The sequence below is a fragment of the Nodosilinea sp. LEGE 07298 genome, assembly GCF_015207265.1.
GTDB lineage: Bacteria > Cyanobacteriota > Cyanobacteriia > Phormidesmidales > Phormidesmidaceae > Nodosilinea.
The window spans coordinates 1-56,645 of record NZ_JADEXE010000009.1 but is presented as its reverse complement, the minus strand read 5'-3'; the positions used below and the strand labels follow the sequence as shown (position 1 = coordinate 56,645).

At 50.6% G+C, this 56,645-nt stretch carries 44 protein-coding genes; 16 read left to right on the top strand and 28 right to left on the bottom strand.

Annotated elements, in window-relative coordinates:
* The first annotated feature begins 140 nt into the window (after positions 1-140).
* Both IQ273_RS02435 and IQ273_RS02430 read left to right on the top strand, forming a co-directional pair.
* On the top strand, positions 141-4,625 hold the full coding sequence (locus tag IQ273_RS02435) for a bifunctional class I SAM-dependent methyltransferase/DEAD/DEAH box helicase (protein ID WP_194021591.1): 4,485 nt from the start codon (positions 141-143) through the stop codon (positions 4,623-4,625).
* A gap of 159 nt (positions 4,626-4,784) precedes the next feature.
* Complete coding sequence (locus IQ273_RS02430; RefSeq protein ID WP_194021590.1) at positions 4,785-5,765, top strand: hypothetical protein; 981 nt, start codon at positions 4,785-4,787, stop codon at positions 5,763-5,765.
* 173 nt (positions 5,766-5,938) lie between these two features.
* Here the strand turns inward: IQ273_RS02430 and IQ273_RS02425 are convergent, their stop codons facing one another.
* From IQ273_RS02425 to IQ273_RS02415, 3 genes are all read right to left on the bottom strand, one after another.
* The gene (locus IQ273_RS02425) at positions 5,939-6,322 is read right to left on the bottom strand and encodes a DUF6876 family protein (RefSeq protein WP_194021589.1); all 384 of its coding nucleotides are present in this window, start codon (positions 6,320-6,322) and stop codon (positions 5,939-5,941) included.
* Between the two features lie 968 nt (positions 6,323-7,290).
* Positions 7,291-8,058, bottom strand: coding sequence for a hypothetical protein (locus tag IQ273_RS02420; RefSeq protein ID WP_194021588.1), 768 nt, complete (start codon positions 8,056-8,058; stop codon positions 7,291-7,293).
* A gap of 349 nt (positions 8,059-8,407) precedes the next feature.
* Positions 8,408-8,710: a hypothetical protein gene (locus tag IQ273_RS02415; protein WP_194021587.1), complete on the bottom strand. Its 303-nt coding sequence runs from the start codon at positions 8,708-8,710 to the stop codon at positions 8,408-8,410.
* A gap of 1,707 nt (positions 8,711-10,417) precedes the next feature.
* Here IQ273_RS02415 and IQ273_RS02410 point away from each other — a divergent pair.
* Positions 10,418-11,032 (top strand): hypothetical protein, encoded by a 615-nt coding sequence (locus tag IQ273_RS02410; RefSeq protein ID WP_194021586.1) that lies wholly within the window; start codon positions 10,418-10,420, stop codon positions 11,030-11,032.
* An 827-nt stretch (positions 11,033-11,859) separates the two neighbouring features.
* Here IQ273_RS02410 and IQ273_RS02405 read toward each other — a convergent pair.
* On the bottom strand, positions 11,860-12,915 hold the full coding sequence (locus tag IQ273_RS02405; RefSeq protein ID WP_194021585.1) for a replication initiator protein A: 1,056 nt from the start codon (positions 12,913-12,915) through the stop codon (positions 11,860-11,862).
* A gap of 290 nt (positions 12,916-13,205) precedes the next feature.
* On the opposite strand from IQ273_RS02405, the gene IQ273_RS02400 reads away from it, so the two are divergent.
* Complete coding sequence (locus IQ273_RS02400; RefSeq protein ID WP_194021584.1) at positions 13,206-13,988, top strand: ParA family protein; 783 nt, start codon at positions 13,206-13,208, stop codon at positions 13,986-13,988.
* Positions 13,985-15,010, top strand: a complete 1,026-nt coding sequence (locus IQ273_RS02395) for a ParB/RepB/Spo0J family partition protein (RefSeq protein WP_194021583.1) — start codon at positions 13,985-13,987, stop codon at positions 15,008-15,010. Before IQ273_RS02400 ends, IQ273_RS02395 begins: the two co-directional genes overlap by 4 nt.
* A gap of 70 nt (positions 15,011-15,080) precedes the next feature.
* Here the strand turns inward: IQ273_RS02395 and radC are convergent, their stop codons facing one another.
* The 3 genes from radC to IQ273_RS02380 all read right to left on the bottom strand — a co-directional run bounded on the left by radC (position 15,081) and on the right by IQ273_RS02380 (position 16,762).
* A complete protein-coding gene (gene radC, locus IQ273_RS02390) occupies positions 15,081-15,791 on the bottom strand; it encodes a DNA repair protein RadC (protein WP_194021592.1) in 711 nt (236 codons plus the stop codon).
* Positions 15,792-15,953: 162 nt separating this feature from the next.
* Positions 15,954-16,280 (bottom strand): hypothetical protein, encoded by a 327-nt coding sequence (locus IQ273_RS02385; protein ID WP_194021582.1) that lies wholly within the window; start codon positions 16,278-16,280, stop codon positions 15,954-15,956.
* Positions 16,281-16,516: 236 nt separating this feature from the next.
* On the bottom strand, positions 16,517-16,762 hold the full coding sequence (locus IQ273_RS02380) for a TfoX/Sxy family DNA transformation protein (protein ID WP_194021581.1): 246 nt from the start codon (positions 16,760-16,762) through the stop codon (positions 16,517-16,519).
* Between the two features lie 239 nt (positions 16,763-17,001).
* Here IQ273_RS02380 and IQ273_RS02375 point away from each other — a divergent pair, with 239 nt between their 5' ends.
* A complete protein-coding gene (locus tag IQ273_RS02375; RefSeq protein WP_228052235.1) occupies positions 17,002-17,568 on the top strand; it encodes a hypothetical protein in 567 nt (188 codons plus the stop codon).
* 572 nt (positions 17,569-18,140) lie between these two features.
* Here the strand turns inward: IQ273_RS02375 and IQ273_RS02370 are convergent.
* Entirely contained in the window at positions 18,141-18,647 is a 507-nt protein-coding gene (locus IQ273_RS02370) for a hypothetical protein (protein ID WP_194021579.1), read from the bottom strand.
* Between the two features lie 284 nt (positions 18,648-18,931).
* On the opposite strand from IQ273_RS02370, the gene IQ273_RS02365 reads away from it, so the two are divergent.
* The 10 genes from IQ273_RS02365 (at position 18,932) to IQ273_RS02320 (ending at position 31,807) form a co-directional block, all read left to right on the top strand.
* Entirely contained in the window at positions 18,932-19,216 is a 285-nt protein-coding gene (locus IQ273_RS02365; RefSeq protein ID WP_194021578.1) for a hypothetical protein, read from the top strand.
* Positions 19,207-19,734, top strand: a complete 528-nt coding sequence (locus IQ273_RS02360) for a hypothetical protein (protein ID WP_194021577.1) — start codon at positions 19,207-19,209, stop codon at positions 19,732-19,734. The genes IQ273_RS02365 and IQ273_RS02360 overlap by 10 nt, the downstream gene beginning before the upstream one ends.
* A 212-nt stretch (positions 19,735-19,946) precedes the next feature.
* A complete protein-coding gene (locus IQ273_RS02355) occupies positions 19,947-20,690 on the top strand; it encodes a hypothetical protein (RefSeq protein WP_194021576.1) in 744 nt (247 codons plus the stop codon).
* Positions 20,690-22,204, top strand: a complete 1,515-nt coding sequence (locus tag IQ273_RS02350; protein ID WP_194021575.1) for an ATP-binding protein — start codon at positions 20,690-20,692, stop codon at positions 22,202-22,204. The genes IQ273_RS02355 and IQ273_RS02350 overlap by 1 nt, the downstream gene beginning before the upstream one ends.
* Positions 22,205-22,373: 169 nt before the next feature.
* Positions 22,374-22,784, top strand: coding sequence for a hypothetical protein (locus tag IQ273_RS02345; RefSeq protein WP_194021574.1), 411 nt, complete (start codon positions 22,374-22,376; stop codon positions 22,782-22,784).
* 4 nt (positions 22,785-22,788) lie between these two features.
* A complete protein-coding gene (locus IQ273_RS02340) occupies positions 22,789-22,959 on the top strand; it encodes a hypothetical protein (protein ID WP_194021573.1) in 171 nt (56 codons plus the stop codon).
* The gene (locus tag IQ273_RS02335) at positions 22,956-24,194 is read left to right on the top strand and encodes a M23 family metallopeptidase (protein WP_194021572.1); all 1,239 of its coding nucleotides are present in this window, start codon (positions 22,956-22,958) and stop codon (positions 24,192-24,194) included. The genes IQ273_RS02340 and IQ273_RS02335 overlap by 4 nt, the downstream gene beginning before the upstream one ends.
* A gap of 1,397 nt (positions 24,195-25,591) precedes the next feature.
* Entirely contained in the window at positions 25,592-26,833 is a 1,242-nt protein-coding gene (locus IQ273_RS02330; protein ID WP_228052234.1) for a hypothetical protein, read from the top strand.
* A 434-nt stretch (positions 26,834-27,267) separates the two neighbouring features.
* Entirely contained in the window at positions 27,268-28,056 is a 789-nt protein-coding gene (locus IQ273_RS02325; protein ID WP_194021570.1) for a hypothetical protein, read from the top strand.
* A gap of 1,039 nt (positions 28,057-29,095) precedes the next feature.
* Positions 29,096-31,807, top strand: coding sequence for an Ig-like domain-containing protein (locus IQ273_RS02320; protein WP_194021569.1), 2,712 nt, complete (start codon positions 29,096-29,098; stop codon positions 31,805-31,807).
* A 209-nt stretch (positions 31,808-32,016) separates the two neighbouring features.
* Here IQ273_RS02320 and IQ273_RS02315 read toward each other — a convergent pair whose 3' ends face one another.
* The 20 genes from IQ273_RS02315 to IQ273_RS02220 form a co-directional block, all read right to left on the bottom strand.
* Entirely contained in the window at positions 32,017-33,273 is a 1,257-nt protein-coding gene (locus IQ273_RS02315) for a transposase (RefSeq protein ID WP_194021568.1), read from the bottom strand.
* A gap of 1,608 nt (positions 33,274-34,881) precedes the next feature.
* Positions 34,882-35,994 (bottom strand): hypothetical protein, encoded by a 1,113-nt coding sequence (locus IQ273_RS02310; RefSeq protein ID WP_194021567.1) that lies wholly within the window; start codon positions 35,992-35,994, stop codon positions 34,882-34,884.
* A gap of 8 nt (positions 35,995-36,002) precedes the next feature.
* Positions 36,003-37,277, bottom strand: coding sequence for a hypothetical protein (locus IQ273_RS02305; protein ID WP_194021566.1), 1,275 nt, complete (start codon positions 37,275-37,277; stop codon positions 36,003-36,005).
* A gap of 121 nt (positions 37,278-37,398) precedes the next feature.
* Positions 37,399-38,307, bottom strand: coding sequence for a tyrosine-type recombinase/integrase (locus IQ273_RS02300; RefSeq protein WP_194021565.1), 909 nt, complete (start codon positions 38,305-38,307; stop codon positions 37,399-37,401).
* A 248-nt stretch (positions 38,308-38,555) separates the two neighbouring features.
* On the bottom strand, positions 38,556-41,102 hold the full coding sequence (locus IQ273_RS02295; RefSeq protein WP_194021564.1) for a DEAD/DEAH box helicase family protein: 2,547 nt from the start codon (positions 41,100-41,102) through the stop codon (positions 38,556-38,558).
* Positions 41,095-42,702, bottom strand: coding sequence for an Eco57I restriction-modification methylase domain-containing protein (locus IQ273_RS02290; protein ID WP_194021563.1), 1,608 nt, complete (start codon positions 42,700-42,702; stop codon positions 41,095-41,097). The genes IQ273_RS02295 and IQ273_RS02290 overlap by 8 nt, the downstream gene beginning before the upstream one ends.
* Positions 42,699-43,358 carry an N-6 DNA methylase gene (locus IQ273_RS02285; RefSeq protein WP_194021562.1) on the bottom strand — a complete coding sequence of 220 codons (660 nt, stop codon included), beginning with the start codon at positions 43,356-43,358 and terminating at the stop codon, positions 42,699-42,701. Before IQ273_RS02285 ends, IQ273_RS02290 begins: the two co-directional genes overlap by 4 nt.
* 304 nt (positions 43,359-43,662) lie before the next feature.
* Positions 43,663-44,676 (bottom strand): PDDEXK nuclease domain-containing protein, encoded by a 1,014-nt coding sequence (locus IQ273_RS02280; RefSeq protein WP_194021561.1) that lies wholly within the window; start codon positions 44,674-44,676, stop codon positions 43,663-43,665.
* Between the two features lie 167 nt (positions 44,677-44,843).
* The gene (locus tag IQ273_RS02275; RefSeq protein WP_194021560.1) at positions 44,844-45,626 is read right to left on the bottom strand and encodes a hypothetical protein; all 783 of its coding nucleotides are present in this window, start codon (positions 45,624-45,626) and stop codon (positions 44,844-44,846) included.
* Positions 45,627-45,664: 38 nt separating this feature from the next.
* Entirely contained in the window at positions 45,665-46,645 is a 981-nt protein-coding gene (locus IQ273_RS02270; RefSeq protein ID WP_194021559.1) for a hypothetical protein, read from the bottom strand.
* The gene (locus tag IQ273_RS02265; RefSeq protein WP_194021558.1) at positions 46,635-47,405 is read right to left on the bottom strand and encodes a hypothetical protein; all 771 of its coding nucleotides are present in this window, start codon (positions 47,403-47,405) and stop codon (positions 46,635-46,637) included. The genes IQ273_RS02270 and IQ273_RS02265 overlap by 11 nt, the downstream gene beginning before the upstream one ends.
* On the bottom strand, positions 47,395-48,693 hold the full coding sequence (locus IQ273_RS02260) for a hypothetical protein (protein WP_194021557.1): 1,299 nt from the start codon (positions 48,691-48,693) through the stop codon (positions 47,395-47,397). Before IQ273_RS02260 ends, IQ273_RS02265 begins: the two co-directional genes overlap by 11 nt.
* Positions 48,694-48,767: 74 nt before the next feature.
* On the bottom strand, positions 48,768-49,448 hold the full coding sequence (locus tag IQ273_RS02255; RefSeq protein ID WP_194021556.1) for a hypothetical protein: 681 nt from the start codon (positions 49,446-49,448) through the stop codon (positions 48,768-48,770).
* 45 nt (positions 49,449-49,493) lie between these two features.
* On the bottom strand, positions 49,494-51,119 hold the full coding sequence (locus IQ273_RS02250) for a type IV secretory system conjugative DNA transfer family protein (protein ID WP_194021555.1): 1,626 nt from the start codon (positions 51,117-51,119) through the stop codon (positions 49,494-49,496).
* Positions 51,109-51,810: a hypothetical protein gene (locus IQ273_RS02245; protein WP_194021554.1), complete on the bottom strand. Its 702-nt coding sequence runs from the start codon at positions 51,808-51,810 to the stop codon at positions 51,109-51,111. The genes IQ273_RS02250 and IQ273_RS02245 overlap by 11 nt, the downstream gene beginning before the upstream one ends.
* A gap of 50 nt (positions 51,811-51,860) precedes the next feature.
* Positions 51,861-53,552 carry a MobF family relaxase gene (mobF, locus tag IQ273_RS02240; protein ID WP_194021553.1) on the bottom strand — a complete coding sequence of 564 codons (1,692 nt, stop codon included), beginning with the start codon at positions 53,550-53,552 and terminating at the stop codon, positions 51,861-51,863.
* Positions 53,549-53,788 (bottom strand): hypothetical protein, encoded by a 240-nt coding sequence (locus IQ273_RS02235; protein WP_194021552.1) that lies wholly within the window; start codon positions 53,786-53,788, stop codon positions 53,549-53,551. The genes mobF and IQ273_RS02235 overlap by 4 nt, the downstream gene beginning before the upstream one ends.
* A gap of 122 nt (positions 53,789-53,910) precedes the next feature.
* Positions 53,911-54,078 (bottom strand): hypothetical protein, encoded by a 168-nt coding sequence (locus tag IQ273_RS02230; protein WP_194021551.1) that lies wholly within the window; start codon positions 54,076-54,078, stop codon positions 53,911-53,913.
* A 91-nt stretch (positions 54,079-54,169) separates the two neighbouring features.
* Positions 54,170-55,786, bottom strand: coding sequence for a pentapeptide repeat-containing protein (locus IQ273_RS02225; protein ID WP_194021550.1), 1,617 nt, complete (start codon positions 55,784-55,786; stop codon positions 54,170-54,172).
* 112 nt (positions 55,787-55,898) lie between these two features.
* Entirely contained in the window at positions 55,899-56,426 is a 528-nt protein-coding gene (locus IQ273_RS02220) for an NYN domain-containing protein (RefSeq protein WP_228052233.1), read from the bottom strand.
* Between the last annotated feature and the right edge of the window lie 219 nt (positions 56,427-56,645).

Sequence of the window (56,645 nt, the reverse complement as noted above, 5' to 3'; positions counted from 1 at the left end):
CGCCCACCACCACGCCCACCACCACCATCACAAGCAACGGGTAGACGAAGAAGAAAAAGCAGACAGGAAAGGCAAGGGGATCCACAAAACGGTTTCCTTTTCCTTTTGTCCAGTCGCAATGAGAAGGAAGAAGTCTACCCATGACTGACAACACACCACAGCTCTCTCTCTTTAGTGAAGAGGAGCATTTCCAACGGCCCTATGAGGCAAGTCTGATAGAGGTTGCACGGCGAATGGTCTACCCGCTCTGGGCTGGGCCACAAAAGCTCAAAGCGAGTCAGGTTCGCACGTGGATGAACCGCTCCTTTGGCGGCTCTGACAGTGATGGAGCTTGGCTTTGGAAAGATGTGTACGAGGCCCAAGAAGCAGCCCTTGTATTCCTTATTAGTGAGTACAAAAGCGCATTGCGGGAACTCACGCTTGAGAGAGTTATCGAGAAGCTTGCACTTATTGAAAGCCACACACTGACCCACACCAAGCGAAGTGATGAGTCAGTAGAACTCCAGCAGTTCTCAACTCCCCTATCACTTGGCTACGTGGTGAACCGCTGTGCAGCAGTTAGCCCAGCTGATCTGGTGCTTGAACCATCAGCTGGCACAGGGATGCTTGCCCAGTGGGCGACGGTGTTCTTCGGCTCCAACGTGGTGCTAAACGAACTAAGCCCCAGGCGCACAGGCATCCTCCGGCGGTTGTTTCCAGGCAAAGCGATCTATTCGTGTAACGCTGAGCAAATTCATGACTACCTGCCCGCAGGCATCCGCCCAACGGTCATAGTCATGAACCCGCCATTTTCGGCGACACCCAAGGTAGAGCGGCGTAATTCCCACGCTACCGCCAAACATGTGCGATCAGCGCTTCAGCGTCTCGCCCCAGGCGGGAGACTCGTACTCATATCGGCGCACTGGTTTCGACCAGGGCACACGGTATGGGAAGAAGCGTTGCGCGGGCTGGATGACGATGTCGATGTCTCGGTGCGAGCCAGTGTTGACATCGAAGGTGCGGCGTATGCCAAACACGGCACCACGATAAACACCCGGCTTACGGTGATCGACAAGGTGCGCGATGGAGGGATTCCAACTGAGCTGTCACTCAGAACAGAAACCAAATCCAGTAGCCTCCCCGATGATCAAGCACCCTTCCGGGTGCTCCGCACCGATGACGTCAAAGCACTCCTCGATGCCCTTCCCCCTCGGGAAGTAGTAGGGGGGGTGGGAGGAGAAGAAGCAGAGGCAACAGCACCCCCACTACCGGTACGAGCAGCCCGAGCGCTTCGTAGAAGCAGTAGCAGCAGCAAGCAGAGGGTAGAAACAGCAGCAGCGGGGGGGGCGGCGGCGGTGCCGCCGCAACCAGCGGCACAATCGCCGCCGCCGCCACAGCAACCACCGGTTGCTGTGTCCTATGAGGTTATTGACCAAGAGGATAAGAACGCGCCGCAGCACGAGCAGCAACCGATGCGCGAAACCCTCTACGAGGTGTATCAACCACAGCGAATAGTCGTCCACGGGGCACTCCCCCACCCAACCACTCTCTGTGAATCAGGGGCGCTCTCGTCGGTGCGGCCACCTGCACCAACATATACGCCCCTACTACCGAAAGACGTTGTCACACGCGGGCTCCTCTCGGCAGCCCAACTAGAAAGCGTTATCTACGCAGGCGAAAGCCACTCACATTGCCTGGGTGGCTTCTATCTCGTCGATGACTCCTTCGACAACGTTGAGGTGACTGGGAGCGACACCGCTGGTGCAGTGCAGTTTCGCCGGGGGTGGTTCCTCGGTGACGGCACTGGCGCAGGTAAAGGGCGACAAGTTGCAGGCATCATCCTCGATAACTTCTCCCACGGGCGCACAAAAGCCCTCTGGGTGTCGAAATCAGACAAACTGGTTGAAGACGCTCGCAGGGACTGGGTGGCTCTTGGCGGAAACGAAGACGAGGTTGTCTCACTCTCGCGGTTTAAGCTTGGAAGCCCCATTCCCCTCACACAGGGAATTGTGTTTACCACCTACGCGACGCTTCGCTCTAGTGGCAAGCGGCCTGGGCAGTCGTCGTCGTCGTCGTCGTCGTCACGGCTTGCCCAGATTATCGAGTGGTTAGGCCGGGACTTTGACGGGGTCATCGCCTTCGATGAAGCCCACGCTATGGGAAACGCAATTGCCGACGTGGGAACACGCGGCATGAAGAAGGCCTCACAGCAAGGCGTTGCGGGTCTTCGGATTCAAAACGCCCTGCCCCAAGCACGAGTGCTCTATGTCTCAGCCACCGGAGCTACGCGGGTGAGTAACCTTGCGTATGCCTCGCGCCTAGGCCTCTGGCAAACAGGCGACTTCCCGTTCCCCAGTCGCGGCGAATTTATCGCCGCTATTGAGTCGGGTGGTGTAGCCGCCATGGAGGTTGTCTGCCGGGACTTAAAAGCACTCGGCCTCTACTTCGCACGGAACTTAAGTTTCGAGGGGGTCGAGTACGAAGCGCTTGAGGTTCCACTCACAAACGAGCAGGTGGCGATCTACGACACCTATGCAGAAGGCTTCCAGGTTATCCATACCGATATGAAGGAGGCGCTCCGCGCCTGCAACATCGTGGGCTCTAACGGTAAGTCGTTAAACGGCAGAGCGAAAGCTGCGGCAAAATCGCTCTTTGAATCACACAAGCAAAGGTTCTTTAACCACCTCATCACCTCAATGAAGTGCCCTGCACTGATTCGGGCGATCGAGGAGGACATAGCCGAAGGGCGCGCCGTCGTGCTCCAGGTTGTGTCCACCAACGAGGAACTCATGAAGCGGCGACTCGCTGAGATTCCCACTGAGGAATGGCACGACTTAAACGTGGACATCACCCCTCGGGAATACATCATGAGCTATCTGGTTCATGCGTTTCCTATCTGGTTATACGAGCCGTACACGACTCCTGAAGGGTATCTGTCATCGCGGGAGGTACAAGACAGTGAGGGCAATCCGGTGGTGTGCCAGGAGGCGCTAAGCGCACGCAATCAGCTCATCGAGCGAATTGCGTCACTACCGCCGCTTCCCAGTGCGCTCGACCAAGTGATCCACCACTTCGGGGACACCCATGTGGCAGAGGTCACCGGGCGAAGCCACCGCATCCTTGCAGAGCCTGAAACCGGGCGACTGTATGTCAGTGCGCGAGGGGCTCACGCCAACCTCGATGAAGCTCAAAGGTTCATGGATGATGAGAAGCGCATTCTCATCTTTAGCGATGCAGGAGGCACAGGGCGAAGCTACCATGCAGACCTTGTTGCCAAAAACATCCGTCGCAGAGTGCATTACCTGCTTGAAGCAGGCTGGAAAGCTGATAACGCAATCCAGGGCCTAGGCCGCTCTCACAGGACAAACCAGGCGAGTGCGCCGGTGTTTCGGCCAGTGGTGACCGACGTGCGCGGTGAGCGCCGGTTTATCTCAACTATCGCGCGGCGTCTCGACTCGCTCGGGGCGCTTACGCGGGGACAACGTCAGACAGGGGGCCAAGGACTCTTTGACCCACGCGACAACCTCGAATCGTTCTATGCGGAGGCAGCCCTGAGGCAGCTCCTCCTGCTTCTTGCGGAGGGGAATGTCCCGTGCTGTTCGCTTGCGCAGTTTGAGGCTGCAACGGGGCTTGAGCTAAAAACCGAAGAGGGGCAGCTCAAGCAGGAGCTGCCAGACATCCGGCAGTTTCTCAATCGGCTCTTGGCCCTCCCCATCCAGCTCCAGAACGAACTCTTTGAGTTCTTCGAGATGCTCCTGGAGGGGCGGATTGAAGCGGCAATTGCAGCGGGCACGTTTGAGGCCGGGGTGGAAACACTCCAGGCCGAAAGCTTCCGCGTGGTAAGCCGCGAAACGGTTTACGCCCACCCATCATCGGGGGGTGAAACCATCTGTGTGGAGATCGAAGAAACGCAGCGCACGCACATCCTTGGGGTAGCTGAGGCAGAAGCCCTCGCGGCGTCAAACCCAGAGGCTACCCTCATCGTAAATCAGCGATCGGGAAAAGCAGCAATTAAGCTGCCTGCACCAGGAACAGTGAATGCCAAAGGGGCGATCGTTCCTCGGGTCACCCTCGTGCGGCCCGCCTCGCGAGGAACCAAGGTTGCTGTCTCCGACATGGAGAAAAGCTTCTGGGTGCCTGCGAGGGATGCAGTCTGGAGACGCGCTTGGGAGGCGGAGGCGGTAGAGATACCACCGACTACGACCAGGCGGTTCTTCCTCATCTGTGGACTGTTACTTCCCATCTGGAACTCGCTCGACTCGAACACCTTGCGGGTCTTTCGACTTCAAACGGTGACGGGCGAGCGGCTCCTTGGACGAATGGTTGAAGCGGATCGGATGAATCACCTTGCTGAATCCCTGGGGCTTCGGCAGGTGGACCTCTCCCCCGCCGAGATCTACACGCTTGTCTTCCAGCGCGGTGAAAGCTTCCCGCTCACCGGCGGCTTATCAATTCGGCGGTCAAGCATCATGCAGGAGCATCGCATCGAGGTGGCTGGGCAGTTTATCGCCCAGGCGCTCTGCGATCAGCTGATTGCAGCAGGGTGCTTTACCGAGATTGTGAGCTACAAGCGACGGGTATTTATTCCCGCTGGCGAAACAGCGGCAGTGCGTGTGATCGAAAGGGTTGTTGGGTTACTGCGGTAGCTCACACTACATATACGGTTAAGGGTCTCCCCTTAGCCTTTCCTGTCTGCTCTCCATAGCTAATGCCAGCAAATCATCACATAATATGTATATTCCCACCCTACGGGAGAGAATTGTACGGTGTAATGAAGATGTACTTGCTCTCTTTAAGCGATCACCATGGCCCAATCTACCTGCAGGTCATACAGCACTTCTCTTGACAATGAGTTTCATGTTGATGCTATGACCGGCGCAATGGTCAGCCGGTACACAGAAAGCATTGATTTAGTTACGCAGCCATACTGGGAAGAACTTCTCAATACCTGGGTAGTTAAACATTCACCTAATATCGCCAGAACTTTCGCAGCAAGTGCTATCACTATCGGATTAGTTACCGCCTCTTGTGTAGTCCCACAGCTCCCTGTCGCAGCTGCACTACTCTCCACAGCAAGCGGGATCTCCGCTGGCTTTTTAGAGGACTTGCTAAAAAGCTTCGCGCAGCAACGAGAAGAGGTTATAGAAAAAGATTCTTATGGTTACCAACGGGATGTAAATCCTATTATTAAAGAGCTGATTGATAGCTTGAATACCGAGAACTCAGCATTATCAAATAAAGTGAAATATCTGGAAGAACGATTAGAGATATTAGAATCACATAAATTAGATAGCCTAAAATCTATTGCCTCAAAAAGTGCTTACTTAGAAGAAAAAACGTTAGCGATTGAAGTAGTAGAAATACGAGATTTTCTTGTCGAAACAGAGACCCTTGAACGTATCACTGATAAGGTTACTTCCTTGCAAAGTGTTCAGGAAGCCCAGATACAAGAACTAAAAGCTGGTCTCGAAAAACTAAAGACTGCTTCCGAACCTCAAGTACCAGTAGAAAATAGTGGGTTTTGGAGCAAAGTGCGGAATTTTATAGATCGCTTTTTCCAAGAGGATCAAGTAACGGCTGCTGTTACCGAAAGTCTCGATAGCTTCAGCAATCAAGAAATTCTGCAACCTGACGAAAATCGCTTTCCGCAGGCGTCACCATTTGAGGGGGTTGACAAATATGACGCAGGGACGACAGCCAGCCAAGCCCTAAGAGATCTAGATCAGGCCTTTGAAAACAATTATTCAAACAGAACCAATCATCCCCCTAACGAGCACCGTATGTGATAGTTCCATTGGAAATAGTCTTTAGACTCTACACATTGATTTTATCGATTTAATTTCAGTCCATCTTTTATCAAAGGTGTTGCGGTACTCTTGATACCTTTAGACCAAGAGATCATGCAGGGTAGCAGCGAAAAACCTTCTCTCCTACCACCTGCATGACAAAGACGACTCTATCACTGGCTCAATACTCCGAAGGGAGTAGCACTACCCCCATTCTGAAAGTAGAGCCGAAGTTGTTTGAGCGGAAAATCCGCAAGTGGAATCCGTTGAGAAACTGCAACATCGTCAGTATCCCGCTCACAGAACATGATAGCTGAACCGTCATCGTGAACTATGAGTGTCCAGAATTGAATCTGCTGGAGCATGGGATCGAAAGCCACTTGCGGATGCAACTGCCACGCAGCAATCACATCGATAATCCAGTACCCACCGCCTCGCTCCGCCATGTACTGCACACCATCGGTGTACAGCACACCCAACGGGTGCTGGTAATACTGTGATGTACCGGTAAACTGCGAAAGCTCATCTTCAGTCAGCGAAAATGGTGAATTCGCCATCTCGGCTAAAACCTTCCTATACGTTAAGGACATTCCTGCTAACGCCGCAGGCGGCCGCCATGCGGAAGACAACAAACCCTCGATAGGAAAAACCGTGGGGCCGTCTACCCTGCATGGTCTCCTGGCCCAAGGAGGTTTTGATACAACGCTTCTACCCGTGTCGATCAATGTGGTGCAAAGTGAAAATAACGAAATGGGCAGTGGTGGTTCAAGGAAAAAGTGAGCTGCTTAAACTATTTGCAGCGAGCGCCACAACCCGCCAGTGTGGAGAGGCCATGTAAAAACTGTTGAAGAAATTTTGCTGCCACACAACACGCTTTATGAAGGCCTATCACGTAGCACCCGCGATACCTCACTATGGCAATCTATCCAATGCTTAGCGGTGGGGCACATCCATTCGATGACACTTAAAAGGCTCTCATAATCCTTCTTTAAGTCTCTGGAGAAGATTGGCTCATGGTGAGCTATGCGATTCCTCAAACGTCGCAAATGATCCAGCTGGTGAAAGGTATGTTTAGGATCTAGTGGCTTAACGAATGCATGCCGAAGACAAGGTATCCACAAAGTATGAATATAGTGCGGTCGCAGTAAAGAAACCCAAAATCCAAACGACAACTCCGCAACTAATCGCCCCGAACCAAGAGGCTTATTCTTTTTTTCGAGTGTCTCTTTGGCGTGTTTTATCTGTGATTTCTCCGACGCTGAAAAGGGAGCCTTATCATACCAGTGACAGGTGAATGTCCCAGAAACTGCCTTGTGAAGGCCATTGCGAAGCGTAATCTCTAAGCCCTGAAGTGAGACATACAAAGCCGCACTCACCAGAGAGTTCCAGGCATACAATCGCAAGGCCCTTTCTCCATCACCAGAACAGGCATCTACATACGTAGAGAGTCGTTCCTCCGAGAAAGAACTCCTTAATATCTCAATGTTTTTAGAACAATAAAAATAATCCTTGAACACTTCCTCTTTCACAGGTATCTTATCTGAGTGAGCCCTGGTGTCGCCTCTGCTATGCACGCGCCCAGGGCATAGCTTTTTACTTCTCCAAAACTACACCCGTTCCCCCCAACCATCATCCCTAAAACCCGCCTGTTTCGATGAAGAGCCGAGAGACCATCTAAAAATTCTCGGATAAACCTGGCCGATACCCGACTCTGCATCCGCACTGCGAACACCACTCGATTCCCAGGGCTAAGACCCACCACTACCGTGGCCAGGGGGAGTGAGGTGAGCCCAAGCTGCCGGGTCGTTCGGTGTGTCACCACGTACAAGAGATCCCGCCCCCTCCTGCTCTCTCTACGCTGAAGAAGCGATCGACCAGGGGCACAAAGTCCCTCGGCTTGCTTCGTAAAGGTAAGCCCTAACCGATCAAGAACTCGCCTCACCGTATCTTCCGAAGGGGGATGAGGAAGAATCTCCCGAAGCTCGCCGACCAACTGGGGGAGCGTCCAGAGGGGCAGTCTACGGCGGCGGGCACCAACAAGCCGATTAAGCAGCCGCATCCCCTCCTCTTTCTCAATGGTCCAGGAAGGACGACCGACAGGGTGCTTTGCCCGAGGCGCGTCTTTTTGTCTTTCGGGCAACAGCAGCGCCATCACCTCATCAAGGCCAAGCCCCAGTCGCTGGCAAATCTCAGGAGTTGTTACCAAAGCGGCATGGAGCGCCTGCGCCTGCTCGCGCATCAAAACGCCCCGTATCCCTTCCTCGGGCAATCGTCCTTGTTGCCCATCAGGCAAGATCGTATCTCCCTGACATCGCTGCAAGCACCGCCTTTTGAAATACCTTGGTACGAGCCTCTACAACTCCCCTCACAACAATTTTGAGCTTCGCGTAAAACGGAGGACAGTACCTCTCTATCTGTCACAACTTTACTGTCGCAAGACACGAGAAACAGTGTCACTATAAAACAAAGTGTGTTTAATTGAAATCGACTCATACATCTGTCCAGTTGTCTCTAAAATCAACGCCTATCGTGTTGGAGCTTCATGCTTCCTGACGAACAAGCACAAAAGAGTAGAAGCAATCGATAACCCAATGGGCAACCCGTAATTTTGCGGCAAAGTCTACGGGTGTTCCACGCTTTTGTCACCCCAAAAGCTCTCTATCAGAAGAGCGATAGACAGATGCATTAATGTCGTAATTTCCGCCTTTTAGCGTGCCTAAGACAATCCCTCGGATTTTAACGCCACCATGTCTATGAAAAGAGCGTGGAACACTCCCTGAAACACCTAAAATCTCAAGCTCCCGCCACTTATTCACGGGCTTGACCAGGAGCGCCCCTCCCCCTCCGCAATAAAACCCTATCCCACCGATAGCACTCACTTTTTTTCTTCCAAATCCTAGGTTACCCGTGCTACCGTCTCCCCGGTTGGCTTTTTTACGGTTCATGGGGACATACCCGTGAGCTGTCTTTTTTCTTCGCGGGTGTGTCCCCGCCTTTCTCTCTCTCGTCGCTACTACTGGGCGACACAGGCCTCCTCTGACCTCACCATACGCAATCTGCAACTAGCTGCTATCTCCCTATTTTTTCCTGTAAATCCTCCACCTTATCGAGTAGCCTCCCTCCCCAGGGGCTGTGTCTACCAGTTCGCTTAAACAGAGCGGCAAGTGCAGAGCTACCAGATCGTGTGACAGTGGAGCCCGGTAAACCTTGGCAACCTTACCAAGCCAAGGCTAAGGGCGTGGGACTAACCCCCCACAACCCACTGCACCTTCGCGCCGGAGCGCATCGAGAGGTGCTTATCCGTGCGTAACGAGGGCTTGGGAGACTAATCTCTTGCGAGAAAATATGGGCAGCGAGTGCTCATGTTTCAGTAAGAAGTAACCCTTCCATTCGACTCGGTGATTTTTAGCGGAAGGGATCCTCCCTTCGGTTGTTTTCTTGAAGAAGGTTGGCGACCAGGGAATGCCTTGCGTCAGAGCGATGTAGTCATCGCTTGTGCGTAAGGTCGTGGCAACCTGAAGGCTCACCTTGGTGGGTGAGTCGTAGGGAATAGCAGTCGAAGCGGTGAAATCCACATCGGGCCGCCGATGTGCGTCGGGGGTTTAACCCGACTAATCCGTGGTACGGGACGAGCTGTAATGGCGCGTAACGTATTCCAGGGCCGGGAGGCTGGGCACAGTGATGTGGCCCACCGGAGGATGGTAACTTCGGGGACTCTGGAAATCAGAGCCGCTAAAAAGCTCAACGGTGAAAGGGGCACTAAGTTCACAAAGTGAACCATGCCCTTCCTGGTAACTGCGTGAGAAGCTGATGCCGAACTGCAAAAACGGTGCGTGCTTGTAAGGGGGAGCTTTCCGCTTTCTGCCCCCGAAAACTGCAAGGTGAGTGGGTATGCCACCAGCACGTCTACCGCTGCGGATAGTAATCCGCTAGCGACAGGATCTCACGTGGAACGATTGACACGAACTGGGGAAGGACTTCGAGGCTGGCGGGTGGTTCCCGCAAAGGTTGGCCAGGCCAGGCCAACGGTCGAACCTCAAAGTCTGGGAGCGTGGCGCAAGTAGGTGGCCCCACTCATGTGGGGCGTGTCGGAGGGGGAGTAGGCTGCTCCTAACGACATTCTGGATGCGGGGTGGTAGCCGCGTCTTTTGAACAGACTACGAAAGCGCTGAGGGGTCTCACACGATCGGTAGTTCATCTCGCCGCTTCTGGGCTTACTAGGCACTCTGAAACACGGGTGCCTGGTAAACCAGCACGGCCATTAACAACTGTGTGCTTATTGCAAAGGAATGCATATGGCAAAACGGAAACTCAAAAAGACAGCTCACTAGCTAACAACCAATTAAGACAGTTCAAAAAACTGTTGTTCTAAAAAGCAAAACGGAAACAAACCTTGTCTTTTAGTTTTTTTAATTAGTTGAAAAGACGCGGTTTGTTACGGCTTATAGGAAAGTGGATCCGGACGGCTCGACGTACGCAAAGGTTCGAGTTCGCCCACCCCACCTAGACGTGTGCCCGCAGGCCCTAAGTCTGCGTGTGGCTATCGCTGGGAGGGTGGGCATCCACGGGTTCTATAACGGCTTTTTGGTTGGTTGAGCCTATCAACCAACCTTCCTTCTTCGTGATTTATGCTCTACGAGGCTCTCTAACGTATGGAAACACGTACCCTCGGCGATTTTCTCCGGCGCATCGCTATCGACTACGTCCGCCACGGCTGGTTTAGGTACGCGGTAAGAACCATCCCCCAGGGGAAAGACATGCTGGCGATCGACGCCAAGATGAAAGCGACCTACGAGGTCACCTCATGCCGCACCACCCGGATGCGCCGCCGGAAAAAGGGCATCGCCTCTGTCCAGTACCTGCGTTTCAGCCACACATTCGTTCTCCTCGCAACCGATGGACACCAAGACGCATTGGACCGAATAACAACCCGAGACATCAGAGAGTCCCCGCTTCACTTTGGCGGGTACTCAGTCGGGCTCGCCCGAGGCACAGTCGTCGTAGAAGTCGAGCGCAGGGTCTGGCAGGAAGCGAGAACGCGGATCCAGAACATGTCGCTTACTGGCAAAGAGCCTCTTGAAAAGGTATTCGCATCCCTCCCCTTCTACCGATTCCCAGGAGTTGTGCGCCAGAAACTGGAACTTCTTCGCACTATCAATCTGAGACGGAAAGCGGCAGGCCTTCCCCTGCTAGCGATAAAAGCAAGTCAAGTCTTCCCACCTGCTGCGGGTAATAGACCGTACTTGAGGAAGTCTCGCTGCGGGTAATAGACCGTGTCCTTGAAGCGGTTCCAGTAACTACTGGGTCCTACCCTGCTCAAGCCACCTCAAGGAGAGCGCCTAGGTGGCCCCCAGAGCTCTTTAAGGAGTCAGTCAGGGGATTGGGGCAAGGCAATCTTTAGAGACGACTAGAAAGGCCACCAGGGACGGTACAGCCAAATAGAAGCTACTACCTGAAGAGGCACAGGTGAGTCGTGAACCTCCTCACAGCGAGCAGTAGTGCCCTGACCTCGATACAGCCATTCCTAAAATCGGTTTGAAAATAAAAAGATCCTTCGAGGGTTAGGGCCACTAGGGTGATTTATCCACAGGGCTCAAACCCGTTTAAGAAGATTGTTTAATACGTTTAAGAGAGTTTAGGGGGGTCTAACCTATTGATATCACAAGCTTTAACAATGTTTTATGCGGGTAATAGACCGTGTTCGTGCGGGTAATAGACCGAACTTCTACGGGTAATAGTCCGTGTCTCGTGCGGGTAATAGTCCGTGTCGTGTATTGAGGTTATCCACAGGCAGGAGGGCTTATCCCTGCGCACCCGTACCCACGAGGAGACCCCTCCGTGCGGGTAATAGACCGTATGTGGCTGCCGTAAATAACTTGTCACAAGTATTTCGGAGCGACGTCGCTCCGGATATCTCATTTCAGACTCGTTGCCGCACCTAACAACCTCTATTTCAAGACTGGGTACGGACGTACCCAATAGGCCCGATGCAATCTGCGGGTAATAGACCGTGCTTTCATAGAGGCCGCAGCCGCATGAAAAGTAGAAGGGATTGATCGCGCCGGAGCGACGTCGCTCCGGACTCACAGCCCCCCTACCGAACCACCTTCACCGGCCTCTCAGCCACCTTCTTGCACCACGCCAGAAACGCCGCATCTGGGTCGTTAAGAACAAGGCCCTTCTTCTGAGTTGCTCGCCGCCAATCCTCTTCAAGCGAGTAGATATCGTAGCCAGGTGCCAGTGCCTTCGCCTTCTCGTAGGTCATGGTCTTTAGTCGAAGAAACTGCGCTTGGGTAATAGCACTTGGAACCACCTCAGGCACCTTCTGAGCCGAGGGGCTTATCCTCTTTGCATAGAGAAGCTCCTGGCCCTCCTCTTTCCGAAGCACAAGCTCGTAATCGAGGAGGTTACCGTCACGGACAATGTCTCGAATAGCAGTGGCAAAGTCAGAGAGCCGCTGTGTGCTCCCCGAACGCTCATGAAGAGTTTCAAGACGCCACTTCCACCCCGTTATGCTGTTACCTGCCTGCTTGCGAATGAACCTGTAGAGCCAACGCTCTATGCCACCGGTCAAAAGGAAGTAATCGGGGTGAAGCGAAAGAATAAGCGTCCGATCTCGTACTGCTTCAAAGAGCCACTCGGGAAGAACCACGGTGGCATCTCGTAGTCTCCCATTATCGTCACGGTCAATGTGCACATACTCAAGCCAACTAAACATGACCGTACGCCTATCAGCTGCGCGGACAGTCGTAACCACGTTCGTGTTCTTGAGCCGCGCAATCGTGTCTTCTAAGCGCCGGTACTGCACCCCTCCAGCATCCCGCCGTGCACTTTTAAGAAAAGCATGGCGGTGAAAACGAATCTGCCGTGACACAGGATGGCCCTTGTCGATAGCCTCCCGCACCTGCGAGAGAAGCCACATAATGAGATCCCAGTCCCAGATATTCGCGATGCCATACGGAGCCCCCCCGGTAACCGTGATATCTACCCCCTTCGAGCTGTAGAGTATGGGCTCAACCCGAGGCTTCTTTGAGAGGCTCAAAAAAGGTACCTCCATCGCATCCTGGATATCTCTAGTGACAATGTCGGTGAATACCGCTGAGAAAAGCTCCAGCTGGCCGTCTTGGGGAGGGGGTTTTCTAAGAGCCATGCCCCTCCCCTATCCTACTTCTGAGAGATCCTCAAGAGGTTTCATGCTCGGGAGGTACAGCCACCAACTCACTAAAAACCGGTAATTTTTAGTGGTCAGAATGGGTAAAGTCGTTATAGTCTTTTCAAGTAGATCTTGTTCCGGAGCGACGTCGCTCCGGATAAGACATTCTAAGGACAGTCTTTTGGTTCCAATAGCGGTTTTCGCACTACGATTCTTCTTCTATTTGCTGTGCCTGCGAGTGTGCACCACAATCACCTACTCTCTATAACTTCAGTGAGTACCCTTCCATGCCTCACGTAATCGCCCTCTTCAACATGTCTGGTGGGGTTGGAAAATCCACACTCACCATGAACCTTGGCTACCACTTAGCAGCCGACCACAAAAAACGGGTGCTGTTAATCGACATGGACCCCCAGGCGTCGCTCACTACGTTTATGGGTCTTACCCCATTCAATCTAGAAAACACGATTTACCATTCGCTCCTAAACAAAGGTGCTCTTCCTATCGAGAAAGACGTCCTCGGGTGTGACCTGGTCCCGGCCAACATATTCCTCTCCCAAGCAGAGCTAAAACTTTCCTCTGAGCTGCGGCGAGAATATAAGCTTGCCGACACCTTGGCGAAAGAAACCTCCGAGTACGATGTCATTCTCATTGATTGCCCCCCTTCTCTCGGGCTCCTCTCGGTCAATTGCCTGGTTGCTGCAAGCACGCTCCTTATCCCCATTCAGACCGAGTACAAGTCGGTTGAGGCGACCATCAACCTGCTCCAGACCACCTATGAGATAGCCCAAGAGGTAAACCCGAAACTAAAGGTCTTAGGCGCTATCCCCACCATGTACGATGAGCGCACCTCTCAGGCCAGACGAGCACTCGAAACCATTGAAGAGATGTTTTTAGGTCTTCAGAACAATCCAAGTTTTAAGGGCGCAGTGGTGTTTCCACCAATCCCGAGACGAACCGACTTTGCAAATGCGACCGCTGAACACGTGCCCCTTGCGCTGTATGCGCCTCGGCACCCAGCGTTAGAACCGCTCGAAGTCATTACCCGTGCAATGGTGAAAGGACTATGACGAAAAAATCAGGAAGTGGCTCGTTTGATCTCTCAGGAAGAGGCATCCTCACTGGCTTTACCTCAGGAGGAGGCTCACTAGCGCATGACACAATTTCCGAAGAGCAAGAGGAAGCCCAGCTCTCCCAAGGAAGTGATAACGCTGTGCAGTGGATTCCCCTTGGCTCAATTACTCCTGGGGCATTTCAGCCACGCCAGTTTTTCTCAGATGAGGGTATCGCAAACCTTGCCGCATCATTTAAGGAGCAAGGGTTTCGAGGCGCTATCAATGTGCGCCCAGGTCCAGATGGAACCACCTATGAGCTTATCGCTGGCGAGCGACGCTGGCGAGCGGCGAAAAAGGCAGGCTTAGAAAAGATCCGATGCATCGTTGATGATTACACCGACCAAGAAGCGCTCGAATTTGCCCTTATCGAAAACCTCCAGCGCGAAGACTTAAGTAAGCTCGAAGAGACTGAAGGGATTCTCCAGCTCATAAGCACAAAGCTTGAATGCTCTCAGGAAGCCGTTATCACGCTCATTCGGACCGAAGGCCACTCAGAGAAACGAAGCCGGAGCGACGTCGCTCCGGACGAGAATCTTGTCCAAATTGAGGAAATTCTAAGCTTCTTTGGCATTGAGCTTCAGACGTTCCGAACCAAGAACCTACGCACGCTAACGCTTCCAGATGAGGTAAAGAAGGCACACCTAGAACAGGGGCTGCCATATTCGTCGGCGTTAGAGCTCGCTAAGGTAAAAGATGCCGCTACCCGTCAGGCGCTTCTTAAAGAAGTAACGGAAGGGAAGCTCTCATTCCGAGAGGTGCGAGACCGAGTCAAAGCGGCGACAAGCAAACACACGGGTGCTGCCGCTGCTCCAGATAGTGACGGGGTAGGGGATGGCTCCCTTTTTGAGCGCCTCGATTCGGTCGCAAAACGAGCGAAGAAAGCAAAGCCATTCTTTGAAAAAGCCCAGAAACGGAAGCGGCTAGAACGGCTGTTAGGGGAGCTTGAGGCCTTATTGGAGGATTCCGGAGCGACGTAGCTCCGGATCAAAAAAGCTTGGGAGAACAACCTGTTATCTGTTCTGGAGCGCATCAATAAATGACTCCCCCCTATACCCCCTGGGGCTCATCTATCCATAGCACCGTTGTCTGCCGCAAACTCCGATACTCACCACCACCTAAAATGAGGTGATCGAGCACCGGCACGCCAATAATGTTTGCGCTTTGAAGAAGTTTTCTGGTCAGAGCCAAGTCCTCTGGGCTCGGTTCGAGGTTCCCGGAAGGGTGATTATGCGCGACGATTATCCGTGCTGCTCCAGCCTTGAGCGCAGCCTGAAAAATATCCCTCGGCTGTGCAAGGGTTTCTGTCTCAGTTCCCGTCGTGAGCACTTTCGTTGAGAGCAGATGATGCCGCACATTGAGGCACACCACAGCAAAATGCTCTCGGGTCTCCCACATCAGATACGGGGTAAGCGCGGCTACTGCAAGGGCTGGATCATCCACCACAGTTTTAGGAGAAGGTGCTCGGTGAAACACTCGTTTCCCAAGTTCAATTGCGGCGACAATGCTAGCCGCCTTCGCTGGCCCTACACCGGGAATGTGGAGCAGTTCCTCAAAGGTAATCTTTTGAAGCCGGTCGATATCACCATCAGCAGCATCGCTATTTTGAAGGAGACCAAGGATCGCATGCGCTATTTCAACGCTTGAGCGTCCCGCGAAGCCCTGATCGGGACCTACTACAAGCGAAAGCAGTTCCGCTGTCGAGAGCGCTTTAGGCCCTAGATAAACGAGACGATTACGGGGTCGATCACCCTCGACCATGTCTTTCACGCGAAGCGTGTACTCTGGCCTCGACAAATCTGCTGCCGAGTAGTGGGCTTCGTCGCTCGTATTAGGAGGACTCCAGCGTGAAAAATGCTCGAACGCTGGGGGAAGGGGAGTAGGGGGATCGAAAGAAACGAAGTCTGGAGTTTGCCCAGTCATTTATTCCCGGCCCCCCGTTTCGTTTTGCTCCTCGGGCGTCTCAAGCACAGCCTCAACAAGCCAGACGGTAAACTGCTCTCGCTCCCGCTGTGAAAACCGCTCAAGCTCCTGGAGCAAAACCTTAAACCGAAACCGTAACAAGAAATATCGCTGGTCTTCTTTCGGCACCTCACTGAGCACCTTGGTCACAAACGCTTCCAGCTGGCTATCAAGGACGACATCTCCTCCAATACTCTCTCCTCCTCCTGGTGCTTCTACATCAAAGAGAGAGAGCTGTTCTGCATTGTCGTCGGAGGAAACGGGAGAACCATGAGACTGGTGCACCATAGTGACTTATCAAAAGACGTGCCCATCCACCCGCAGTAGTAGCTTAGACCTCCGGACAGAAAGGACTATATCGCCTCAACGAACTACTCGCTCATTGCTCTATAACTGCCCTGGAAATAGCATGGAGCCTTAGCTAGCGCTAGGAAATTCTGTGCCTGGGATGAACATTTATGTCTCTTAGAGCCACCGACAGCGCGTGGCTAGCAGGTACTCTAAGCAAATTACTGTAGCTCTGCCTACACGGAGAGGCCATTGACTACAGCCAAAGCCTTTTCCTTCACGTCAGGTGGTAGCTTTCGCCAATCCATATCCGCCTCTGCTCCAAGAAGCGCCCATAAAAGATTTGTTGTCACTTTGCCTGGATGGCGGTCTCTTACCTGCACCCAGGCCGAAGCTGCACCGCCAACACGATTGAGGTCTTCTACCGTGTACACCTCAATCTCAGCGAGCCACTCGCGAGAAACCGGTCCAATATTTTTCATAAACGCGCGCGCTCTTGCAATTTCGGTTATTGGGCATTCTAGGGCAACGCCTATCACAATTGGAGAGATCTGGGCGATGATGCCAAGGGTATCTGCCGCCGCTAAACACAAACGTTAGCCAGCCAAATCGAGAGATGCATTCGAACCAAGATAGAGACCTCTTCGTCCCGACGGAACGCGAGTCATTCCTATCGCTTCTGTGGGATGATGTGCATGCGTGCAACGCGCAGTCTGACATCGTGACCTCTGCAGCGCAGAGGCGTCAGTACATCCGCGCGATGTTTGCGTGTATCGAAGGGGCTGTGTGGCTGTTCAAGCAGGAAGCGCTGGAGCAGCACAAGAATGATGCCTCAATTGTCTTTACCACTTCGGAGCTGAGCGTCCTGGCGGAGGTTGCTCCGAGCATAGATGGCCGGGGTGTTATCCAAGAACCTCCCGCGAACCTACGCTTCGTGCCGAACCTTCTCTTTGCATTCGGATGCCACGCAAGGGCTTTCGATTATGAACCAGTTCTACGCGTTAGCGACCACGAATGGGGCGACCTAAAGAGTTCGGTCATCGTCCGCAATCGGCTCATGCATCCAAAGCAACTGAGTTCGATGAACATTTCAGATGACGAGATACGGACCGCGCGAGCTGCGCTGAAGTGGTTTGGCCTGAACTGTTCTGCGGCGACGCTTGGGGTAAGTATGTGGTACGCGAAGAGAGCAATTCAAAAGATCGAGGATCCCGAAGAGGCCGCAGCCAAGTTGCAGATCATTTCAACCGCGGCGGAGAATCTTAAACGATTGGTTCTGGATAGCTGAGCAGTGTTGAGACACTTCCTCACCTAGCGTAGTCATGCCTTGGTAATGAAGATCCGGAATGGCACAGTTGTTTCACGTTCAATCCAGAAACGAGACGTTCGACCTAAAAAGGGGCCTTCGAAGGTGAATTGTGATCAACTGTGGTCATTTGTGAACCACAAGGACAACAATCCGTTTACATGCGCATTACCCCAATGCCTCTGAGCTATAGCCGCGCCCAACTCAGCAAGTATGCGCTCCCGTACAAAGTCAGCCGCAGCCCTAGCCGATTCGGCGAGCATGGTATTTGTGTTTAGGGTGAGCTTAAACAACAACGTTCAAACCCAGTTACCCGAGCGACTTACAGTAGAAGACGTCACCGAGGGAGGGAGGTTGGTAGCGGCCAATAGCTTATTGGTCTGATAGTCCTCGCACTAGAAGGTATCTAATGCTTCGCGGTGGAGCGCAGTCTTTGGCTCACCGAGTGTCGAGAGAATCGCATCAACAGCAGCAAGGTGTACACGCTCGGTAGTGAGGATAGGGGAGGATGTTGCACGTGAGGCAGCCTCTAACAACAACAGCGGAACAGCCATTCAACGAAAAGAACAATTCATGTCTCGCTCAATTTGGGGAAAGTAGTTCTTCTCCCAGTACGCTTCAAAATGCTGCTCTATGATTCGGCTCACCAGCTGCACCATGGGGCCGGTGTCTACAATACGCGCCACCTTCAAGAGCACCGCATTGTAGTTACTGATGGTGATGACGTTATAGGTTCGCTGAATATCGGTGCCTGACGGATTAAACGGCACCGGATCCAGCGGCGTCACCTCAAAGCCTGGTCGCTCCAAGGTATAGCGCCGCAGGTCATCCTCTGACTTATCGCGCAAGGTGCGGTAGTACTCCGCTTCATCCATCTGCCGCGCTGCCGCGTCGGCAATAGCTGCCCCTTGATAGAACGCATGGTGTTGGTGGAAAAACTCATGGAGACACTGCTGCACGAGCGATTTTTTTGCCCACCCTAATTGATCACAGGCAAGGTCAAACCGCTCCCACGTCGTCGCACTTGCGTAGATGTAGTTGAGCCGGACTTGACGAGCCATAAAATAAGGCAAAAAAGGCGAATTTTTCGGCGTGTAGCTTGGAATATCGGATCAAATTGTGCCACACCTGCACCACCAGGTCCTTGCGTATAAAAACAATCAACATACTGAATTTTTAGTTCAGTTAATTTCATTCAGAACAACTTGTGCTATCGTGGAACACATCACCCTGGTTCTATGGAACCGTCACGGAACCACAGAACCGGCCTTCCCATAAGACACACACGCTCTTTTTGATCGATCGATTGATGGAGTCTCTACCTCAGGAGGAGGAAGGGATGCCGATGACAACAACAACTTCCTCCCTCACCACAGCCCCTACCTATTCGTACAAGGAGCTTATCCGCACCCTCTCAAAGCGGCTGCGCCGCCGGATCACTAAAGGCACGCTCAGTCGGTGGATGGCGCTTGCGCTTATTCCACCGAACCCCACCGGAAAACCCCGGAAATACTCAGAACGCGATGTCCTAAAAATTTGGTTTATCGCTCGCGCGATCGAACAAGAACGGAACGCCACCCTCGCCCAAGAACGACTTATAGACTTTCTGGAGAATCACCCATGCCTCTAACTGCACAGGAAAAAGAGCTACTAAACGCCCAGCGCAAAACCACTCAATCCAAGAGAGGAAGCGGGTTTAGCAGCGGCAGCAACGACGACACGGCTCAACGCTCTGATCACCAGCCACCAGAGGAGGAGCCCGAAACTACTGATGAGCAGCAGCAACAGCAGCACCTCATGACAGCACTCGCAGCCCATAAGGATTTTGAGCACATTGCCCAGGCCCTGATGCGCTCCAGTGACGATCGGTTAAATGCCTTCGCAGGAGCGGTGGTGGAAAACCGCAAACGCCAAGTAGTTAGGTTCTGCGATTTCCTGGAGAAGGCCGAAGTAGGGCAACTTGACCTAGCCCTTATCGGAGCTGAACTTAAGCGCCGGAAGGAGCGGAAAGCAGCTGAAGCACCGACTGCTCCTCCTGGAGCCTTTGATATGAACTCACCTGGGTTTGGCATCAACCTTGATGATGTCATCGACTGCACCGCCCTCATCTCCGGCTTTTCAACCGCAAAAGCCATCGCTGGAGTGTGACAACCAAACCTTAAAAAAATTACTGCTGATAATCATCGTCCCTGCGCCCCTCAAAGAAAGCCATGCATTCATTGCAGGATGCTTCTTCTGCTGACACCATGATGCCTCTCTCCCTCTTCACACGGCCACAACAAACACGGCAGGCGACCTTTCACCTGCTTCGGTGGTACAGAAACTTAAGCCCCTTTGCCCGTCTCGCCCCCATTTCAGCGGTGCTTCTTCTTGCGGTAGTCGCGGTCACCGCCGTTACGGGCTACCGCGCTGAGAAGAAACTCGTTACCCCACCAGCGTTTGAGGCATACGACTTTGCCGCTGATGATCCGCTCGCTGTCGCCGAAAGGCTCGCATCGATGCGTACTGATGGGGAGTCTTCAGAAGAAGACTACGCCGTAGCCTTAAGTGAAGTGCTCGGCCACTACGATGCGTGGATCGCTAAGGAGACTGCGTCAGTCCTTGAATACCCCTTAAACCAAGAGTCCCTCAGACTGCTTGCAGCAGCGAAAGCAGAGGTACAAGAGGGACGTCTGGTAAATGTTGATCCTCTCGCCCAAATTGACCTTGAGTACTGCCGCGATATTTTAGAGCCCCACCAATGTGTGCTCCTGCGATACGCAGCAGAAGGCCTCCAGTGGGCTGCTGTCGGGTTTGCGGGGGGAAAGGACATGACCATCGCAGAAGGCTTAGGCAACGGCGTCTACGGCAATTGGCGTCCCCTTCCTGCCATCTACCAAATTCAGATGGGGCTTACACGCTACTACGCCGCTGTTCGTGCCATGTTTCCTCTTTCAGCGCAGCATGAAGACGCAACAGAGGTGCTCCAGGCGTTAGCCAACCTCCGAGAGGGTGTCTTAAGCGTCGAGTACTACCTCCCTGGCGCACAATCCCCAGTGCGAGTGCCTACAACGGCCATTCCTGAGACCACCCCCGCAGAGGTCATTCAGGAGGTGATGAAGTAATGAAGATCATCACTTCAAACACGCAAAAGATTCTAAGTAGCAGCCTGTTTGGCGGAGGAGCTTTAGCTGCCGTCCTCGGCATGACGCTTATGATCCAGAGCCCCAAGACGGTGGATGCTGCCACGGTGAGCGAGATTTATGGGCTCGGAGTCGAAAATGATGGGGCGGTGGTTACAGCCCACAGCAAGGCTGCACACGCCTTTGGTCTCATGGTTTCGGTGCTTGGCTGTGGCGGAATAGTAGGGGGGATGGCACTTGCTGAGCGCCACCCTACGTCCCTTGCTCCATCGGGCCTGCCCCTTTCAAGGGGAAAAAACACCCACCCAATTGCGATTGAGGATCTAAGCGAGAACACCTTAAGTGAGCTCGCCGATAACGTAGCCCAGCTCCTAGCAGCTGCCCCGTGGCTCAAAAAAATGATGGGAGCATTCGTCGTGCTGGTCATCGGTCCCTCAGGCTCAGGGAAAAGCACTATCGCCATGGCCATAGCCGTGCTGCGCGCCATCTACAAACGGGAAGAAGCCCCCATCATCATCGACCCTGATACCGATGCCAACATGATTCAAGGAACCTGGATCTTTGGCGACCTCTACGGCTCTACATCCAAAGGGGAGGGGATGAATGCTGTGCGCGAGAAAGTACTCGACACGATGGGACGTATCTATGAACCGTTTAGGACAGAAGCAGGCAAGCGCCGTCGCACCGTCATTATTGACGAGGTAGGGAAGTGGGAAACTGCCAACTATCCCGAGTTAAACGGGCTTTCAAACTCGCTTATCGGCTGGGCTAACCAAACAGCACGAAAGCAAGGCTGGGCTCCGATTCTCATCCTCCACGGCGAGGCCGCCGGAAACGCCGGTGGCAAGTCACTAAACACTGGGGTCTTCTCAGCGCTCAAAACCACAGCAGCGGTGATTCGCCTGGAAGGTACGACCGATGACGATGGTGAGCTCACCTGGGGCGAGAAAGCCACGTTCAAACAAGCAGGCACCGAATACACCGACGCGAACTTTCACCCTGTTGCACTGCCCGATACCGTGCGGCCTGGCGCACTGCGAAACCAGCTTGAAGAACTGATGCTCGCCTTGGGCTATACGCTAAATGACGATCACACAATTCGCCTTGACCAAGGCGAGCACATAGACCGACTAAAGAAGGAAATTGAGGGCAATTTTGATCGAGATGACTGGATCGATACGCTCAATCGCGCCTGGGTAGCACCTATTGAAGAGCAAGACATTCCCGACAGCGAAACGGTAGAACTTACCCCCGATTATGAGGTGCTTCACAACCACCCTATCACGGGTGATTTGTTTAGATATTGCCTCAAAAAATACGGGCTTCACGTCCCGATAGAAATTCGCAAAGTTCAGCAGAACTGGGGGAAAGATTATGACCGTCTCACCTCCAGCGAAATTCGTGAAATAGTCAATCAATTAGTTACTCATCACCTTGCCGTCTGGCTCGAACAGGGAAAACGTTTTGCCCTGAAATTCGCTCCCCCTGTTGGGTAGCCTGTTGGCCAGACTTCGTGTTGGATTGCTGGAAGAGCTGCCCTGTAAGGGACGCACTCTAGCTAGGTAGTAGCGGGATCCCCCTTGCCAACACACCTCCCCCACGCACCCAACAGGCTAACCCAACACACTAAGAGTCGTTTCTAAACAACAAAAAGAGGTGCCCATTATGTCCGACTCTGATAACACCAAAAAACATGAAGACGCTGCGAAAAAAGCAGCTGATTCAGCCGACCTGAAACGCAAAAAAGCTGAACTCACTAAGAGCTGGTCTGCCGGGCTTATCGGCATGGGGTTTTTATGGCCCTGGGAAGTTGTATCGAGGCCAAAGCGGTCACTCTTATTGCTCCTTGGATTCTTCGCATCTCTCGTGGCTATGGGGTCACTATTTATTGCCGCAAAAGCAGCACTTTTTGCAGAAGGGGGCGATGTCACACCCTCCTTAAGCACGCTTCTTGACCCATCCGATTTCGGGGCGGCAGTTGGTACCGCTACTCGAAATACCGTCGAAGATGCAACGACACTGCTTATCGGTAAAGACGGCGAAGAGCGCCCGATCACCCAACTTGATGGGGAGTAGCACCATGCACACCTCTGCTCGCGGACTCATTATTGCAGGGTTCTGGATTGCCCTTGTGCTTGAACTTCTCCACCCAGGAGAGCACCGATTTTTCCTCGTGCATGATGGCAACCACTTTTTGCAAATCACCTTTGCTGGAGAAGAAAGAGGTGGAGGAGGTGAGGGGGGTAAATGAAGGTAGGCTCTCTTCTTTTCAACACGCTCAATACCGCATCGAGTGAACTGTTTCTCTGGTCGCTTACAGCAATTATCTGTGCGCCACCGGCGATCGTACTCTTTCACTCAGGTGTAAACGCCTTTGCCCATAAGCTCGTTCGGGAAGGGCTCTCACTCTCAACACCAGGGCTCCAGATACTCGGGCACGACATTATCCCAAGCTATTCACTCTTTCGATTTATTGGCCCTCGCGGAGGTAAGTCCCATGTCTATTCCGGTTTGGATCAGGCCCCCGTAGAGAAGGGCGAGACGTTCACCCTCTTAGATGGCACCGTTGTTGAGGTTTCTTCTGGGTACGGATGGAGAGGCGATATCGGCATCGCAGGAGCAAGTAAAGACCACAAAGGAGTGGACCTTGCAACATCCATGAACACCCCGCTCTACGCCCCTCTTGATGGGGTAAAAGTGCAGTGCTGGTGGGATAGCGGCGGTGGTGGACAAGTTGCCGATATCTGGATAGGGCCTGAACTCTACCAGGCACTCCACCTTGCTGAGTGTTACCCCGGTACAAAAGCCAAAGGCGAGGTCCTGGCTCACACCGGTGATTCAGGTATCGGCGCAGCACATCTCCACTGGCAGCAGCAGGTGCATGGCACCAAGGTTCACCCCAAGCGCGGCATGCTCCAGGCTGTCTTAAACCCCACGCTAATGCCGGAGTATCACAACTATGCTGGCAGCCCCTCGCTTGAAGACAGGATGATTACTTGTGTCATTGGCTACATCGAGGGTGCTGCAACAAAGGATTGTGAGAAGACCAATGCTTACTGGGGGCACCGAGACTCAAACCGACATAACCACGGCTTCTTTAGCTCAACAAACGGCTACCCCAGTCCTGAAGCCGCAGATAGCGCTGAGCTCGCCAAGCTCAAAGGAGTAACCCCGCACATTCAGGAAAAGGCAAAGGAGGTGTTAGGAGGCGAACTCTCCAACGCGGCACTTCTAATGGCCCTTGACCTAAAAAACCAGTCCCCCGATGCAGCGAACCGGCTTTTCAAATACCTACCAAGCCCTGACCCAACTCCAGAGGAGATCATAAATGCCCGTACAGCCGCGCTCACTGAAAGCCGTAGAGAGATTGGCACTGGAGGAAGTCCTAATCTAAATGTTGCAGCAGACCAGACGCGACGGGTTACCCAGGGCCTCGATGCTATGAACCATCTTCAAAAACTAAGACAGGAGAATCGAGACAAATGATGAGACTACACCTAAGACCGCTAAGCCTCACTCTTAAGAAGAAACGATGATGCTCAGAAAGGGAATTTCCACCGGACGAATCTATCCATTTATCAGTGTGTAGCAATAGTCCGGACATTTTTCGAGGCCAGCGCTCAAAACCCTTGGTTTCTGGTTGGCTAAGCTACTGGGAAAGGTCTGAAACCCGTATTCCACCGCTGGCTGTCAAAACCTGTCCGGAGTGTTGGTATAGACAACTTGGAGTAGTGCAGTTGATCCGTTTTCAAAATAGATGTGTATGATTGATCGCAATTGCTCAACGTTTTGTTCCCAACTGCCATGAGCTATAGCGTGCCACGGAATCCAGACGGTCGTCGTCCCAGCTATGAGGCTAAAAAGTCTCGGGTGAACTTGTCTCTTACTGAGGTAAGTATTGACGGGCTCGATATTCTCGCAAGGACATTTAACCTTTCGCGAAGCGAGTTCGTTGAGCGCATTGGCCGGGGACTGATACCCATCGCTATAACTCCACAGATGCTCTCTGTGCAGGTAGACGAACGAAACGACGATGCAGTTGCTGTATAGCGAGTGAAAGGAGAACCCTAGCTGACAAAAAACATCTACCCACCAACAAAACTAAAGACCCAGCTGCGCTAACAGCCAGGCCTTTAAAAATAAACCAATCGAACTTGGGATTAACAGATGCGTTCACCGATGCTTTGGCCGGCAATGTGAACTCATCACAGAGTTACTGTGTCTATATATTACCCCAGGATCCCCGAATTGCACACTTTTTCGGTGGATCCATAAGGTTTGTAGTAGTAGTAGCACGCTCGTTGTCCCAAGTGCCTTTTAACAGGCGAGGAGGAGCACACACAACGGGCGTGTCATTTTGCATGAAACCGATTTAAGCTCCACGACGCGCACCCCATCTACTGCTGCTGCTACGGCTGCTCCTCGTCCCCTGCACACCAACTTGGGACGATCCACCAGTGAAACAAAAAGCGCCTCGGGCGCTGTTCTCCTTCTCCGTAGAGGAGACAGACGACCCATATCTAAAACTTTGGCCCCACCGGTTCGACTACATTTGGGCCGAGCACACAGAGCCTAACGAGAAACCATCCTGGCAAACTGAATCGAGGCACCCACTGAGCGACAGGCTTATCCTGCAAGGCAGAGCTCTTTACGGCGTTCGCTTTGGCTCAACAACTAAATATGTCCTTCTCGACATTGATAGAGGAAGTCGGTATCACCCGACATCTGACCCACTAGCCCTGCGTCGCATACAAGATGCGCTCGAACCGTTGGGGCTCCCGTCATGCATCACGATCACGTCAAGCTATAGTGATGGCCTCCATCTCTACTTTCCCTTTGAGGAAGCGCAAAAAAGTTGGGAGATAGCACTATGCGTCACAACCGTGCTCCAGAATGTCGGGATGAAGTGCTCGCCTGGCCAGCTTGAAGTATTTCCTAACCCAAGAGCTTACGTGCCCTTAGAAAGTGGCGAGATGCCGCTCTACAGCGCCCACCGGCTCCCGCTCCAGGCAGCAGGCTCATGTATCCTTAGCAACGGTGACCTTGAACCCATCTGCATTTCACGTGAGCGGTTCACCGAGATGTGGCACTTGGCAAGTAGCCATAACACGATTGATTCGGTGCTGCTGAAGCAGACGTTAAAGAAGGCACGCCGACGCGAATACCGAGTTACCACCAAAGCTGAGAAATTTATCAACGACCTTAATGCGGAGATCGAGCCCGGCTGGACTGGCCCAGGGATGACGAATCGGATCCTCGGCAAAATCACAATGCGAAGCTATATCTTCGGCCACGTCCTCTACGCACAAACCCCGCTTGAGGGAATCGCGCTCGCCGAAGACATCATTAAAACTGCCCGTGAGTTACCAGGATTCCATGATTGGAGTAACCACGTGCATGAACTCGAAGCGCGCGCGACTGCATGGGCAAGAGCAATTGAACAAAGCCACTACTACCACTACGGAGTGAACAAAGCCCCAAAAGCAGCAACCAATAACGACGACGACAACACCCCCTCACACAACGAGACAAAGGCCCAGGAAGCCAGAGAGAAAATACGACTAGCCATTGCAGCACTTCTCAATGAAGGCCAGCTCCCCATCACCGTGCGAGAGCGATTTATCCTGCTGACCACAAGATTCTCGATAGGAGGCCCCACACTCTACAAAAACAAAGACCTGTGGCACCCCCAGCACCTGCATGACAAGGCATCTGTGGAAATCCCCCCAGACCCCCCAAGCATAAAAGAGTCTCCCTCGGAGCCCGAGCGCTTTAGGGCGCACGAGCCCGAGAGTCGCCCAAACTTATTGGAGGATGTTGGGTGTAACAGCCTATCTGACAGGGCTTTGACCTCCATTGATAAAGAGCAAAATAGCTCTCTGGTGTGTAATAACGTGGCGGCTACCCAGCTATCGCTCTTTCAACTCGCGGCTGCCCAAGAAGAGCAGTATCGAAAGCGTTCCCTCAACGAGCAGGCCAAACGGCAGCAGGCTGAGCAGCAGAAGGCTAGACAAACGGTTGTCGAGCGCATGAGGGGCTATTTAGCCTCTGGTGACCCTGTGCTTATGAGTGAGGCGCTTAACTGGGTTCGGGATAACCCTGGGCACCTCGACCTGGTGCTGTAGAGGGAGGCACCAGACTATCGAGCGGTGGCTGAGAATCTGTGGGGCCGACGCGGTAAGGCTCATATTTCCCTTTTTTGGGGCTCGCCATGCTCATACGGGCGACCATCCGAATTATGTGACCATCCACCCAATTCGTGGATCCCGATACACTGCGCCCGGCCCTGAGCCGAGGAGATGCAACTTGCATTTTAGCGGAAGAGATGAGGTGGCCTTTTATGTAGCCTAGGACACCTTTTTAACTTGAAAGTAGGCTGAGATTTAAAACCTCATAAAAGTTAGGTGAAAGCATCCGGAAAATCACCTAACTTACATGGATTAAAAAAATAATCGCGTTATTCTCGTATTGCTAGTGTCTTGGCATAACCTGCGAATAATTAGACTGAATTTTTTTACTGTTTCTACTTTTGTAATTATTTCGTGGAGCACTGAAAGTCATGAAATTCTCAGGGCTAAATAACGATTACGTTACCTTACTTCGCCTCTCAAAGACCTCACCTTCAAATTTAATTTCAAAAGTATTTTGGATATTCTTTTGCATTGTTTTTTCGGCAATTTTATCCCTGCCTAAGGGAGCGGCTTTGTCTCAGGTCAGACATTCTGATTACACTCAATCCTCAGGACAATCTAGAGATAACTTTTTTCAGGATGAAAGATGGAGGATTGTTGGAAGCAACCATACATATGTACATGACATCATAGTCGGAAAAGAAATTCACTACTGGGATAGCAGTTTTATCAGGACTTCTCAGGGAGAAGATTCACTGTACATCATTTATAGAACCGGACACCTTGAATTTAGACCATTCAGTTGGGAGCGTGCGGAAGCTTTTGGTTATTGGGTCAACCCTGCTTACTTATTGGAAGATATTAATTTTTCGAGTCCCATCACTCTGCACGCAGCGGATGGGCGAATAGCGTGGAATGTAATTCAATGCAATTCAAGCCAAGTACGTGAAGGAGGATTACAAGATGTCCGCTTTTATTCTCCTACTCATAGACTATCAGGAGGACTGAGGTGGCTGAATCTAAGGGGCTTAGCATTTGAAACAGAGTTCGATGTGTCACCACCTAATTTTCCATCTGTGGCTGCCAGAGATTGGTACAACAATAATAGAACTAGACTGATGTCTGTAGGTGACCCCATATCGCTTCCAGACAGAAGCTGGAACAATATAGAGGTAAATACTCTTGCTCATTCCATTTATCAGAGCCACTGCAAATGATTCAAGTTTAAGGAATGCTATTCCTATTCTAAAATGAAGTGCATCACCTAGAAGCTTCGCGTAGAGGGCTCATAGAGTAATCTGGCATTTACAAGGGGAACGTGTTTTGAGACATTGGGTCAGTTACGGCAACAACTACGGGATAGAAGTAAAACAGCAGCCGACCGGGCCGGGGTAAGTCATCTGGGGCTTGAGCGCTTTGGAGCGCACGCCCCATAAGCCGCTCAAACTCATTGAAAAAGAAAGAGCATAACTCCCTATTTGATAACGCTTTTTCTCCACAGGCCAAAAGCAAGATGACTTTTTCCTATGTAATAACGTGGTAGCTGCCCACTTACAGCTACCTAAAAGATTGGCTTTGTCTCAAAACAGATATTCTCAATCCTCGGGACAATCTAGGGATAAATTTATTCTGAACGAAAATTGAAAAGCTGACGATTGTAAGACCATCAGTATTTCATCAGAACTCCAATAAATAATTCTACAATTATTAAGGTATTTTGCTTGAAGGAGCCGTTATTCACACTCAAAAATTTACTAATATTTCACTAGTTTGGGTTCAAGATGTTTTTGCGCCAATTTCATTGAGAGTAACGCTATGCTTGTTGTTAACAAGTAGTGCCTGCTCTCCGAATACTTCAAATATTAATGTCGGCATTAAGGAGCAGAAATGTGTAAAAAACTCTCATCACAAGGCCATAATCGGTTGGGTTAGATCTAGAGATCAATCTGAATGGGGGGAGTACTTCAATAAATTTTCTTATAAATTACTTTCTTTAAAATTAAATGAGGATGGTCTTTGTGACCTGATAGTTACAACTCACTCAAGTTTGACATGCGGTTCTCATGGGTGCGCCACAGATATTTTCCTGTCGAAATTGGACGGGACGTTTACTCATCTTGAATCAAGCATCATCACTCATGACGTCCGTGCGTTGGACACTTACACACAAGGAATGAGAGATCTCGCAACAGATTCAGGGGAAGTCTGGATATGGGACGGAACTGCTTACCAATAAAGTCTTAAAAGAGGTTGACTATGACTGAGCGTAATTATCAAAGTTTAATTGATGCAATCGGTTTTCGAGAATCATCCAATAATTATAAAGCCGAAAACAGAGCAGGCTTTATCGGTAGATATCAATTTGGGGAACCAGCTCTCATTGATGCCAAATATTACTTTTCCGACGGCACTAGCAATAATGACTGGAAGGGTGCTTGGACTGGTAAAAATGGTGCTACTAGCAAACAAGTATTTCTTGATTCACCGATTATACAGGACCTCGCTTTTCGTGATTGGCTTAACGTTCTAAACGGATATCTAAATAGTTTCGATTTAAAAAAGTTCGATGGCCAGAATTTTAACGGCATCGAGATATCAATATCTGGCATGTTGGGAGGAGCACACCTAGTAGGGATCGGTGGGCTTCGAAACTATCTAAATTCTGGTGGCGATTTTATTCCAAAAGATGGGAATAGAACACCTATTACCGAATACCTTAAACTATTTCATGATTACGAAACTCCATTCAGCAAAACTCGGGCATCAAGTGAAATAATTAGTGGTGGTGAGGGCAATGATAAGCTAAATGGCTTAGGTGGAGATGATACCTTAAACGGAAAGGCGGGAAGCGATGAACTAACAGGTGGTCAAGGAAATGATAGTCTTGATGGAGGTGATGGAAATGATAAAGCTCTTTTTTCCGACGTTTTCAGTAATTACAAAATTCAGCTTGGAGCAGATAATAAAACTGTTATAGTTGAACACAAGAATAGTGGCGAAGATGGAACTGATAAACTGACTAATGTCGAGGTAGGCATTTTCAAGGATATTCAGGTATCCTTGAAGGGTCTTGACCTTGTGTTTGTTATCGATGCTACGGGGAGCATGGCTGACGACATTGGTGCCATTAAAGTTCGAGTCAATCAACTTATAGATAATCTCACGGAATCTACTCCTCTTCTCCGTTTTGCACTCGTAACCTACGAAGATCCGGGGGAAACTACAACTAATCTGGCTTTCACAACTGATGCTGATGCTATTAAAGCTGGTATTAACAGCATTTCTATCGGTGATGGAGGAGATTATCCAGAGGGTGTTAATTCTGCTCTTCTTCATGCAATTAGAGCAGAAAAGAACATGGGGCAATGGCGTCCAGAACCAACTACACGAAAGATTATTCTAATCGGTGACGCCCCATCTAAAGATGTCGAATTACGTAGTACTGTAATCTTAGAGTCTCAAAGGAACGCTATTCAGATTGAGCAAAATTTAAGCTTTGGCTTTTCTGCCTTTAGCGCACGCTCAATCCCTACTATATCACCTCCAAATTTTGTTCCTGCTACTCCCATCAATATATCGTCGATAGCCATAGGAGATGACCCAGAAACAATAGAAGATTTCAAGGAAATAGCAGAAGCTACTGGTGGCAAAGCTTACAGAGTAAATAACTCAACAGATCTAGTGTCTGTTTTATTAAAGGCTATTAGTGAGACCACAAGACCACCAATAGCAATTAGTGACATGTTGACTACTACTGAGCAGACAATTGCCTCTGTAAACCTACTTTCTAATGACATTGATCCGAAGGGCGGTTTACTAAGCTTGAACTCAATCAATGGCATAAAGGTTGTTGAAGGGACTGAGCTTTTACTCGCATCTGGTGCATCAGTCTTAGTTGGTCCCAGAGGCTTGATTAACTACAACCCAAACAATAGTTTTAATTTTCTCGAATTTGGTGATGAAGCTTCTGACACCCTAACGTATACCGTAATTGATGAGAATGGGCTCTCTGACAGTTCTACGGTTAATATAAATATTTTAGGATCAGATGAAAGAACTCTAGAAGTTATCAGCAATCAAAGCACACAAAATGCCCTTATCTTAAATCGTTCAGCTGCATTTATTTTCTCATTTGAGGATGCGAAAACCAAGGATTCTCAAGACTTGATCGCCTATCTAAATGATGGCTCAGAAATCAAAATTCTATCTACAATTGGTAATAGTGCTGGATTGCCACCTGAGTTAAAGTTAAGCGATTTGTTGAGAAATGGTAGTTTGCCCGAGGGAAAAATCACGTTTGCTTTGAAGGCGTCTGATGGATCTTTACGGGCGGTATTACTTAGTGACATCAATCAATCTAGCTTTAAGATATATTCTGATGAGATCGCGGTAAGCGTTACCTTGGCTGATACATCTAATTCATCATTAGTAGAAAGTTATTCAGTTAGCGGCCTCCTGGTAGATGGTTTGAAGACTAATGCACTAAAGGATCTTGATGGAGATGGAGCTATCAATATTAAGATGACGCTTTTCAGAGAAGCACAGAAGGACAACCTTATTGGCTTCTATCTAGTTGATACAGCAACCAGCGAGGTTGTAGATCCTTTTACTGGTCAGATCATCTTTGAGTCAACTGTCGACAATAGAAATGCTCACTTAAAAGCTGCATTAGAGTTTGCTGTATTCGAGTCAATTTCACCTAAAAATAAGACAAGTCTGAGATTGGAGAAAACATTTGATGTAGGAAGTTTAAATGGGGAATTCATTCTTGTACCGTTTTTAATCAGCGGCGGGGAGAAAGCGAATGCTGACTTTTCTAACGTATACTCAGCTTTTCAAAGTCTAAATCTTGACAATTCTAAGCATATCAAAACGTTGGGGAATAACGCTTTCGGGTTCGAGGATACTGCTGGTGGTGGAGATAACGACTTTGATGATATTGTTGTTCGAATTGATGCGATTGCTTAAGGTCCAAAATTAACAACTAGTGCAGTCATTCAGACCAACATTCCGGACAGAAAATCGCCCTGAATATTGCCTGTAAGCCAGAGCCTATGTTGCCCAAAGTATTTAAATCAATGTCAACCTATAAGCCAACCTTGATTCAAATGGGCAATGGCTAGGGGGCGAGGTTGCCCCGATCCCCGTTGAAATTAAGAAGGTGGGTGATTGTTCATTTACGCTGCCTTGCTCTGAGTATCAAGCCCTGCATTAAGAAGAGCATTGAGTAGAATGTTTCTTTGCTTGACTCCTCGGAGCCTCCGCATTCCGTTTTTCTCGTGATCACGAATTGCAGCGGCACACCATCGTACCTTTTGTTTCGTCTCGTTGGAGTTCCAGTTTTTCACTTTTCGGCATTTTCTCCTCACCACTGAGAAGAGCGATTCGATAGCGTTCGTAGTGGTGAGACATTTTCTGAGTTCACCGGTGACTCCGAGCGCATGGACTGTAAGCAATTCAACACCTGCTTCATCGAGTGACGCCGCAGCCTCATGAGATATGCTCTCAAGCCAGGCACGCAGCTCCTTGTATGCCATCTGAGCAAGCGGAAGTGTTGCGAGTCCCATAAGTTTCCGCATACGAAGCAAAAGCTGTGAATGCATCTTCTCCGGAATGTATGCGCGAATATTTCGAAGCTTGTGAAGCCAACATCGCTGAATGAGCGCACGCTCCCCAAATACCTTCTTCACCGCTTTTTTGAGCGCCTTCCCGCCGTCGAGAATACCCAGAAGTCGCTCACCGTAGAGTGTAAAGCCTCGACCCATGATCTGGGTCAAAAGGTCAGTGACAACCTCGGCGTTCTCCGTGTCACCCTCTTTGAGTCCTATCGGTATCTTCCTTAGATCCTCAGTGATACCGAGTGCCGCGACCACCATCGTGCCTGCTATCTCGATCCCATCGATAAGCACGGCGACAAATGCATGTCCTTCAAGCGTGTCACCGTTTATCGCATCAAGCTCCTTCTGGCTCGCACGAATAAACGCTCGTGAGACGCTCGATTTCGATATGCCTATCTTTTCGGAATACGATTCAATGACTGGCTCGTAATTGCGTGTACTCACGCCGCGAAGCATCCGTTTGCTTACTTCAGTATCAAGCAAATCAACCGACCGAAGCTTCTCTAGCGCCTCAGGGTACACCTCTCCTTCTGGTCCTCGAATACGAGGACGGGTAATCGGATATCGAGCCGCTCCTACTATCGCTGAACTTTTCTCGCTGCCGTACCGGTAGAACTCCCCATCACGCCCGTACCGAGCTCCACAGAGGCTCAGGACCTCTTGCTCCAATAGCTCTACACCAAAGGCAAGCGCTGCCATTTTCGCACGCTCAAGCATTGCTGCCTGCACATCCTCTCCGCTCAGGTTCGAGAATAATCCCTGAACCGTTCCTCCTACGCCTTGCTCTCGTACAGCCTTTTCTGTTCTCTTGGTCATTGGGTCCCTCCTATGTTGCACTTCCGGATTATCCGGAAGTGGGACCCACCTTCAACTCCTCAGAAGAGTTTCAACGGAAATAGGGACATCCTCTAGGGGGCTGCCCTGTAAGCCTTGTAGCTTCGTTGATAAAACTGTCCGGACTGTTGTCAGACGGCCAACGTTGCTAATTTAGGATAGTTGATAAACTCTTTTGAGTAACTACGTATTGAGCTTCAGATCTCGTGACCTGCCCCTCTAAAAAGCCGGGTAGGTCACATTCTCTTAGAAAGTTGTAGGCAGAAAAGAGGGGACGGATTTCTTCGCTTTAATGCCATAATTGGACGGTAACCGACGCTCGTTTAATAACAAGTAACTTCCTTCAGCACCTCTTGGCAGCAAAAACTCTTATTCTTGACCGTTCCTCTACAACAGACTTATCCGGAAATAAGCCCAAAAAGCTCTGAGTGCCTTACTGATAAGTATTACAGCAATCTCAGCCCAAAACTTTTAAAGCCAGAATTGACTGGGCTTTCAATAGCTCGTACATCATGTCTATTTTTGTAGACTATTGACCATAGTCTTGTGATCCGTGTAGGTAGCCTCAACAACGCAACATTAGGCAGCGTTATCGTTCCACTATTTCGCTAGGTGCTGGAGAGCTAGCTGGGCCGAGAAGAAGCCCGCTTATGAGGTGGATTTTGTATCAGGTGCATCACTACCTAATCATTCTAGTGCTCGCCCTAGTCCAAAGCAGGCTTGCGGCTTTTGATACGCACTACTGGATAAATCTCCTTATACTGCCGCTCCATAGAAAAGCGAAACAGCCGGCAAAAATCGTCTAACCAAGCTTTTTAGTTTGAATGTTTAGTCAGTCCATGCTCTTCAAGACACTGCATACTTGCTATCTGATAGCCCGCTTTACCCAATCGCTGAAACACTGAATAAGGAAAGTTTTCGGCTGCAGGAAATGAGATGGACTGTCTTTGGAGTTCAAGCAGAACTCGCACCACAGTGCGAGATGTGCGGCTTATACCATCCCCTTCAATGGTGGAATGAGGAAGCTATACATAAAGCGATTTAGGTAGCGGAATAACCGCGAGCCGAGTGTCCAGGCTCCTCTTTGACACCCACCTTTACTCTGGCTCCTTAAAGCGAACAACTCGGTCTATCGCCTGAGCCGTTCGCGAGGCCCGGCACATGACTAAGACAGAGCTTGCTCACCGTGCCCAATGCCCAGGTACACATCTTCACTATCCTCCGTCTGAAGTGCAGCAAGGTGAAGGGACGGAAGCTCAAGGTGTGTAAATGAAAGAGGCGAGGCCAAAAAGATTTATCCTCAGTATTGGGTTACCAAGGATGCCTCAGAACTACTGTTAAAGCTTTGCATCAGCAAAGCGCCGCCTTCGATAGGTCACTGCGTTAACCAGCTTATGCATTTGTGAAAAGCCGGTGTAATGATCGGTCGTTTTTATCCCCAATATGGGAAGCCAGATGAAGCGCTACTACAGTTGCCTCAATGGCCAATAATCTTAGCACGATTCCTTATGCTCTGTAAGAGCACTTTCCGTAATCAAACAACAACTGGTGTGTACTAACTGATTTTTAGTTAAATATGGCATCTAAAAATCAACTGGACTTTATAATCTTAAGCTCATCAAAAACAGACGATAGCATTTCTTCAAACTCAGCTGGCAATTTTGTTGCTCTTACTAAATATCTCGCTTGCGACGTCAAGAACTGACGTATTCTAGTATTTTCCGCTATTGATTTTGCTAGATAAATATCTTTCTTGTTATCCTTAGAAGCCAGATTGCGGAAGGATATTTCTCTGATGGGAAAACAGCACTTAAATATATCTGTCGGAGAGTCTAACAGCTTTCTAACTAACTCTAGGAAAAGTGGCCACTCCGATATTTCCAGATCAGGAAAGGAAGGATCTTGATTGACGTCAGCAAAGAGTTTTCTCATTTCTTGCTTCTGGTTAAAAGATTCCTTCCCTCCCCAAATATAGTATTTCAGGAGTTTTTCGAAATCGTTTTGATTTGCGTCATAATCAACAATATTCTTCAAGTCTTGAATTACTTGCGCTATAAAGAAAGAGAAAACCATTACCGCATGTTGAAATACAGCTAGGTGCTCTGGTTTGGCTGGATTAAGTTCCCCTTTACCTTTTTGTAGAGCGACCAGAAGCCTTCTAATTCCTCTAGTTGCATCCATCTCTAATGAAACTTCGCTATTGAGAAACTGTCCTAGCTTTTCAAAGAAAATGTTCTTTGAAAAAATTTGATAATAAGCAATCCAATTTTCAATATTTGTTGAGTAGCAATAATCAATCTTGAAATTCAGTGAATGTGACTCAGCATAGTTTGAAAACTGCGTTTCATCAAAAAGATGTACATTTACTCGTTTTGCAGAAAGACGATGTGCTTCGGTCGAGCGTTTCTTAAGTATCACATATGCATCATCACAAGACACATATTTCATCAATCCAGCTGCCCAAAAAGATCGATTAATTGGACTCACACCTTTTAATGTCTTGCAATCAAATATAATCCTTCTTTTGGTACCGTTTGCATCGACAGAGATTCCGAGAACATCTATATCAGTGATGACCGTAGAGACATCGGACAACTCCCTGTGGTTCTTTACAACAACTTCTAAGAAAGGCAGATGCTGCGTCAGAAGACAAAAGCGTATTGCGCTCTGTTTTTGAAAAAGATCCTTATCAAGACTACCCATAGTTACACCTAATCGAATCCCAGAATCATCTGATCAAACTGCTCAGCTGCCTCTTCGTTTAACTTACTCTTTCTTCGCTGTTTCAACTCTGCCGCAGAAAGAACTGATTGGATATATTCATCATCTTTTGAAAGAGCTAAACGTGCGTCTTGATCAACTTCTAGATTAGCCAGCTCTCCAGTCCGGAGAAGATCGATGGCAAGCGTTAAAGCCTTTTCATTCTCTTCTGTCCTAACGAGATGAAATTCCCACCTATCGGAACCAAGCTGCTTTAGTTTTCCAACTTTCAAGAAAACCAATTCTCTGTATTGAATAGCCGCTTCTGAATTATTTCTGAGATAACCCTTCTCCCTTAAAGACTGAAGCAATCTAACAGGCATCCTTATTCTAAACGCCTCCGGCAGCAATTGCCCCTTTCTCACGCACGCAATCAAAGCCATTGCCCGCTCATATATCTCTCGATTTGCAAAATTTAATCGAGCGTTGCCTGGTGATGGAGTGAAAACGAATGTCTCCTGACTATTACCAAACTTAAGAGATGGTGGCTTTAAAACGCTCTCTTGGCAGAGATGGACAAGAAGACTTTTCTGGGTCTCGGTCAACTTTGTTCCCCCAATCTCAAGAGATCGCTCTATAAGTGAGAGAGGCCAGCCTTGGTTACTTTTTACGACTTCAATTACTCTTTGTATATCAGTAGCGCCACTTTTTGCAGCTACATCAACCAAAGACTCTAAGTTATCGGCAAAATAGAAAGGACTTGCTAAAATATTTTTGCCTCGGGCTCTGAACGATTTAATATAGTTTCCATCAGCTCCTATATCGAGGCATCGTTTCAGCAATTTGCTCTCAAAATTCATTGAGTTTTTTATCTTATCTAGATTTTCAGGCTTATTTTGAAGTTCTGATAGAATTAATAGAGTTCCTTGCTCATGTTCGTTCAGTTCGGAAAACGAGAAATAGCTTCCCACACCTGCATAAACATCTTGAAAACGTGGGACGTCAGGAATGATTGACGAAATAGTTTTTCCAACCTTAGTTATTTGAATGTACTCTACTTCACCAAGTATATTCACTACTTCCTTAAGAGCTGAAGATGGAATATTGAAATAGTGGTCACTCACCTTTCTGAGTATTTCATAATTAATTTCGCCCAATCCACGGATATGAACAGCAAGGGTTGCTGCCATACCCATAATGCGCATCTGGTCAAAATCAGGGACATCAAGTCGTCCAAGCCCCGTCTGAATATCATAGGAAAGCTCAACTAGCTGCTTGCTGTCCACTTACTGCTCCTGGGGGTGGTCATTAGATAATTTACATCCTGGTCTGTTGGAGGCACAGTTTGTATCGAAACGGCAATTTTCCATCAGTATCGTTTTCAATAATGAGCTTAAAATCTGTTCATTAAAGGTGAATTCTTTCAATCTCATCAAGCGAGATTGCATCCTCCCGACGATCATACAGAGCAGTCGTCCGAATATCCTCATGCGCCGCGATCTTCTGTGCATTATCGCGGCTACCACCATTGCGCAGGAAATTGGTAATTCCACTTGCACGAAACGTATGATTACACGCATCGGTGCTGACTCCTGCTGCCAGCGCTCGTCGCTTCACCATTGCCCAGGCTTCCTGGCGCTGTAACCGAACACCAGTAAGTGTGCGGGAGCGACGTGGTGCTGTCTGGAAGAGGGGAGTCGTCTTCTCGTCCCGTAGATTTGCCTCATCCATATAGAGATCGAGGTACTCTTCAGCGGTATGGTGCACCGGCACTTCATGGTACTTGCCTCCTTTTTCATGGAGCCGGAACCAGTACCGTTTGCCCTTTGAAAAGTAGTCACCAACATTCATCCCCAGCACAGCACCGATGCGGGCAAAGCTAAAAAACATCGCTGCAATCAGTGCGCGATCGCGCAGGCCCACAATGTGGTTGGTGTCGATACTTGAGAGAAGTTCCTTCATCTCATCATCGCTAAGCACCGGCGTCTTACCGCGCTTCACGCGATGCTTCACACCACGCACTTCTGCAGCTGGGTTCTCGCGCACCACACCACCGGTAACCAGCCACCGGAAGAGCGAGCGAATGGCAGAGAGGTGCTGATTCCTCGTTTGCGCAGATCCTGGATGAATCTCCACGTACTGGGCCACCACGATTGAGTTCACCTGGTGGAGTTCAAGGCCGGGGTAACACTCCTCAAGCCAATCGAAGAACCGGGTAAGGGCTCGGTAGTATGCAAGCCGCGTGTTTGGGTTTCGGATCCCAGCCGTGAAAAACTCAATGTAACGGTAACTGGTTCGCTCACCGGCCCGGCCCAAGATTGCTGGCAGGAGAAACTCACTGCCTAGGAGTACGGGCGAACTACTACTTGGGGGCCGGATAAGGTTGCTCAAAATGGATCCGCTAAGGTATTAAGATCACATGTATTAGTCAGCGCTCATTGTATGACATAAAAAGGAATTATGTAATAGAAAAATTGCCAGGATGAAAGAAGGATCCGAAACCATTCCTTCAGTTTATTGGATCCACGCAGTGTGAAGCTTCCAGCTTGTGCTCCTTGGCGGTTTCACTCCCTCGCCACCACGGTGTCGTACAGTCCGTAGTGCGTTAGCCCTAAGTGGCTCTCGATGCCGGTATACCGAAGTGATGCGTCTTCATAGCGCCGAAACGCGAACACAGCCTGGTTCATGTGCTCGGTATTGAATACTTTGAGCTGCACGAGCAGATGGAAGTCCTTGACCGTTAGGCCGGTGACGGTCAGAAACAAATCCGGCTCAAGCTTTGTGATCACATCCTGTAGCGTGTTCTCCCGGAAGTCGGTCAGATACATAAACGCCGGGATGCGCGTGGCGAATTTAATCAGCTTCTCCTGAATTAGCTTGCGCTTAGACTTGTACTCCCTTTCCTCGTCGGTGAGCTCTTTCTTCTCCTGAGCCGTCAGGTTGCCTCCCTTTTCCTTAGCCTTGTTCTTGAGGTCCTTCACCTTCTCGCTCTTGTTGATGATCGTCTCGATGATGTTATCGCCCAATGCGCGCCAGCCTTCGATGCGCTCCACAGCGGCCATGGCCTCGGGGTTGTTCATAATGCGGCGCAGGGTATCGTTGTCTACATTCACCAGCAGGGCGCTTTCCCATTTGCGGGCCAGCAGCGTAGCCGACGTACCCGCCATAGCGATATCGAGAATGCCGCCTGCGTCAATCTGCGTCATGTTCGCGCCGTCGTAGGCAAGCACGGGCAGGAACGACACGAGCTCCTTGACCGCGTTCTCCGGGTTTGGTTCGTTGGGGGAAAGGCCAATTCCGTACTCCGAGAGCTGCCGCAGGGCGCGGGTGGGGGCGAAGTCGAACACGAAGCAGGCAGGCTTGAGGATTTCTTCTTCGTTAGGGTTGTCACCGTTCGGGTTCTTGATCGACCACGGCGACTGCACGCGAAACGCAGCTTGGAAATAGGTCTCGGGCGACTTGAGGTTACGCAGCATCAGGATGGATGACCATTGAGACACCGTTACGCCGGTGGTGAGTTTACCGCAAGAGAGGGTGATGGTCTTGGTCTCGAATCCGCCGCCTATCGCCTTACGCACGGGCGGCAATGCCTCTAGTCCAATACCTGCCGAGGTGCCAGCGGCAACAATCGCCCGATAGTCATGCCAGAAGGTGTTGTGCCGTTCTGCCAGCAGGTTGGCCATAGCGTGGCAAGCAGCGACGTTGGGAAGGAACCAGAACGAGTGCTGCAAGTAGGGCAGCAAGCGCACATCCGAATAGGGAAATGGTGGCCGAGTGCCGGTCTTCAGATACTCAACCGACTGAGGCGCATACTCACCACGAATGATGTCGAGCCACTTTTGCACGTCGCTTTTGTGTTTGAACTGGGCTGTGGAGCCGGTACCGGAGGCCTCGAAGAAGGCGTTGAGGTCGAACTCGTCGAATTCTCCTGCGCTCGCAATCGCCAGCAGCTCATCCGGCATCTGGTAGGTCAGCAGGCGCATCTGAGGCAGCGCACCATAGGGGTTCCGTTTGCCAGGGTTGTTTGCCGTGAACTTCTCCTTGGCTCGCTGCTCGTCGGTATAGGTCCAGTTGAAAATCTGCTCTTCAATGAACTCGCCCGTGGTCAGAGCCCGAAATGGAGTACCCGATAGGTACAGATAGGCTTTGGTGGTAATGGGCAGAAATTCAGTTTCCCGCTCCAAGGGCTCCTGCAAGTCGGCAATTCTCTCCTTTAAACGCTTGGCATCGTCGAGACGGGCCTCCATCCGGGAGATCGCATCTTCCTCGCCCTCAAACAATTCCTTTGCCGTCTCCCGCCACGCGCCAAAGTGGTACTCGTCAAAAACCACCAGATCCCACGTCTCCTTGTGAAGCCATTCATTTTTGGCTTTGATGTTCCCAGCGTTATCGCGTCCCAGGAGGTCTTGGAAGGAACCGAAATAGACGACGGGATGACGGCGATCAATTTGGGTGGGGTCGCGTCCGGAGGATTTTGAGAGGTACTGCCACCCGTCAAAGTCCACGTGGGATTCGAGGTCAGTCTGCCATGCGTCTTCCACGGCGGGCTTGAAGGTGACCACCAGCACACGCTTGGCACCGAGCTTTTTGGCCAGTTGGTAGGTGGTGAAGGTTTTGCCGAAGCGCATTTTTGCGTTCCACAAAAAGCGGGGAACGGCACGCATGTCCTCTTTCCAAATGGAATGGAAGTAGGCGTGGGTTTTGTCCACGGCTTCAGCCTGCTCCCGACGCATGGGAAAGTTTTCGTGGTGGGTACCCGTGAACCGCTGGCCTGTACGCAGTTCGGTGAGGACGGTCTGCACATCCGAAATTGTGCAGCGCATCCACTCCAGTTCGGTATTCTCAAAACTCTTTCTGACCAGCGCTGCCCGCACTTCGTGGTCAGTAAAGATGCTGCCGTCGTCGCGTTCAGCGGTCTCCTCAAGTTCGATCCTGTAGTTCTTGATAGCGGCAGTCTTGAGCTGTTCGGCGACACGCTGCCTCACGTCGCGTGTAGTCTGGCCAACCTTAAGGAGTCCTTTGTGTGCCTCGTCATCAATGGAATAAGCATAAACCCGCAGCCGAACCTCCGGCTTAGGCACAAGGATTTCTTCAATAGTTGGTTTACTCATCAATAGTTTCGTCGGCAACAACCTCATCGGGCACAGTGTCATTGTGCTCAGCAACTTGAGACTTGATGAAGGTGATCTCGTCCTCGGTCAGTCCATAGCGCTTGTAGAGTTTGGCATCTGTCCACTCCTGATCCAGCGACAAATCAGGAATGAAGGAATACACATCGCGCGTCGCGTGCTGTGTTGACTTTCGAAGCGACACCAGGAAGCGTACCAATCGGGTGCGGAGATACTTCGCGTAATTTTTAGCCTCTGCTTCGGTATCGAAACGACCTGCAACGAGGTAAGTCTCTGTACAGGCAGTTCCCGGCTCTGCGATGATTGGCTTGCTTAGAAACTTGGTTTCGACCGCTGCACTCGTACCCTGAACTGCTGTCATCAGCACTTTCCACTCGTCAATCCATGCCGAGTTGGTCGGGATTGCCTCGCGATCTACCCAGCTAATGCGCTGATTCTCAAAGAGACGAACTGGTTCGTTCAAACCCGCCGTAGACAGTTTTCCCTTAAAGTTAGTAGCAAGACCGAACGGCTTTCTGCTGGAGACCCGAAGATCGAGCGTAGGCTCACCTTTTGCCCTAATCTTTTCCAAGATCGGCACAGCTTCGTTACGTCGCACAAGGATGTCGTAGGCATCGAGGTGGCGAGCAACGGCTAGCCCTGTAGGTTCGCCGTCCCAGATAGTCTGCACTTCACACGGCCCGCTGTGGTCTCGATCCCACAGGAAATATGAGATGCCTCCACGAATCTTCACCCCTGGAAAGCCTTCGTACAGCTTCGGATAGTCCACTAAGCTCCGCATCCGCTTGTCAGCAAGCATCCGCTGCCGATACTTGTCTAGCCCTTTACCCCCGGCCATCCAGCGCGATGGAGTCACAAAGACGGCAAAACGCGGTTCAAGCTCCAGTGCCTTTTCCACAAACAACTGATAGATGGGCGCAGCACTCGTACCGTAGCCGCCATCACTAAGTTGATATGGCGGATTGCCGATGATCACATCAAACTGCATAGCTTCTCCAAATATCTCCGCTACCCGAGTCTCTATATTGTCAGCATGAATGAACGCGTAGGCATAGGTCTCAAGCTCGCTACCCCGGTCAAGGGTCTCTTGGCTAGCCCCGCAACACACACACTTCCTCTGCTTCCATGTGTGCTCGGTGCGCTGAAACCAGATATTACCCTCATCGCTAGCCAAGCTTTTGGCGATGGAATGTTCCCCGTTAGCGTGCTTACTGCAATAGACACTCCGCCGCGCTAGCAAACTGGTGAGATGCGTGATGCCGATGCCGAAAACCTGCTTAGTCAGAATATGATCTACACGCTCCTGAAGGCCTGGAATCTCCGCCTTGAGCCCCTCTGTAAGGCGGCTGGTAATCTCCCGCAGGAACACGCCCGATTTTGTGCAGGGGTCCAGGAACCGCACCGTCTTATCTGCCCACAGGTTAGCCCCGCCGTTACTGGCCGCCCACGCCTCCGCCACCGTATCCAGCATCCGTTTACCAAACTCCGGTGGCGTAAACACCTCATCGTTCGAAAGGTTGGCAATGCACGTCAGCACATCTGGGTTACGTCCGCGCAGCGCGAAACCAACCTGATCGCTCATGCGGCTTCCTCCTTTGGTACATCGCCGGGAGCGGCAGAGGCTAGATCGCTCACCGTCATCGGCGGGTAGGTTTTTGTCGGCGTGAAGATCTCATGCTTGCCCATGTGGGCAAAGAGTGAGCCCTCCGAGCTAAAGGTAGATGAAAGGGTGAGGGTATCGAGGCGAAAGTCGCGCCGCTGAAATTTGCCTTTGCCCAAGTAGCCCCACTCGGCAAAGGTGATCGCCTGACCAGTGTAAGTCCGCATCGTCAGCGCGTCGCCGTGCAAAAGGTTCTGCGACAGCACGTAGAAAGCAGCCCGATAGAGATCGTCCAACCCCTCCAAATTCAGGTACTCGGCAAAGATCTCCAGCACATTGGCGCGACACTCGGCGATGTTGTCCGCTAGCAGCTCAATCCCGTAGATGCACATCAGTCCGAGCAGCGCATAGTGCTGCCGCTCGAAGTCAGATTTGCCGTACTTAAGCTCCACAGCAGCAAGCTTGCGCTGCACAATCTGCACCAGAAAGTTACCGCTCCCACAGGCCGGTTCCAGAAAGCGGGAGTCAATGCGCTCCGTCTCGGCCTTCACTAGGTCGAGCATCGCCTCCACCATCCACGCCGGGGTAAACACCTCCCCGTGGTCGGCGACGCGCTGCTTAGACTTTACGTAGTTCATAGGTCGATGCATTCAAACGATGCTTCCTTGTAGTCGCTACAGGCTAGCAACTTTATTAGATAGAAGCTTTCTACCTAATACGATAGGCCCTTAAAGACATCAGGACGCATACACCGTAAAGCCTTTGATTGCTTTCGACCCCATCCCTCAATGGCAATTAGGTGGAAGATATCACCCACCTTAGCAAGAATGCACTTAAAGTGGTTGCCCCGCCCCGCAACCACTTTAAGTCGGCCAAAGACTAAAGTGGCCCCTCCTTTCGCCACGGCTTTATGTCTGTTGGTTAATAATTTTGCTGCTCCACCTACTCCACCCCATCTAACAGCTGAGCAATCTCCTCCGGGCCTGGAAGCTGGCCCTTCAACTCCTGCGGCAGCGTAGAAGCCATACGATAGGTCGCAACCCCTATCGGCTTATCAGAGTCCTTGAGGGCATACTCCACGATGATTTTATCTTTGGATTTACAGAGCACGATACCAATCGAGGGATTCTCATCTTCGAGCCTCACTTGATCATTGAGCACCGCCAGGTAAAATTGCATCTTGCCGATATGCTCCGGCTGGAAGCTCCCCACCTTTAGATCGACTGCTACTAGGCATCGTAGCCGCCGGTGGTAAAGCAGCAAATCGATAAAGTACTCTTGGCTGCCCACTTCAAGCCGATACTGACTCCCTAAGAATGCAAACATACCTCCCATCTGTCGAAGGAAGGTATCAATCCTGCCAAGTAGTGCCTGCTCCAACTCGCGCTCACTATGCTTGTCACCCAGTTCCAGAAAGTCAAAGACGTACTCATCTCGCACCGCAAGTTTGGCCTGGGCTTGGAGAGGCTCCGGCAGAGTTTCAGAGAAGTTAGTCTGATTCAGCAGGGTCTTTTGATACGTCTGATTCTCAATCTGGTGGATGAGGACGTTTTTTGTCCACCCGTACTTTCGGGTCATCCGGAGATAGAACTCCCGCTCAAGGTCGTCCTTGCACATCTCCATAATGCGCAGGTTGTGGCTCCAACTGACTTCTCGCACCAGTGGTGCGAGTTTTTCAGAGTCCCGGTACGTCTCGTAGAAAAGCTTCATCCGCCACAGGTTGGAGGCTGAAAAGCCAGATATTCCAGGAAACTCGGCACTCAGGTCTTTCGCCAAGGTCGAAACCACAGACTTCCCCCAGGTCTCGCCCTCCTGCCGGGTCACGATGAGATGTCCAATGTCCCAGTAGAGCGCGATGAGTTCACGGTTAACGGCCCGGAGCGCTTCATACTGGGCAGATTGGATCCGCTGCTTAATCTCACCGAGCAGCACACCGTATGCCTCAAGCTCCCCCACTACATCACCTCACCTACTTCTGTCAGAACCACTGACAATAATTATCCAATCACCTGTTGGACAATTCCTGTGCAGCAGCCTCACTATCGGTCATAAGCCTACCGTATCGAAGGAAGTACTCGCACCACTGGTGCGATACGTCATCTTTACCCCAGGCGACACTCTACCTATCTCGCTCGCTTAAACGATCGTCGCCGATCAAGCTTCTTGCCATCGCCCTCCTCCCGCTCCGCCTTCATCTCCCGCCCAGGCTCAGGAGCACGCTCCGAGGGACGTGCAAACTCCAATCGTACTGACTCCTCCTGCTCCTTGAGCCTCAAAAGGTGCTGTGCCGTTCTCTGAGAGAGAACTAAATCCTGGGCCTTATAGCCATCAGGCACTTGAATGCGAAGTTTATTCTTCTCTCCACCCTGGCGGATAGTGAGCTCAAGGAAACCAGCCTTCGGTGTGTTTTCCCGCACTTCAACCTTTAGCCCGTTATTGAATTTGCATGTCCGAACCGCAGGTTCATCACCCGTTTTAAGGACTCGCCCCTTACCCTGAGTCTTTTGTAGTTTACGAAGCTCATCTTTAAGTTCACGTCGGCTCTGATCAAGCTCGTGTTCACGCTTAAGAAGACGGGTGAGAAGCTCCTGTTGATCCAAAGCATTCTTCTCAAGAGGGTTATCTTTATACCTCTTATATGAGGCGACATCCCCCTCACGAGGAATCTCATACGTTCGCCTCCCTTCAGCCCATTCGGTTCGATAAACAGTATCCCATGAATCGTTTTGTTTTCTTCCTACATGACTTTGAAATGCATGACGTGATTCATGAATAAGCGTCGAAAACGCCTCATAGTTCATACCGCTTTTTAGCTGCCAAGGAGCAATACCTATTTTATTATCCTGAGCGAAATATCCACCAGCAATTTTGTTTTCTTTATCCTTAGACCATTTATCGAATGACATTACCTGAACCTTTGCTGGCTCTCGGTTCTGAGCAGCTGCTATACGGCATTCACACTCTTGAAGCGCGGCAACTTTCTCCTCTCTTGAAACAACATCCCATCTATCAGGCCGAAGGTCGCGAATCTTAGGCAATTTAAGGCGATAAAACGTATCTTCCGTAATATCCAAAATTGCTCATTACCCTTCCCTCCCTCTGGAGAGCTAGAACCCTTTTGGGCGTGTTCTTCGTCTGTCTCCCCTGTAAGCAAATGTCCCCAAGCTTTGTTAGCTTCTTCTTCATCCTCGAAAATCAGAATATCAATTTTCTTCCGATGTTCTCTCATACGTCGTTCAAACTCTGCTCCGCTGGGTATATTCCACGGAGTATCAAAGTCATCTTCAAGCCCTAATCCTTTCCACCAATCGAGAAACTTATTCTTATCTTCGACGCTCATACCTAAAACAGTCCGAGCATGACTCTCTGCATCAGCCTTAGGCTCACACTCTGAAACAAACTGATTAACGAGCTCATTGAAGGAGGGAAACCCATCTAAAATTTCAGGCTCTCTCTCGTCATCTCGGATAATTGAGTCATTATTTTGAGATGGCAGCGTAGCGTCATCATTTTGGGAGCCAAACGTAGCTTCTTCATTTTGGGCTACATACGCACTATAAACCATCTCACCGGTTTCTTGGTTTTCAACTGCTAGGACAGTAAAAGGTATGCCACCATCGCGAAAAGCCTGCACCATCTGATCATCATCTGGGTTCTGCCAAAACCTATCAAACTCCAAGAATGCCGACGGTACCGTATGCTGATCTCGATCCCAAAACGTGCTAACTCTAATACCATTTACTTCAAGGTCATCGAGCAGCTCACCTGTCTTCCACCAATGCCCGAATCGGTACAAAACCTCACTCGACAAGCGCGAAAGGCTAGATGCAAAGTTATGCGCGAACTCTTCGTCATCTCCCTCCAACCTAAATTGATTGTACATTTCCCAATACGTTGGAAAGATGTCTGTATCTTCATTCGTCATATGGCCTCAATTGATGGTTAAGCCATCCTTCATCCGGGTGCTCGTCATACTCACGCCGAAACTGAAGGTTAATTATGTGCTGCTCTACATACTCAAACACATAGGCATGAACGCGCTCTGAAGCAAACAATAGTCTCCGTATACGCTCTCGAAACTTCGCCTCACGATGCTTTGCGCAACGGCCAAATAGAAATCGTGATACCCGATTCTGAGGCTGCCACCCCCAATATCGAACTATGTAATCCTCTATTTTTGGCGGCAATTTCATAAATGCCCGAAGCGAAGGATTGATAAGCGAAACTTTCTTACCATTCAGTAGGTGCACACACGGGTGATACCAAACTGGCATCAACTTTGAGATCATTTCAAATGGTGGTCGTGGGTATGTATCGCTAAAGTATTCCATGAGGCCAAATTGATGGCGAAAGAACTCACCAAAGACCCGAGTCGCCTCCTGGCGATCGTCAGTCTCAAGGAGCCTTCCAAGGAGATTACGTGCCTTTACCTGCCTATCTGCCACCTCATCTAAAAGGCGCTTCAGATACCGCTCTGGCCCCTCAAACGGCATCTGTTGGATGAGCACATCCAAATCCTGTTGAGGCAGGTATCCAAGCCTCCTATATGCTGCTATTGCCTCCTGCGGCAGCAGTGGAATCTCTTCATGCTCAAGCATGAGACCAAGAATTGCTTCTCCCATAAGCCGACGGAGCACTGTCGCTTCCTCTGGCGTTGTCCGTGCCACGATGTTGTTACTTACCATCGTTCTTACCCTCCAGCTGTTGCATGACTTCTTTCAAACGTCGAACAAACTGCTCCTGGCGAAAGAGCGTCCAAGCCTTCCACGAAGTTTTCACCCGTGGATCATGTGCATGTGCCTGAGTGAGGTACACCGAAGCACCACTGGTAATGAGGCTCACCAGAGTCAGTAGCACCATGACCGTCAGAGGCCCCGACTTCCCAGAGAAAATGAGATTTGTTGCTTCACCAAGCTCACGGGTACCAGACCGGATGCGCTCCTCACCAGTGAAGGTGCCTCGTCGAAAGTACGCTTCATATAACTCAGGCTTTTGTGCCTCCAGGTACGACACATAGTCGTCACCGAACTCTTGCCGAATCCTAGTCTCCTCTGCGCGGATAGCGTCCTTGGCGTTTAGGAGTGCGGTGTCTGACTCAATTTTCATTCGATTTGCAGCAGGGCATGCAGGAAGTGACACAGTCGGTGTAGAAGCCCACTGGCTTGGGTCTACATCAGAAGTCCAAGGCCCAAATGCCTGGCGGTAGAAGTTGTCGTACGCTGGATTCCCAGCGTTTTTAAGTTCCTCGTATTTGTTCGTGAGCTCGTCACACTCTTGCTGCTTTTCTTGCGCAAGCTCAGCCATATCTTGCGCTGCCTCCAACTGGGCTGTGAGCCCGGCGTTAGCAAATTCGAGGGCTACCTCCTCGGCAAGCGCGTTGTTGAGGTCATGCCGGAAAAGCAGTAGCGCTGTCCCATGGGGGCTAAGCGCCGTTAGGAGCGCACTTATCGCCAGATAGGTGGTAAAAGCGTGCTTTGACCATTTCATCCGATGGCTAGAATCGCGCACCGCCATCTTCTGGGTCAGGTTTGACGTTGCAAAGAGCAACACTGCCAAAGGCCCACCAATTAGTGGGCCTGAAATGACACTGAAGACCGGACAGGTAAGCACCAGGTTAATTCCCTGGGCAAGCGTCCCAAACGCTGCGGTGTACGCTGCTCGCTGCCGCACCTCCTGACTCAACACTGGCCCATGCAGCTCCGGCCCCGACACCATTAAGTGTTGCAGCACCGGGTGGAGGGGCGCTGCTGGTGGATCTCCACTTCGGAGTGCCTCAATCATCCGAAACATGCTCGGATCGTGCAGTGCCCACTCAAGCAGGTCTTCAGGGTTACTCAGTAACGCATCGAGATCTTTTTCCTTGAGAGTTGGCTGACTGTAGACGCTGCTGGTAGCAGAACTTAAGCTTGCGTAACTTGCTGGCCCGCGTCCATTAGACGCACCATTGGTAGCATTCGAGTTGTTCTGTGACATAGCAGGACTCCTTGGGAGAGAAACTCCCTACTAGTTGGATAAATCAATGGGCAGGGGACACAGGGCTTTAGGCGCTACTCCTGATTAGCCCACACGTCGCCATCGTTTTCGTTTTCGTCGTCTTGGCCTTCTTCGACGCGATCGCCCTCTTCATCACTACCGTCTTCAGTAATGGGAAAGGCCTTAGTTTCAACCGCATCAAGCGCAAACTCAGCACTTCGTCGCTGCGCAAAATACTCACGCAACGTGCTGTGAAAGGCGTCTCGAATCTTTCCCGACTGGGCCGCTTCTGCGAGCGACGCCGCAACCATCGCCGGGATGTACTTCACGATGTCTTGCGTAGCTGCATGTACTACGCTCTCAATGGACTCCTTTATCGCGGCATTGATCTCATCTTCAAAAGAGCCCATTTCGCCACTTACCGCCTCGTTTGCTCCAATCGATGACGATGACGACGATGGGGCTTGTGACCGGTGGTAAGCTCCACCTTGCCGAGGTCGCCCTACTCCATCGCTTGATGAGCCTGCTTGCCTCATCTCAAACGCCTCGCGAATCTCTTCATGGGTTCGACCGGCTTCAAGCATCTGTCGCACCGGCACAAACCTCTCAAGAAGCTCTGCGCCGCTATAGATTCGCCTACTGGTAGAGAGTCCAGCAGTTTTGAGACTCTCTGAAACTGTATTTGCTGAAAGGCCGGTCAGGGCCTCGATGTCGGTCTTCTTGTACTCGCTATTTGGATCAAAGTCGTAGCTCATCTTTGAATCACCAAGAGATAAAAGGGTAGTGAAAAATCAAATGTTTTAATCGTCAAACAGGTTAGGGAATATCTGACGAATTGCCTCAAGCGTTAGGTCAAACACAATACGCCGAATCTCCTCATCCACAGACTGCATGTGGGCATCAAACGAGCTGGGTTCAACAGTTGAATCAGAAGATTTCGGTTCTTTCTCCTTTGGCTCTCCCGTCGTCATGAGGTGCAGCCTATCGGCGTCCCACAACGCAGGAATCTCTAGATCGTGCGCGAGCGCAGTGAAAGACACCGGCCCCTTTAGAGGATGCCGTTCGATGATTTGCTGCCACGGAATACGCTTCTCTACCTCTGGCCCCCATAGCGGAGTGTGAACGTAGCAGGTCACACCTCTGCTCGGTGACGGAGGCTCCATATCAAGAAACTTTCCATCCTGCACGATGTTTTCAACCGTCCGCCGCTCACCCATCCTGCTTGTTGCACCCCCTTTCCCATAATTGGACCCGAGGTCTGCTTCACGCACAACGCTGCGGCCAAAGAGGCTGGCATTCCACTGGGCTGTCACCGCTGAAGAGGTACCTAAGAAGACTTTCCACCGAAAGTTAGCAAGCACGGCGTCTGCCTTATCGCCGTAAGAATCTTTGGCACGGAGAGCCTCTATTGACTGAAACAGGGTAATAAGTAGCCCACCCTTTGCTCTGACAATCTCTGAAGCCTCAATAAACTTGGGAATCCCACGGTAGAAGTTAAAATCATCAACCCAAATAATCTTGTCCTTCCGCAAGGTGTCTGGGTAAGACATAACAATTTCAAGTGAGCGCTGAAGAAGCGCTTGGACTATTGGCCGTTCGATGTCGTGCTTCTCAGGGTTGACCTTAACTACAAGTATTCGGGCCTTCGTGCGCCCCGCCCAAAAGTCAGTAAGGCTTAGACTCTCAGAGACCTGGTACTTTGCTGCCGGGACAAGCATTGGCCACAAGCGCGAAGCAACTTCGGTACGCACCTTATAGAGGCTCTCCTCATCTTCACCACTATCAAAAAAGGTGTTGAGCACTCGTTGTCCAAGCTCGCTTTTTCCAAGCACACTTTTCATGGTTTCAAGATCAGAAAAACCTAGATTCACCAGGTCATCAATCCCCCACTCGCCATTTGTCACCTTATGAATCGATGAAGTCCCAGCAATATTAAGCGCCCGACCAGCATTTCTAAAAAATGCGTTATTACCATCCATTTCAGGGAAAAGTGAGTAGTTTAACTGAGCAATCAGGTGGTTAGAGCCAAAGTCGCGCCCGATATTCCATGCCTTCCCTTCGCGGTACGTGAAGGTAATAAGCTCGTACGGGATCCCCATGCCCTTAAGCCAACTCACTGCATCTTCCTTCGTCTCAATAATGAGCATCCGGCGGGTTGGATCACGGTGCACAGCCTCAGCGATTGATCGAAACGTGGGACCCATTGAGAGATTTTTCCCTGCGCCACTTGCTCCGATAACAGCTGTGTGACCCATTTTGTCGAGACCAACTTTGTGGCCTAAAAACGAGATAGGAGGCCCATCTCGGCGTGAATAGACATAGCCTCTCTCTGTCAGCGATGTATCCTGTTTGCCACCTTGACGTTCTTCTCGAATGTGGCGCGAATGTAATTCATCAGGAGTAGGTTGAAAGAATTTACCAGTCATTGTTTTCAATCTCCTTGTGGCTTGTATTTTGTCGGTTAGCCTGCTCAGCACGATTACGCGCTAGTTTCTCTTCAAGCATTGGAATCATCTGGGCTGCTTCAGCGACCTCGCGCTTTAGTCGATGGGGTCGAAACATCTCCATCAAAAGCTTCTTTGAACCCATCCCAGCTGGGCCAACAAATGCTGTAAAAAGAATGAAGAGTGCTCCTACCACGAGCCAGTTTGTTGATAGGAGAAAAGGAAGGATCGGCCACACGGTGAAGCCAATGGCAAATGAGCCACACATAATCACCACTCCTGCGGTGTATGACCATACTAGGTCGGTCAACCAATTCCCCGTTGGGCGCGTAATCTCGTAGTACTTGCCGAGACGTTTAAAGTGCTCTCGTCGAAGGTTGTAGAGTTCTTTGTGATATACGACGGCCATCCCCCCAGACGCTCCACCCACAAAAAGGCATATCCAGCGGAGCCCCCTCTCCCACCAAACAAGCTGTATGGAACTAAGAAGGAGTTGTTCGGTGTATCGCTCAATCAGTGGTGCAAGCTCTGGCCCCCAGAGATAACCCACCAACGCCCCACCAGCTATTGCAAGGGGCTTATGCGTTCGCGATAGCACCTCTTTTAGGAGACGGGTGATGATAGTTTCAGTGGCATTGATCGTTCCGCTAATCAGTCGAATGATCTGTGTCATAGCAAGAATGTCCTTAGAAGAAGCTGGGAACTAACTAATAGGCAAGCTAGCTAGCGAGTGTGGCCGCGCCCAAAGGGACGAAACTGACGCACTCGTATTTCTGGTGAATTTGGTTTGATGTGCCGGTTCTCCTTAAGTAGAACCAGCTGTTGGGCGCGAGTAATCCGCCCTGTCGCGTAGGAAAAATTGATGGCGAGTCGGCTTTTAGGAACTCCGTACCGTGGAGCCCCATGGCCACTATGGGAATGCAGAAACAGCCGCTGACTCTGGCTTATCTGCCCGGTCCAGTACTTTGCCTCGATTGAAAGCCGTGTCTGTTTTTTTGGCGGACGGGTGTACTTCTGATAGGTCGCATGATCGATCTGGGAGGTGTAGTAGAGAAAGCGAAGTTTGGTTCGTAGCCGCTGTGCTCGCTTATGGCTATCTGCACGCGCATCACTGAGCGCCCCTTCAAATGAATACCGAGGCCGGTTCTTTCCCTGAGGGTTATGCCGCCCCAAAAGAGTTCGAGTAAGAGCCCGAATATCCCTTTTTGGGGCCGACACCTTACCGCTTGGTACCGAAGCACTCCTTCGACGATCTCTCGTTAGCGCACCAACCCGACGGTTAATAGCCGCTGCCTGTTTTGACGCCTCTGTCTGCCAAGACGGAAAGGTTGAAGGTTGCAGCGGCGGTTGTTGTCTTTCCTTTAAGCGATCTCGTAAGACCGCAAACACTGCCTGGTCAGTAGCCTCCTTTATGTACTGAGAGCGTGATCGCCCTAGGAATGATTCAGTTGAAAATCCAAACTCCTCCTGCGCGATCCGTCGCCACCCTTGCTGACGGAGTGGAAGTGCCTCTACAGGCGGTTTCTTAGGCCGTGTCCTAAGAACCGCCGCCTGCACCTCCTCTGGTATTGGCTTTGGCACATTACGGAGCGCTTCTCGAATTGCTTTACTCCGAGGGCTATACCGATCAAGGAGCCCCTGGGGAATCTGCTCACCGCCATACCCCAGAATCGTAAAGCTCCGCCCATTCTTGATAGGGACATTCGGAAACTGGAGGTATGACGACTCAAACTCCCTGGTCAAATGACCACGCAGCGAATCTCGAAACACCTGCCCTATCTCAAAAATGGTCTCACGCTTAAGAAGCGGCCCTAAATCAAGCGCTCCACCCTTCCCATCTGGCCGAATGACACTAGTAAAAAGAACGTTGTGGACATGGAGCTGGGGCATCCCGGCGCGGTCTTCTATGTGGGTAAAGCACGCCCATATAGGTTTTGCTGGTGTACGTACATTTCCCCCTGCACCGGTTCGAGTGAAGCAATACTTCTTTTCAATGAACGAGCGCGTGTCTTTTGCCGCAGCCTCAACAGAGGATAGTAATTTTGTACTATTTTTGCGGCCATCGGCAGCAAACAGGCCTGTGACTTCCGATGAAGCCGAAACTACGATGTCATTTGCGACAACGGCTTTACGCGGCTTGCCATCATAGATGCGCTCGGTAAGTCCCTTGCGCATCGGCGCATATGTCTCTGGATGAAGCCCTTGAAACAGTGCAGCGACTCGATGATCGTTCTCACGGATAGGCTCTCCCAAAAGCCCTAGGGTACGAGCGCCCTCCCCATCGAAGTGACCAAGTGACGCTTCGTTCCCATCCTCCTCACCAGAGGATGGAGGGACGTAGTACACAGCACTATCCTTATCAAAGTACTGGGCGTGCGAACTACCTATATGAATGACTCGTTGCGAGGCAATCATCCAGCACCTCCTCTCGCAAAAAGCTCCTCCATGGCTTCATGAGCTTCTTCAGGGGAGAGACCGCTCCCGTGGATGAGTATTAGTTCCATAGCAACGTAGTGAGCTACTTTGAGCGCCTCAATTTCGTGCTTTAAGTGCTGCACCTCTTCAACCTGAAGAGTAAGAATCTCGGCTATTATTTTTTCTGGTAACTTGTCCGGATTTTGATTCGCATCTGTCGAAGATGTTGGAGTCATGACGGTTTGCGGTAAGTGGGTTAATAAGGGTTTGTGGGGTAGAGGTTTCCATCAACCATCCGGTCGATGTGTTCTTACCCCACACGCTTACTGCCGTTTTATTATGCTAAGCGGACGGGTTACTACTCTTCCTTTTGGTCTACTGAAAGTAGCTTTGAAAAAATTGGATTAAGTACTGGTTGATCATGGGCATACCATCCTGCTTTAAAGCAGGCTGCACCAAACCAAACAATTACCAGCAGCGAGACCATGAGAGAAACGAGGTTGCTAAGCTGTTGCAGAGGATTCACTAAAGCCTCCTTAGTTAATCATTGAGGGACACATCACCTATCTATGCGGCCAAGTACACATTGCCGCCCTTCTTCAAACCATCAAACTGGACTAACGTTCAAATCCATTAGGCAAACGGGCATCTCTAAATGAGGTGAATAGACGTAAAGTACCATCTAAATTAGCCATTTCTAAATTTGCATTGTGGAATTTTGTATTGGTCAGATTACTGTTTGAAAGATCCGCTCCAGTAAAATCGCTCTCATGCAAAATGGCACCACCAAGATTTGCATTCTTCAGAATCGCTCCACGAAAGTTTGCTCCTACACCATTTACAAGATCGAGCTGTGCGCTCGTCAGTTGTGCGTCTGTGAAGTTTGCACCTGAGATATTTGCACTACTGAAGTCTGCATTATCGAGAACTGCTCCAGCCAACGAGGCCCTAGCGAGCTTTGATGCCTCCATGACTGCATCCGTCAAATTTGCTTCTCGGAGATCAGCTCCTTCAAGGTCAATACGTGATAAATCGACACCAACTAAATCGCAACCGACGCATGAGCGCGTCTCTAGAAGCCGTCTTGTATTCTCTCTACGTTGGTTGAAGATAGCCTGCTGCCGAGCGGCCTCTCTCCGCGCTTCCTCTTGCTGCCGAGCGACCTTTTTCCGCTCTTCCTCTTGTTGAAAAGCTATTGCGGCCTCCTGGCGACGTGCTTCAACAAACAAATCAGCTTGCTTGAACACGATTTCGGCCTTACTCGCTGCCTTAACGGCCACTGTCATTTGTGGCTGCACGGCAAGTGCCTCATTTGCTTCGGCAGACCATAAGTAGAGGCCACCTAAGGTGATCGATAATGCTAGTCCAGCTCCCCATTGCGTGGTGCGTCGGCCCTTGCTCCTCCCCTGAGCAAGCTTCATTGCCTCATGCGCCAACCGTGCAGACTGGAATCGTTCCTTTGAGTTGGGCGACACACACCGCTCCATCCACTTAAGGACATATTCCGGCATCTGCACCTTAATTACTCCACGGAAGTTATAGCGGAATGTCATTTCGTCTCGGAGCTTATAGACATTGGCAGGCTCTGTTTTCGTGATCATGCAGATGAGACAAACTGCTAATCCATAGATGTCACCATGAGGTTCAGCCTTCCGGTTGAGCACTTGGTCAGGGGCCGTGAAGCCTAGGGTGCCACCGAGGATTTCACTCAATATTACTGAACCACCATCTGACCGGGAGAGACCAAAGTCCACCAGGTACACCGAAATGCCATTATCAAGATCTAAAAGGATGTTTCCCGGTTGAATATCGCCGTGACAGATATGTCCCTTTTCATGCACGTAGCTAAGTACCAGAAGCATTGCTGCCAAGAACGCCTTAATCTCTGTGGCGCTAAATTCTTTCTGCGACATGAGTTCCGCAAGCGAGGGGGCATTTTTATACTCCTGTACTAGTAAAAAGCCATCATCAGTTTCATAGGTTTTAATTAGCTTTGGAATAGAAGGATGATCAAACGCCTTAATAACTCGAAGTTCGCGATCATGATGCTCATAGGCTGTCCAGTCATCAGCACCGGCAAAACGATATTGCTTCACCACTACAGATTCCTTGGTGACTTTGTCGGTCACCTTGTAAACAATGCGTCCACCTTCACGGTTACGTGATAGCTCTTCCAACAGAAACTTTCTCGGTGGGAATATGTCCGCTAGGGTGACTTTTGTACTTGAAGTCATGTCCGTATCCTTTTTCTATCTGTGTTTGGTCCAAAAACAGACAAAGCGGGGGAGCTACAGGAGCAGAACACGCTCCCCCGCGATCGAATTACGCTTATAGCTCCCGAACTCTTTATTGACGGGGCTTACAAACGCCAGGAAGCATACGAAGGTCAACAAAGGCGTCTACCTCGTCCTGAATTTCCTGAGATGTGTTGCTGGGGAATGCCCAGACCTCCACCCGCTTGCCGAGCGATCTGAGGTGCTTAAAGGCGTGGAGATAGTCGAGGTCACCGCTTAGCACCACACAGGTGTCAAAGCGCTCTGGATGGGCTAGAAGGTCGGTCAGCAGCAAGCAGTCGATGTCAGGGTGCTGCTTACCCTGTTTGGGGCGTCCTGCCAATGGCTCACAAATGGAATACCCAGCCGCCTTGATAGATTCAAGAAACTGTGTGTGGCTTAATCCCAACCCACGAACTCTGCTATAGAACCGTGCTTCCGTCACATGCTCTGCCTGCTTCTTGAGTTCTTGCAGTATTTGATCGTAAAAGATTCTGACGTTGTGTTCGTAGGCCCCACCAAGGATATTGGGATTATCAACAAAGACAGCAACCGGGCCACGAGGGCCGTATTTGGGTTGTCGCCGCTGCTGAAAGTTCATTAGCAGTTGGCCTGAGAACTTGCCAAGTAACATAGTTCCGAGAGCGACAACAGAATCATGTTGCACAACAACGGCATCTAGCATTCGTCGTATATTAGACGACACTGAACGTGGCGGGTGACGACAGCTAGATAGGCGGGAGAGGTGTTCTCCCTGCCCCTTGAGTCATCACTGAGACCGGATCCAATTTAAGCTAATAAGAAAAGACACTGAAGGTAT

What these genes read in the sequence shown, in the direction of transcription:
- IQ273_RS02380 (WP_194021581.1), bottom strand. Translation starts at nt 16,762, where the DNA reads ATGAAAAATATTGGACCGGTTTCTCGCGAGTGGCTCGCTGAGATTGAG.
- IQ273_RS02425 (WP_194021589.1), bottom strand. Translation starts at nt 6,322, where the DNA reads ATGGCGAATTCACCATTTTCGCTGACTGAAGATGAGCTTTCGCAGTTT.
- IQ273_RS02395 (WP_194021583.1), top strand. Translation starts at nt 13,985, where the DNA reads ATGACGAAAAAATCAGGAAGTGGCTCGTTTGATCTCTCAGGAAGAGGC.
- IQ273_RS02260 (WP_194021557.1), bottom strand. Translation starts at nt 48,693, where the DNA reads ATGTCACAGAACAACTCGAATGCTACCAATGGTGCGTCTAATGGACGC.
- IQ273_RS02235 (WP_194021552.1), bottom strand. Translation starts at nt 53,788, where the DNA reads ATGACTCCAACATCTTCGACAGATGCGAATCAAAATCCGGACAAGTTA.
- IQ273_RS02435 (WP_194021591.1), top strand. Translation starts at nt 141, where the DNA reads ATGACTGACAACACACCACAGCTCTCTCTCTTTAGTGAAGAGGAGCAT.
- radC (WP_194021592.1), bottom strand. Translation starts at nt 15,791, where the DNA reads ATGGTCGAGGGTGATCGACCCCGTAATCGTCTCGTTTATCTAGGGCCT.
- IQ273_RS02365 (WP_194021578.1), top strand. Translation starts at nt 18,932, where the DNA reads ATGACAACAACAACTTCCTCCCTCACCACAGCCCCTACCTATTCGTAC.
- mobF (WP_194021553.1), bottom strand. Translation starts at nt 53,552, where the DNA reads ATGATTGCCTCGCAACGAGTCATTCATATAGGTAGTTCGCACGCCCAG.
- IQ273_RS02340 (WP_194021573.1), top strand. Translation starts at nt 22,789, where the DNA reads ATGCACACCTCTGCTCGCGGACTCATTATTGCAGGGTTCTGGATTGCC.
- IQ273_RS02315 (WP_194021568.1), bottom strand. Translation starts at nt 33,273, where the DNA reads ATGACCAAGAGAACAGAAAAGGCTGTACGAGAGCAAGGCGTAGGAGGA.
- IQ273_RS02255 (WP_194021556.1), bottom strand. Translation starts at nt 49,448, where the DNA reads ATGAGCTACGACTTTGATCCAAATAGCGAGTACAAGAAGACCGACATC.
- IQ273_RS02430 (WP_194021590.1), top strand. Translation starts at nt 4,785, where the DNA reads ATGGCCCAATCTACCTGCAGGTCATACAGCACTTCTCTTGACAATGAG.
- IQ273_RS02275 (WP_194021560.1), bottom strand. Translation starts at nt 45,626, where the DNA reads ATGTCATTCGATAAATGGTCTAAGGATAAAGAAAACAAAATTGCTGGT.
- IQ273_RS02250 (WP_194021555.1), bottom strand. Translation starts at nt 51,119, where the DNA reads ATGACTGGTAAATTCTTTCAACCTACTCCTGATGAATTACATTCGCGC.
- IQ273_RS02225 (WP_194021550.1), bottom strand. Translation starts at nt 55,786, where the DNA reads ATGACTTCAAGTACAAAAGTCACCCTAGCGGACATATTCCCACCGAGA.
- IQ273_RS02415 (WP_194021587.1), bottom strand. Translation starts at nt 8,710, where the DNA reads ATGAACCGTAAAAAAGCCAACCGGGGAGACGGTAGCACGGGTAACCTA.
- IQ273_RS02345 (WP_194021574.1), top strand. Translation starts at nt 22,374, where the DNA reads ATGTCCGACTCTGATAACACCAAAAAACATGAAGACGCTGCGAAAAAA.
- IQ273_RS02320 (WP_194021569.1), top strand. Translation starts at nt 29,096, where the DNA reads ATGACTGAGCGTAATTATCAAAGTTTAATTGATGCAATCGGTTTTCGA.
- IQ273_RS02370 (WP_194021579.1), bottom strand. Translation starts at nt 18,647, where the DNA reads ATGGCTCGTCAAGTCCGGCTCAACTACATCTACGCAAGTGCGACGACG.
- IQ273_RS02245 (WP_194021554.1), bottom strand. Translation starts at nt 51,810, where the DNA reads ATGACACAGATCATTCGACTGATTAGCGGAACGATCAATGCCACTGAA.
- IQ273_RS02400 (WP_194021584.1), top strand. Translation starts at nt 13,206, where the DNA reads ATGCCTCACGTAATCGCCCTCTTCAACATGTCTGGTGGGGTTGGAAAA.
- IQ273_RS02405 (WP_194021585.1), bottom strand. Translation starts at nt 12,915, where the DNA reads ATGGCTCTTAGAAAACCCCCTCCCCAAGACGGCCAGCTGGAGCTTTTC.
- IQ273_RS02265 (WP_194021558.1), bottom strand. Translation starts at nt 47,405, where the DNA reads ATGGTAAGTAACAACATCGTGGCACGGACAACGCCAGAGGAAGCGACA.
- IQ273_RS02325 (WP_194021570.1), top strand. Translation starts at nt 27,268, where the DNA reads ATGAAATTCTCAGGGCTAAATAACGATTACGTTACCTTACTTCGCCTC.
- IQ273_RS02295 (WP_194021564.1), bottom strand. Translation starts at nt 41,102, where the DNA reads ATGAGTAAACCAACTATTGAAGAAATCCTTGTGCCTAAGCCGGAGGTT.
- IQ273_RS02220 (WP_228052233.1), bottom strand. Translation starts at nt 56,426, where the DNA reads ATGAACTTTCAGCAGCGGCGACAACCCAAATACGGCCCTCGTGGCCCG.
- IQ273_RS02350 (WP_194021575.1), top strand. Translation starts at nt 20,690, where the DNA reads ATGAAGATCATCACTTCAAACACGCAAAAGATTCTAAGTAGCAGCCTG.
- IQ273_RS02290 (WP_194021563.1), bottom strand. Translation starts at nt 42,702, where the DNA reads ATGAGCGATCAGGTTGGTTTCGCGCTGCGCGGACGTAACCCAGATGTG.
- IQ273_RS02335 (WP_194021572.1), top strand. Translation starts at nt 22,956, where the DNA reads ATGAAGGTAGGCTCTCTTCTTTTCAACACGCTCAATACCGCATCGAGT.
- IQ273_RS02410 (WP_194021586.1), top strand. Translation starts at nt 10,418, where the DNA reads ATGGAAACACGTACCCTCGGCGATTTTCTCCGGCGCATCGCTATCGAC.
- IQ273_RS02360 (WP_194021577.1), top strand. Translation starts at nt 19,207, where the DNA reads ATGCCTCTAACTGCACAGGAAAAAGAGCTACTAAACGCCCAGCGCAAA.
- IQ273_RS02385 (WP_194021582.1), bottom strand. Translation starts at nt 16,280, where the DNA reads ATGGTGCACCAGTCTCATGGTTCTCCCGTTTCCTCCGACGACAATGCA.
- IQ273_RS02285 (WP_194021562.1), bottom strand. Translation starts at nt 43,358, where the DNA reads ATGAACTACGTAAAGTCTAAGCAGCGCGTCGCCGACCACGGGGAGGTG.
- IQ273_RS02270 (WP_194021559.1), bottom strand. Translation starts at nt 46,645, where the DNA reads ATGACGAATGAAGATACAGACATCTTTCCAACGTATTGGGAAATGTAC.
- IQ273_RS02310 (WP_194021567.1), bottom strand. Translation starts at nt 35,994, where the DNA reads ATGGGTAGTCTTGATAAGGATCTTTTTCAAAAACAGAGCGCAATACGC.